General features: G+C 62.2%; 55 protein-coding genes (1 of these 55 only partly in view). 24 read left to right on the top strand and 31 right to left on the bottom strand.

The genetic code is table 11. The features are described 5' to 3' along the window. The 3 genes from ACR1XV_RS19295 to parC form a co-directional block, all read right to left on the bottom strand. Positions 1–91, bottom strand: a 91-nt coding sequence (locus ACR1XV_RS19295; protein ID WP_215675807.1) for a GTP-binding protein, incomplete at its 3' end; no start/stop codon positions are given. Positions 92–205: 114 nt separating this feature from the next. After that, positions 206–799, bottom strand: a complete 594-nt coding sequence (locus ACR1XV_RS19290; protein ID WP_480534335.1) for a hypothetical protein — start codon at positions 797–799, stop codon at positions 206–208. 98 nt (positions 800–897) lie between these two features. Next, positions 898–3,246 (bottom strand): DNA topoisomerase IV subunit A, encoded by a 2,349-nt coding sequence (parC, locus tag ACR1XV_RS19285; RefSeq protein WP_480534333.1) that lies wholly within the window; start codon positions 3,244–3,246, stop codon positions 898–900. Between the two features lie 201 nt (positions 3,247–3,447). On the opposite strand from parC, the gene ACR1XV_RS19280 reads away from it, so the two are divergent. The 6 genes from ACR1XV_RS19280 (at position 3,448) to ACR1XV_RS19255 (ending at position 7,778) form a co-directional block, all read left to right on the top strand. Further along, positions 3,448–4,077 (top strand): SH3 domain-containing protein, encoded by a 630-nt coding sequence (locus ACR1XV_RS19280; protein ID WP_480534331.1) that lies wholly within the window; start codon positions 3,448–3,450, stop codon positions 4,075–4,077. Between the two features lie 69 nt (positions 4,078–4,146). Then, a complete protein-coding gene (locus ACR1XV_RS19275) occupies positions 4,147–4,974 on the top strand; it encodes an SDR family NAD(P)-dependent oxidoreductase (protein ID WP_480534329.1) in 828 nt (275 codons plus the stop codon). A 77-nt stretch (positions 4,975–5,051) separates the two neighbouring features. After that, positions 5,052–5,255 (top strand): twin transmembrane helix small protein, encoded by a 204-nt coding sequence (locus ACR1XV_RS19270; protein ID WP_480518613.1) that lies wholly within the window; start codon positions 5,052–5,054, stop codon positions 5,253–5,255. After that, positions 5,256–5,828: a cob(I)yrinic acid a,c-diamide adenosyltransferase gene (locus ACR1XV_RS19265; RefSeq protein WP_480534327.1), complete on the top strand. Its 573-nt coding sequence runs from the start codon at positions 5,256–5,258 to the stop codon at positions 5,826–5,828. Between the two features lie 262 nt (positions 5,829–6,090). Then, positions 6,091–6,849 carry an electron transfer flavoprotein subunit beta/FixA family protein gene (locus ACR1XV_RS19260; RefSeq protein ID WP_480534325.1) on the top strand — a complete coding sequence of 253 codons (759 nt, stop codon included), beginning with the start codon at positions 6,091–6,093 and terminating at the stop codon, positions 6,847–6,849. Continuing rightward, positions 6,849–7,778 (top strand): electron transfer flavoprotein subunit alpha/FixB family protein, encoded by a 930-nt coding sequence (locus ACR1XV_RS19255; RefSeq protein ID WP_480534323.1) that lies wholly within the window; start codon positions 6,849–6,851, stop codon positions 7,776–7,778. Before ACR1XV_RS19260 ends, ACR1XV_RS19255 begins: the two co-directional genes overlap by 1 nt. 62 nt (positions 7,779–7,840) lie before the next feature. Here ACR1XV_RS19255 and ACR1XV_RS19250 read toward each other — a convergent pair whose 3' ends face one another. Continuing rightward, positions 7,841–8,659 carry a DUF6473 family protein gene (locus ACR1XV_RS19250; protein ID WP_480534321.1) on the bottom strand — a complete coding sequence of 273 codons (819 nt, stop codon included), beginning with the start codon at positions 8,657–8,659 and terminating at the stop codon, positions 7,841–7,843. 162 nt (positions 8,660–8,821) lie between these two features. On the opposite strand from ACR1XV_RS19250, the gene ACR1XV_RS19245 reads away from it, so the two are divergent. After that, positions 8,822–9,697 (top strand): 3-hydroxybutyryl-CoA dehydrogenase, encoded by an 876-nt coding sequence (locus ACR1XV_RS19245; protein WP_480534319.1) that lies wholly within the window; start codon positions 8,822–8,824, stop codon positions 9,695–9,697. Positions 9,698–9,776: 79 nt separating this feature from the next. On the opposite strand, the gene ACR1XV_RS19240 is transcribed toward ACR1XV_RS19245, so the two are convergent. Genes ACR1XV_RS19240 through ACR1XV_RS19210 form a run of 7 tightly spaced genes read right to left on the bottom strand, consistent with a single transcriptional unit; the run spans position 9,777 to position 15,183 of the window. Beyond that, positions 9,777–10,667, bottom strand: a complete 891-nt coding sequence (locus tag ACR1XV_RS19240) for a lysophospholipid acyltransferase family protein (RefSeq protein WP_480534317.1) — start codon at positions 10,665–10,667, stop codon at positions 9,777–9,779. 42 nt (positions 10,668–10,709) lie between these two features. Further along, positions 10,710–10,979 (bottom strand): HPr family phosphocarrier protein, encoded by a 270-nt coding sequence (locus ACR1XV_RS19235; protein ID WP_170392593.1) that lies wholly within the window; start codon positions 10,977–10,979, stop codon positions 10,710–10,712. A gap of 16 nt (positions 10,980–10,995) precedes the next feature. After that, the gene (locus ACR1XV_RS19230) at positions 10,996–11,388 is read right to left on the bottom strand and encodes a PTS sugar transporter subunit IIA (RefSeq protein ID WP_480534315.1); all 393 of its coding nucleotides are present in this window, start codon (positions 11,386–11,388) and stop codon (positions 10,996–10,998) included. After that, entirely contained in the window at positions 11,385–12,278 is an 894-nt protein-coding gene (rapZ, locus tag ACR1XV_RS19225; protein WP_480534313.1) for an RNase adapter RapZ, read from the bottom strand. The genes ACR1XV_RS19230 and rapZ overlap by 4 nt, the downstream gene beginning before the upstream one ends. Beyond that, positions 12,263–12,685 carry an HPr kinase/phosphorylase gene (locus ACR1XV_RS19220; RefSeq protein WP_480534311.1) on the bottom strand — a complete coding sequence of 141 codons (423 nt, stop codon included), beginning with the start codon at positions 12,683–12,685 and terminating at the stop codon, positions 12,263–12,265. The genes rapZ and ACR1XV_RS19220 overlap by 16 nt, the downstream gene beginning before the upstream one ends. Positions 12,686–12,736: 51 nt before the next feature. Then, positions 12,737–14,446, bottom strand: a complete 1,710-nt coding sequence (locus ACR1XV_RS19215; RefSeq protein WP_480534309.1) for an ATP-binding protein — start codon at positions 14,444–14,446, stop codon at positions 12,737–12,739. Between the two features lie 32 nt (positions 14,447–14,478). Next, positions 14,479–15,183, bottom strand: coding sequence for a response regulator transcription factor (locus tag ACR1XV_RS19210; protein ID WP_480534307.1), 705 nt, complete (start codon positions 15,181–15,183; stop codon positions 14,479–14,481). A gap of 345 nt (positions 15,184–15,528) precedes the next feature. Between ACR1XV_RS19210 and ACR1XV_RS19205 the strand changes: the two genes are divergently transcribed. From ACR1XV_RS19205 to ACR1XV_RS19195, 3 genes are all read left to right on the top strand, one after another. Continuing rightward, positions 15,529–17,127 (top strand): phosphoenolpyruvate carboxykinase, encoded by a 1,599-nt coding sequence (locus tag ACR1XV_RS19205; RefSeq protein ID WP_480534305.1) that lies wholly within the window; start codon positions 15,529–15,531, stop codon positions 17,125–17,127. A gap of 271 nt (positions 17,128–17,398) precedes the next feature. Beyond that, positions 17,399–17,689, top strand: coding sequence for a hypothetical protein (locus ACR1XV_RS19200; RefSeq protein WP_480534303.1), 291 nt, complete (start codon positions 17,399–17,401; stop codon positions 17,687–17,689). Between the two features lie 33 nt (positions 17,690–17,722). Continuing rightward, positions 17,723–18,265 (top strand): hypothetical protein, encoded by a 543-nt coding sequence (locus ACR1XV_RS19195; RefSeq protein WP_480534301.1) that lies wholly within the window; start codon positions 17,723–17,725, stop codon positions 18,263–18,265. On the opposite strand, the gene ACR1XV_RS19190 is transcribed toward ACR1XV_RS19195, so the two are convergent. Further along, positions 18,262–19,026 carry a sulfite exporter TauE/SafE family protein gene (locus tag ACR1XV_RS19190; protein ID WP_480534299.1) on the bottom strand — a complete coding sequence of 255 codons (765 nt, stop codon included), beginning with the start codon at positions 19,024–19,026 and terminating at the stop codon, positions 18,262–18,264. The genes ACR1XV_RS19195 and ACR1XV_RS19190 overlap by 4 nt on opposite strands. A 144-nt stretch (positions 19,027–19,170) precedes the next feature. Here ACR1XV_RS19190 and ACR1XV_RS19185 point away from each other — a divergent pair, with 144 nt between their 5' ends. From ACR1XV_RS19185 to ACR1XV_RS19175, 3 genes are all read left to right on the top strand, one after another. Continuing rightward, positions 19,171–20,862, top strand: coding sequence for an acyl-CoA dehydrogenase family protein (locus tag ACR1XV_RS19185; protein WP_480534297.1), 1,692 nt, complete (start codon positions 19,171–19,173; stop codon positions 20,860–20,862). 211 nt (positions 20,863–21,073) lie between these two features. Continuing rightward, entirely contained in the window at positions 21,074–21,616 is a 543-nt protein-coding gene (locus ACR1XV_RS19180) for a hypothetical protein (protein WP_480534295.1), read from the top strand. A 10-nt stretch (positions 21,617–21,626) separates the two neighbouring features. After that, positions 21,627–22,019: an META domain-containing protein gene (locus tag ACR1XV_RS19175; RefSeq protein ID WP_480534344.1), complete on the top strand. Its 393-nt coding sequence runs from the start codon at positions 21,627–21,629 to the stop codon at positions 22,017–22,019. Here ACR1XV_RS19175 and recO read toward each other — a convergent pair. Then, positions 22,003–22,728 (bottom strand): DNA repair protein RecO, encoded by a 726-nt coding sequence (gene recO / locus ACR1XV_RS19170; protein WP_480534293.1) that lies wholly within the window; start codon positions 22,726–22,728, stop codon positions 22,003–22,005. The genes ACR1XV_RS19175 and recO overlap by 17 nt on opposite strands. A 126-nt stretch (positions 22,729–22,854) precedes the next feature. On the opposite strand from recO, the gene ACR1XV_RS19165 reads away from it, so the two are divergent. Continuing rightward, complete coding sequence (locus ACR1XV_RS19165; protein ID WP_480534291.1) at positions 22,855–23,160, top strand: hypothetical protein; 306 nt, start codon at positions 22,855–22,857, stop codon at positions 23,158–23,160. Between the two features lie 16 nt (positions 23,161–23,176). Here the strand turns inward: ACR1XV_RS19165 and ACR1XV_RS19160 are convergent, their stop codons facing one another. The 12 genes from ACR1XV_RS19160 to folK form a co-directional block, all read right to left on the bottom strand. After that, a complete protein-coding gene (locus ACR1XV_RS19160) occupies positions 23,177–23,500 on the bottom strand; it encodes a SemiSWEET transporter (RefSeq protein ID WP_480534289.1) in 324 nt (107 codons plus the stop codon). Between the two features lie 89 nt (positions 23,501–23,589). After that, positions 23,590–23,919: a DUF1491 family protein gene (locus tag ACR1XV_RS19155; RefSeq protein WP_480534287.1), complete on the bottom strand. Its 330-nt coding sequence runs from the start codon at positions 23,917–23,919 to the stop codon at positions 23,590–23,592. Between the two features lie 55 nt (positions 23,920–23,974). Next, positions 23,975–24,883 (bottom strand): GTPase Era, encoded by a 909-nt coding sequence (gene era, locus ACR1XV_RS19150; RefSeq protein WP_480534285.1) that lies wholly within the window; start codon positions 24,881–24,883, stop codon positions 23,975–23,977. 222 nt (positions 24,884–25,105) lie between these two features. Then, positions 25,106–25,786 (bottom strand): ribonuclease III, encoded by a 681-nt coding sequence (rnc, locus tag ACR1XV_RS19145; protein WP_480534283.1) that lies wholly within the window; start codon positions 25,784–25,786, stop codon positions 25,106–25,108. Continuing rightward, positions 25,783–26,619 (bottom strand): signal peptidase I, encoded by an 837-nt coding sequence (lepB, locus tag ACR1XV_RS19140; RefSeq protein WP_480534282.1) that lies wholly within the window; start codon positions 26,617–26,619, stop codon positions 25,783–25,785. The genes rnc and lepB overlap by 4 nt, the downstream gene beginning before the upstream one ends. A 57-nt stretch (positions 26,620–26,676) precedes the next feature. Then, positions 26,677–27,096 carry a holo-ACP synthase gene (gene acpS, locus ACR1XV_RS19135; protein ID WP_480534280.1) on the bottom strand — a complete coding sequence of 140 codons (420 nt, stop codon included), beginning with the start codon at positions 27,094–27,096 and terminating at the stop codon, positions 26,677–26,679. Beyond that, positions 27,093–27,554: an ABZJ_00895 family protein gene (locus ACR1XV_RS19130; RefSeq protein WP_480534279.1), complete on the bottom strand. Its 462-nt coding sequence runs from the start codon at positions 27,552–27,554 to the stop codon at positions 27,093–27,095. Before ACR1XV_RS19130 ends, acpS begins: the two co-directional genes overlap by 4 nt. 17 nt (positions 27,555–27,571) lie before the next feature. Further along, a complete protein-coding gene (locus ACR1XV_RS19125; protein WP_480534277.1) occupies positions 27,572–28,327 on the bottom strand; it encodes a pyridoxine 5'-phosphate synthase in 756 nt (251 codons plus the stop codon). Next, a complete protein-coding gene (locus ACR1XV_RS19120) occupies positions 28,320–29,018 on the bottom strand; it encodes a DUF2062 domain-containing protein (RefSeq protein ID WP_480534275.1) in 699 nt (232 codons plus the stop codon). Before ACR1XV_RS19120 ends, ACR1XV_RS19125 begins: the two co-directional genes overlap by 8 nt. A 16-nt stretch (positions 29,019–29,034) precedes the next feature. Continuing rightward, positions 29,035–31,167, bottom strand: coding sequence for a RelA/SpoT family protein (locus ACR1XV_RS19115; protein ID WP_480534273.1), 2,133 nt, complete (start codon positions 31,165–31,167; stop codon positions 29,035–29,037). Positions 31,168–31,193: 26 nt separating this feature from the next. Then, complete coding sequence (gene rpoZ, locus ACR1XV_RS19110) at positions 31,194–31,547, bottom strand: DNA-directed RNA polymerase subunit omega (protein WP_010437681.1); 354 nt, start codon at positions 31,545–31,547, stop codon at positions 31,194–31,196. A gap of 94 nt (positions 31,548–31,641) precedes the next feature. Further along, entirely contained in the window at positions 31,642–32,199 is a 558-nt protein-coding gene (folK, locus tag ACR1XV_RS19105) for a 2-amino-4-hydroxy-6-hydroxymethyldihydropteridine diphosphokinase (protein WP_480534271.1), read from the bottom strand. A 148-nt stretch (positions 32,200–32,347) separates the two neighbouring features. Between folK and ACR1XV_RS19100 the strand changes: the two genes are divergently transcribed. From ACR1XV_RS19100 to ACR1XV_RS19070, 7 genes are all read left to right on the top strand, one after another. Beyond that, complete coding sequence (locus tag ACR1XV_RS19100; RefSeq protein ID WP_170686665.1) at positions 32,348–32,923, top strand: LabA-like NYN domain-containing protein; 576 nt, start codon at positions 32,348–32,350, stop codon at positions 32,921–32,923. Between the two features lie 207 nt (positions 32,924–33,130). After that, positions 33,131–34,081: a 4-hydroxy-3-methylbut-2-enyl diphosphate reductase gene (ispH, locus tag ACR1XV_RS19095; protein ID WP_480534269.1), complete on the top strand. Its 951-nt coding sequence runs from the start codon at positions 33,131–33,133 to the stop codon at positions 34,079–34,081. After that, positions 34,078–34,530 (top strand): DUF3429 domain-containing protein, encoded by a 453-nt coding sequence (locus ACR1XV_RS19090; protein ID WP_480534267.1) that lies wholly within the window; start codon positions 34,078–34,080, stop codon positions 34,528–34,530. Before ispH ends, ACR1XV_RS19090 begins: the two co-directional genes overlap by 4 nt. After that, the gene (locus ACR1XV_RS19085) at positions 34,527–35,114 is read left to right on the top strand and encodes a class I SAM-dependent methyltransferase (RefSeq protein WP_480534265.1); all 588 of its coding nucleotides are present in this window, start codon (positions 34,527–34,529) and stop codon (positions 35,112–35,114) included. Before ACR1XV_RS19090 ends, ACR1XV_RS19085 begins: the two co-directional genes overlap by 4 nt. Next, positions 35,107–35,574 carry a ribonuclease HI gene (gene rnhA, locus ACR1XV_RS19080; protein WP_480534263.1) on the top strand — a complete coding sequence of 156 codons (468 nt, stop codon included), beginning with the start codon at positions 35,107–35,109 and terminating at the stop codon, positions 35,572–35,574. Before ACR1XV_RS19085 ends, rnhA begins: the two co-directional genes overlap by 8 nt. Then, complete coding sequence (locus ACR1XV_RS19075) at positions 35,571–36,194, top strand: trimeric intracellular cation channel family protein (RefSeq protein ID WP_480534261.1); 624 nt, start codon at positions 35,571–35,573, stop codon at positions 36,192–36,194. Before rnhA ends, ACR1XV_RS19075 begins: the two co-directional genes overlap by 4 nt. A gap of 7 nt (positions 36,195–36,201) precedes the next feature. Next, positions 36,202–36,801, top strand: coding sequence for a COG3904 family protein (locus ACR1XV_RS19070; protein ID WP_480534259.1), 600 nt, complete (start codon positions 36,202–36,204; stop codon positions 36,799–36,801). Positions 36,802–36,804: 3 nt separating this feature from the next. On the opposite strand, the gene ACR1XV_RS19065 is transcribed toward ACR1XV_RS19070, so the two are convergent. From ACR1XV_RS19065 to def (ACR1XV_RS19045), 5 genes are read right to left on the bottom strand one after another with little or no spacing between them, the layout of a single operon-like run. Next, entirely contained in the window at positions 36,805–37,041 is a 237-nt protein-coding gene (locus ACR1XV_RS19065; protein ID WP_480534257.1) for a GlsB/YeaQ/YmgE family stress response membrane protein, read from the bottom strand. A gap of 1 nt (position 37,042) precedes the next feature. Further along, positions 37,043–37,279 carry a hypothetical protein gene (locus tag ACR1XV_RS19060; RefSeq protein ID WP_480534255.1) on the bottom strand — a complete coding sequence of 79 codons (237 nt, stop codon included), beginning with the start codon at positions 37,277–37,279 and terminating at the stop codon, positions 37,043–37,045. Positions 37,280–37,283: 4 nt separating this feature from the next. After that, positions 37,284–38,198, bottom strand: coding sequence for a methionyl-tRNA formyltransferase (fmt, locus tag ACR1XV_RS19055; protein ID WP_480534253.1), 915 nt, complete (start codon positions 38,196–38,198; stop codon positions 37,284–37,286). 23 nt (positions 38,199–38,221) lie between these two features. Beyond that, positions 38,222–38,716: a peptide deformylase gene (def, locus tag ACR1XV_RS19050; RefSeq protein ID WP_480534251.1), complete on the bottom strand. Its 495-nt coding sequence runs from the start codon at positions 38,714–38,716 to the stop codon at positions 38,222–38,224. Beyond that, positions 38,713–39,231 (bottom strand): peptide deformylase, encoded by a 519-nt coding sequence (def, locus tag ACR1XV_RS19045; RefSeq protein ID WP_480534249.1) that lies wholly within the window; start codon positions 39,229–39,231, stop codon positions 38,713–38,715. Before def (ACR1XV_RS19045) ends, def (ACR1XV_RS19050) begins: the two co-directional genes overlap by 4 nt. A 94-nt stretch (positions 39,232–39,325) precedes the next feature. On the opposite strand from def (ACR1XV_RS19045), the gene ACR1XV_RS19040 reads away from it, so the two are divergent. After that, the gene (locus ACR1XV_RS19040; RefSeq protein WP_480534247.1) at positions 39,326–40,498 is read left to right on the top strand and encodes a MalY/PatB family protein; all 1,173 of its coding nucleotides are present in this window, start codon (positions 39,326–39,328) and stop codon (positions 40,496–40,498) included. Between the two features lie 22 nt (positions 40,499–40,520). Continuing rightward, positions 40,521–41,219, top strand: a complete 699-nt coding sequence (locus ACR1XV_RS19035; protein ID WP_480534245.1) for a fumarylacetoacetate hydrolase family protein — start codon at positions 40,521–40,523, stop codon at positions 41,217–41,219. 77 nt (positions 41,220–41,296) lie between these two features. On the opposite strand, the gene ACR1XV_RS19030 is transcribed toward ACR1XV_RS19035, so the two are convergent. Continuing rightward, positions 41,297–41,650, bottom strand: coding sequence for a hypothetical protein (locus ACR1XV_RS19030; RefSeq protein WP_480534243.1), 354 nt, complete (start codon positions 41,648–41,650; stop codon positions 41,297–41,299). 207 nt (positions 41,651–41,857) lie between these two features. On the opposite strand from ACR1XV_RS19030, the gene ACR1XV_RS19025 reads away from it, so the two are divergent. Then, positions 41,858–42,509 carry the 5' portion of a glutathione S-transferase family protein gene (locus tag ACR1XV_RS19025; RefSeq protein ID WP_480534342.1) on the top strand. The gene runs 338 nt beyond the window's last position, so the window shows 652 of its 990 coding nt (coding positions 1–652); its start codon is at positions 41,858–41,860; the stop codon falls past the right edge of the window.

Raw genomic sequence — 42,509 nt, 5'->3', positions numbered from 1 at the left:
CTGCGGTCAGCGTGGTCTTGCCGTGGTCAACGTGGCCAATCGTACCGATGTTGACGTGCGGTTTTGTACGCTCAAACTTTTCCTTTGCCATTCCTCAGGCGCCCTTTTTGCAATTTGGGGGACCCTTGGTCCCGTGGTTACATCTGCGCGCGCGAGATATTTGGTTCAGGGGGGAAAATCAAGCACATCCTGAGGGAAAAGCGGATCAGGACGCCGGATTTTGCGTGACGGCCCCGGAATCGAGCGGCTGGATCAGGCTGGGACGCTTGTCGAACCATCCATTCTCAAGATGTTCCTCGGCCAGCCACTCTTCGACACGGTCGGCAACTTTGAGGGCAAGTCCGCTCATCTGCTCGTCTTTGGTGCGTTCGTGGCCCGAACCTTTGAGGGCACTTCCGCCGGTGGTGTCTTCCAGCACCTGGAATTTCTTGCCCTTGGCCAGAAACTCTTTCTTGTTCACGTCATAGACATTCACCAGCACGATCGCGGTGCTTTTGGGGTTATAGATCACCGGAATGCCCGGAGGGGCCAGCATATAGCCTTCGAGGCTGATGCCGATGTCATAATCCTGCGCGCCTTCATAGCGGCCCAGACGGATATCAACGGCGTTCTGAATCGCTGCCGTCCATTCGTCGGGCGTGGCATCGCGCGAGACCGGTCCCTGAATCGCCTTGTCGGCGAAGGCGTAGTTCACGCGCAGTTTGAATTCGCCCAAGCTTTCGGGTTCTTCATAAACCTGCGTCTGGGTGCAGGCGCCCATCAGGGCCAGCCCGGTGATCAGTGTCAGAATGCGCAGCATGTCTCTCGTCTCGATAGGCCTGTTTTCATCTGATCTAGCGCACCGATACGGGGTGTGCCAAGCGGTATCGGCAGATTTTCACCAAACAGGCCGCTTGATCACGAGAACTTATAGTCGCGCGGGAAGCCATAGGGGGCCTTTTTGCCAACGCCTGCGCGCTTGGCCAGCCATTGGGACATATCCGCCTCGTGCCGGGTTTTATCGCCACCCATGGACCATTTCAGACCCTCTTCCCAGTTGAAGGTGGTGATGTCAGACAGGCCACCGTCCAGCTCCAGCGTGCCCTGACGCCCGCGTGCCATATTGTATTTCTGCAGGCGAACGCCCTTGCCTCGGGTCATCTCGGGCAGCTCTTCCGTCGGGAAGACGAGGAACTTTCCGTTCTGCGAAACGACAGCCACGTGGTCACCCTCGACGGGTTTACAGATCATCGCCGTCTCGTCGCCCTTAACGTTCAGCACCTGCTTGCCGTTACGGGTCTGGGCCAGCACGTCATCCTCGGGCACCATGAAACCGTTGCCCGCGTCCGAGGCCACAAGCAGCTTGCGCCCCGGCTTGTGGATCAGGATGTCGATGATCTGCGCCTCGTTCGGCAGGTCGACCATCAGGCGCAGCGGTTCGCCCATCCCACGCCCGCCGGGTAGATTGGCGGCGCTTACCGTGTAGAATCGCCCGTTCGAGGCAAAGACCAGCAACCGATCTGTGGTTTCCGCGTGGAAAATGAACCGTGGCCCGTCGCCGTCCTTGAACTTCAGCTCACGCTTGAGGTCGATATGACCGGTCATGGCGCGAATCCAGCCCATCTGAGAGCAGACGACCGTGATCGGTTCGCGGTCGATCATCGCCTCAAGCGGCACTTCCTCGACCTGCCCCGCCTCGGCAAACAGCGTCCTGCGCGCACCGCCTTCGTAGTCTTTGCCGAAAGTCTTCTTGGTCTCTTTGAGTTGTTCAGCGATTTTCGCCCACTGCAAGGCCGGATCGGCCAGCAGGTCTTCGAGATTGGCGCGCTCCAGCATCAACTCGTCACGTTCACGTACCAGTTCCATCTCTTCCAGACGGCGCAGGCTGCGCAGGCGCATGTTGAGGATGGCGTCGACCTGAACTTCGGACAGTTCGCCCTCGCCCGGTTTGGGCGAGACATAGTCGGATTCGTCTGTGGCGCGGACGTGATCGATGCCCCAATCCTCGCGCATCAGCGCGGCTTTGGGGTCGTCGTCATAGCGGATGATGTCGATCACACGGTCGAGGTTGAGGAAGGCGACAATAAATCCCTCCAACACCTCAAGCCGGTGGTCGATCTTGCCCAGACGGTGACGCGAGCGGCGGATCAGAACCTCTTGCCGGTGATCGAGGAAGGCGCGCAGCACTTCCTTCATCGAACAGACCTTGGGCGTCACACCGTCGATCAGAACGTTCATGTTCAGGCTGAACCGCACCTCAAGGTCCGAGTTACGATAGAGCATGCCCATCAGCACTTCGGGGTCGACGTTTTTGGAACGCGGCTCGAGGATTAGGCGGATGTCGTCTGCGGACTCATCTCGCACATCAGCGAGAATCGGGATTTTCTTGGTCTGGATCAGCTCGGCGATCTTCTCGATCAGCTTGGATTTCTGGACCTGATACGGGATCTCGGTGACGACGATCTGCCATTGGCCACGGCCCAGATCCTCAACCTCGAATTTGCAGCGCAGGCGGAAGGACCCCCGCCCAGTGCGATAGGCTTGCGCGATGTTCTCGGGCGGTTCAACGATCACGCCGCCGGTCGGGAAGTCCGGGCCGGGCACGTAGTTCAGCAGAGTGTCGTCGCGCGCGTCGGGCGTTTTGATCAGATGCAGACAGGCGTCGCAAAGCTCTGAGATATTATGCGGCGGAATGTTGGTCGCCATCCCCACAGCGATACCACTGGCCCCATTGGCCAACAGGTTCGGGAACTGCGCAGGCAGCACAACCGGCTCGGTCAGCGTGCCATCATAGTTGTCGCGAAAATCAACGGCGTCTTCGTTCAGACCTTCCAGCAGCGCCTCGGCCACGATAGTCATCCGCGCCTCGGTATAACGCGAGGCCGCCGGGTTATCGCCGTCGATATTGCCGAAATTCCCCTGCCCGTCGACCAGCGGGTAGCGCACGTTGAAATCCTGCGCCAGACGCGCCATCGCGTCGTAAATCGCGGCATCACCATGCGGGTGATAGTTACCCATCACGTCGCCCGAGATTTTCGCAGACTTACGGAACCCCCCCGTCGCGCTGAGTCGCAGCTCGCGCATTGCATAGAGGATTCGCCGGTGTACCGGCTTCAGCCCGTCGCGCGCATCCGGCAAAGCGCGGTGCATGATGGTGGACAGCGCATAGGTCAGATAGCGCTCGCCAATCGCGCGGCGCAGCGGTTCGGCTATCTCGCCCCCGCTCTCGGGGGCCTCCATGTTGGGGTCGTCGATCGTGTCGTTCATACATGATGTGATACGCCGCAAGCGCGCCGTGGTAAAGCAATCGCTGCACATTTTACCCCGTGCACATCAGGCTTTTTGCAACAGGGGGAGGCAAGTACCGGATTTCCCCCGCCTTTCGACTCAGAGCCTGATCTATGGTATCCTCTCAGTCATTCTTACTGCTGCCTTTTTATTGTTGTTACGATTGCCAGGGGGTGCGCCATGACGCGCGTTATTATCATCACTTTTGCCATGCTCGGCTGGAGCTTTTATGTCATGAGCGGAGGGCCGGATTTCGAACCGCGCGGTGTGCGCGCCGAACAGCCCCGCCAGATCGCCGCTCAGACGGATCACGATCCTGCACCCGCCGTTGAACAGCTGGTCACCCGCGCCACGCCGCAACCCGCGCTGCCCGCCATCCCGGTTGTCGAGATTGTGCCCGACGCCCCCCAGACAAGTGACGACGAGGAAACCCGCGCGCTGCTGGCGCAAATCGCCACGGGCCTCAATCTCGATTCGTCCTTCGTGACCGATCAGAACGCAACACTGGCGCTGGCCTCGCTGGAACAGGGGGTCAGCGCGCTGCAGCAGGTCACGCCCGAGGCGGTGACCGATGCCAGCGAAACACCCGTTCTGCCCGAGCCCGAGAAAGACATCCGCGAAATCGCCGGCACCCGTGTGAACATGCGCGACGGCCCCGGCACGATCTATCCGATCATCGGCAAGGGCACCATCGGTCAGCAGGTCGAGGTGTTTGCCGAATCCGGCACCGGCTGGCTGCGCCTGCGCGTGGTGGAAACGCAACAGGTCGGATGGATTTCGGCCTCGCTGATCCGCAAAACCAGAAACTGACGCAGTCGGGTCATTGTCCTGCCCGAAACCTCGCCATAGCTATGGGCGAGGCATACGGGCGGGGATAACATGCAGAAAACCATCCTGATCACGGGTTGTTCGTCTGGCATTGGCCTGGACGCGGCACATGGGATGCGCGCACGGGGCTGGCGGGTATTTGCCTCGTGCCGGCAGCAGCGCGATTGCGACCGGCTGCGGGCGCAGGGCTTTGACAGCCCCCTGATCGATTACACCGACGCGGCCAGTATCAAATCCGGCCTGCAACAGGTGCTTGAGGCCACGGGCGGCACGCTGGATGCGCTGTTCAACAACGGTGCGCATGGCCTGCCCGGCGCGGTCGAGGACGTGCCCACCGACGGCCTGCGTCATATCTTTGAAACCAATGTCTTTGGCTGGCACGAACTGACCCGGCAGGTGATTCCCGTCATGCGGGCGCAGGGCCATGGACGGATCGTTCAGAACTCGTCCGTTCTGGGACTGGTCGCCTATCCGTGGCGCGGCGCCTATGTGGCGACCAAATACGCCATCGAAGGCCTGTCGGACACGCTGCGGCTGGAGCTGCGGGACACCGGGATCAAGGTCATCCTGATCGAGCCCGGCCCCATCACTTCGCGGCTGAGGGAAAACGCCATCCCGGTCTTCGAACGGTTTGTCGACTGGGAAAACTCGGCCCTGCGCCAGCGCTACGAGGGGTCGCTGCTGAAACGGCTCTACGAATCCTCGGGGCCCGACAGGTTCGAACTGCCGGCCTCGGCCGTGACCGCCAAGCTGGCCCATGCGGTCGAAGCCGCCCGCCCCCGCAGCCGGTATTATGTCACCACGCCCACCTATATCGCCGCCTATCTGCGCCGCATCCTGCCGACCCGCATGATCGACCGCATCCTGTCGGACGTCTGAGGCGAAATTACCCGTTCGCTTTTGCCGCCATCGGGGCTAGATGAGGGGCAACGAGACAAAACACGGACGGTGATCGCATGGACCTGTTGATGGTCATATTGCTTCTGGCCATGGCGGCGGTGGTTGCTGTGCTGGTCATTGGCATCTCGAATTTCGGAAAACCCGGCAAGGACGCCGCGATGAAAAGCAACAAGATGATGCGGCTGCGCATCCTGTTTCAGTTCATAGCCGTGGTGCTGATCGTGCTCTACGTCTATCTGCGCGGACAAGGAGTTCAATAGATGGTCGTTCTCAACAAAATCTACACGCGCACCGGAGATGATGGCAAAACCGCGCTCGGCAATGGCGAACGGGTTGCCAAATACGCGGGTCGCGTCGCAGCCTATGGCACCGTGGACGAGCTGAACTCGTTCGTCGGCGTGGCCCGCACCGAGGCCGAAGGCGGGGTCGAGGCCGCCCTGTCCCGCATCCAGAACGACCTGTTCGATCTGGGCGCTGATTTCTGTCGCCCCGACATGGATAAGGATGCCGAGGCTGAATACACCCCGCTACGCATCGTCCCCGCCCAGATCGACCGGCTTGAGGCCGAGATCGATGCCATGAACGAAACGCTGGAACCGCTGCGCAGTTTCATCCTGCCTGGCGGCTCGCGTCTGGCAGCGCATCTGCATGTCTGCCGCACCGTCTCGCGCCGGGCCGAGCGTCTGGCGGTGGAACTGACCAACATGGAACCGGTGAACGAGGTGGCAGTCAAATACCTCAACCGTCTCAGCGACTGGTTTTTTGTCGCTGCGCGCTGCGCCAACGATAACGGGCGTGACGATGTTCTGTGGATTCCGGGTGCGAACCGCTGAAAGCGGCGCAACGTCCAGTGGACGTTGTGGCGACCGGAAGGGCGGAGCCCCGGACCAAAGGTCGGCGCGAACCGCTGATCTGCGCGCCCGGCGGAAATAAAATTTCGTTTCCTGTCGAAAAAATGACAAAACGCGACGTCCCGAAACCATGACGTGACGATTTTGCTCTGTTGCTGGGCATCACGACCCGCTATCTAAACCAGCGAGAGCATTGGTGGAGTCGCGGCGCGGCTTGCCGTTTTTGTAAGGAGCATACGCAAAAATGAAGGTACTTGTGCCTGTCAAGCGCGTGATCGACTACAACGTGAAGGTTCGCGTCAAAGCGGACGGCAGCGGTGTTGATCTCGCCAATGTCAAAATGTCGATGAACCCGTTCGACGAGATTGCCGTGGAAGAGGCGATCCGCCTGAAAGAAGCAGGCAAGGCTGACGAAGTCGTTGCCGTTTCGATCGGCGTGAAGCAGGCGCAGGAAACCCTGCGCACCGCCCTGGCCATGGGCGCCGACCGTGCCATTCTGGTTGTGGCCGCCGAAGACGTGCATCAGGACATCGAGCCGCTGGCCGTTGCCAAGATCCTGGCCAAGGTGGTCGAGGAAGAACAGCCCGGTCTGGTGCTGTGTGGCAAGCAGGCGATCGACAACGACATGAACGCAACCGGCCAGATGCTGTCGGCCCTGCTGGGCTGGTCGCAAGGCACCTTCGCGTCCGAACTGGACATCGACGGCGACAGCGCCAAGGTCACCCGCGAGGTGGATGGCGGCCTGCAAACCATCAGCGTCAAGATGCCGACCATCGTCACCGTCGACCTGCGCCTGAACGAGCCGCGCTATGCGTCGCTGCCCAACATCATGAAGGCGAAGAAAAAGCCGCTGGACGAGAAAACCACCGCCGATTACGGCGTCGACGTCACCCCGCGTCTGGAAATCGTCAAGACCGACGAGCCGCCCGCGCGCGCCGCAGGGATCATCGTAGGCTCGGTCGATGAGCTGGTTGAGAAACTCAAAGAAGCGGGGGCTGTGTGATGGCTGTTCTTCTTCTGGCCGAAGTCAACAATGGCGAACTGAGCGTTGACGCAACCGCCAAGACCGTTGCCGCAGCAAAATCGCTGGGCGACATCACGGTTCTGGCCGCAGGCGGCTCGGCCGCCGCTGCCGGTGAGGCCGCCGCCAAGATCGATGGCGTGTCCAAGGTTCTGGTCGCCGAGGATGCCTCGCTGGGTCATCGTCTGGCGGAATCGACGGCTGCGCTGATCGTGTCGCTGGCCGATGGGTACGAGCATATCGTGGCCCCTGCGACCACCGACGCCAAGAACGTGATGCCGCGTGTTGCTGCGCTGCTGGATGTCATGGTGATCTCGGATGCGTCCGGCGTTGTCGACGGTTCGACGTTTGAGCGTCCGATCTATGCCGGTAACGCGATCCAGACCGTGAAATCGAACGACGCCAAAAAAGTCGTCACCATCCGCACCGCCAGCTTTGACGCGGCGGGCGAAGGTGGTTCGGCCTCGGTCGAAACCGTTTCGGTGCCGGGATCCGAAGACCTGTCGTCGTGGGTCGAGGACAAGGTGGCCGAAAGCGACCGCCCTGAACTGACTTCGGCTGGCGTCGTTGTCTCGGGCGGCCGTGGCGTCGGTTCGGAAGAGGACTTCAAGCTGATCGAAACGCTGGCGGACAAGCTGGGTGCCGCTGTTGGCGCGTCGCGTGCTGCGGTCGACTCGGGCTATGCACCGAACGACTGGCAGGTGGGCCAGACCGGTAAGGTTGTTGCGCCGGACCTGTATGTCGCTGTCGGCATTTCGGGCGCGATCCAGCACCTGGCTGGCATGAAGGACTCGAAGGTCATCGTGGCGATCAACAAGGACGAAGAGGCGCCGATCTTCCAGGTTGCCGATTTCGGTCTGGTCGCCGACCTGTTCCAGGCCGTGCCGGAACTGACCGAGAAACTCGGCTGATCCGAGGCCGAGATTTTTCGTCGAAAAATCTTGCAAGGCCCGCCATTGGCGGGCCTTTTCTGTCATATCCCGATATCCTGAATGACAGGTGACAGCGCCTCGGCAATCCGGCGATGGGCGGCGGGGCCGATCATGTGCTCGGCCATGGGCTGCTGCAACGTGCCGAAAAGCACATCCTCCAGATCGTCGGACACGCTGGCCACCTGCGCGGGCAACTGAACGATCTGCGTGCAGAGCGGCCCGAGCGCCTCGAGCATGCCGGCTTGGGCCAGCAGTCGGCCCGGCCCGGTTTGGCCTGTTTCGCCCTCTTGCACTGCAAGGGCCAGAGCCACCACGGGGGGTATGATCCGGTTCAGGATATCCTGCAGATGATGCAGCCAGCTGCGTTGCAACTCCTGCAAAACCGCGTCGAACCGCGCGTCGTCGTGCGCCTGCAATCGCGTGAGCAGATGGCCTACGAAGTGGATATCGGTGAAATCTTCGTCGGGGTACAGCCTCAGCAGATCGCGCGTCGGGGCCACGAAACGGTCGTTGCGGCGGGGGTGCACACGGTAGAACCGGTTGGAATGACCGGCCAGATCGGGCAGTTGCAGCAGACACAGTTGGGCCCCGTTGGCCAGGTCCAGCAGGCCCTCGTCCTGCAGCAGCGCCTCGGCCCCGCAGAAGAGGCTGCCGAAATTGATGCAGCGCCGTCCGAGGTGCTGTTGCAGGACCGCCGGATAGGGGCGGTCGACGAAGCGCCCGAAGGTCTCCTGCCCGCCAAGGCAGGCTATATATGGCCGGTTTAGCGCCCGTTCAGGGCCCCGAAACCGCAGCTTCGAGGTACCATAACGGCACATAAATTCGGCGGGACCACCCCCGCCTGTCGGTTGATAGCTCATCTCACTCACCCAGTTTTTCACCCGCTGCCATCTTGCCGCCGCAGGTGTTGCGATTCTCCTAATGTGCGCATTTGAAGCGAATTTGACCGGTCAGCGCCCCTTGCCGCCCACCCGGAACTGCCGATAATGTCGCCTGTAACCTGCGAGCAAAGGCATCGGAACATGGATGTAAAATCAGTCGGAGTGATCGGCGCCGGTCAGATGGGCAACGGGATCGCCCATGTTATGGCGTTGGCGGAATATGATGTTTTGCTCAATGACATCAGTCAGGAGGCTCTGGATGCTGCGATGGGCACGATCGAGGCCAATCTAGCACGGCAGGCTTCGCGCGGGAAGATCTCGGACGAGGCGGTGCAGGCGGCTTTGGGGCGGATCACCACGACGCTGAACCTGCCGGATATCGGCCAGACCGATCTGGTGATCGAAGCGGCGACCGAGCGGGAAACCGTCAAACAGGCGATTTTCGAGGATCTGCTGCCGCATCTTCAGCCGCATACAATTCTGACCTCGAACACCTCGTCGATTTCGATCACCCGTCTGGCCAGCCGCACCGACCGGCCCGAGCGGTTCATGGGGTTCCATTTCATGAACCCCGTGCCGGTGATGCAACTGGTGGAACTGATCCGGGGCATTGCCACCGATGAGCCGACGTTCAGCGCCTGCAAGGCGGTTGTGGACCGGCTGGGCAAGACCTCGGCCAGTGCAGAGGATTTTCCGGCCTTTATCGTCAATCGCATCCTGATGCCGATGATCAACGAGGCGGTTTATACGCTTTATGAGGGCGTCGGGAATGTGCAGTCGATCGATCAGTCGATGAAGCTGGGGGCCAATCACCCGATGGGGCCGCTGGAGCTGGCGGATTTTATCGGGCTGGATACCTGTCTGGCGATCATGAACGTGCTGCATGATGGCTTGGCGGATACCAAGTACCGCCCCTGCCCGCTGTTGACGAAATATGTCGAGGCCGGGTGGCTGGGGCGTAAGACAGAGCGCGGATTTTATGATTATCGGGGCGAAGTTCCGGTGCCGACGCGGTAGGAAGTGAGAGGGCCAGCCCTCTCTTGAGCCTGCGGCTCAATTCACTCCCGGGATATTTATGGCCAGATGAAGGTTTGGATCAGGTTTTGCCCAAAGCCAGCGTGTGGTTGCGGAGCCAGGCCATGAAGCCGCGGGGGTCGCGTTCGAGCAGGGCCATGTCTTCGTCGGATACCGGGTCTCCGATCACCGGGGATTGCGGACGATTGCAGGAGCGGACGATTTCGTGCAGCAGCAGGCCCTGACGCAGGATCGGCGACAGCCGGTTGGCGATCTGGTACCAGCGCGAATTGCTGCCGGGGAAGAAGATTGGCACCACTTTGGCACCCGAGCGGCGAATCATCTTGGCGGTGAAGACGTTCCATTCCCGCTCAATCGCGGGGCCGAACCAGCTGTCCGAGGACATCACCACGCCTGACGGGAACAGCGCCACGACGCCGCCATCGGCAAGATGTTTCATTGTCTTGCCGCGCATCTCGAGCATCTTGGCCTGCGCTTCGGGGTCATGCGGGAAGGGCACGGGGATCATGAACGAGGTCGCCGCCTCGTCCAGACCGGTCAGGACCGAGCGGGTCAGGATGCGATAATCGCTGCGGACCCGGCCGATGAGCTCGGCGAAGATCATGCCATCGACCATGCCGTGCGGGTGGTTGGCAACGACAATGACGGGCCCTTCTTTCGGAATGCGCGCGATCTGTTCGGCCGGGGTGGTCAGGTCGATGCCCATAGTCTTGAGCGCGCCGCCCCAGAATTTCTGGCCGCGGTAATGTTCGTTCTGTTTCTCGAACTTGTTGACCATGCGCAGGATGGTCAGCTTGCCGGTCAGCCACTCGATGGCGCGGATGGCGGTGGCCGTCCAGGCGTCGTCAAACGAGTTGGCGTATGTCAGGGTTCTGCGGTCATAAATCTCACCCCGATCCGTGTTGTGATCCACTACGGAGCCTGATTTGGTATCGTGCGCGGTTTCCGCCAATTGCCTGGTCTTTCCGTCCTTGGTGTCGCGGCAGGTCGGGTGTCAGAACCCTTCGCCGAACTTATCATTCACCAGGGTTTCCAATGCTTCTGCCAACGCCTCAGCATCCGGGCCGGACGTCTCGACGTCAATAGTGCTTCCGCGCGACGCTGCCAACATCAAAAGGCCCATGATGCTGTCGCCTGAGGCAGAAAGTCCGTCACGCGACACTTCGGCGCGGGCGTCGAAGCCTTCGACCACCTCGACCAGCTTGGCCGAGGCGCGGGCGTGCAGGCCCTTTTCGTTGATAATTTTCAAACTTTTCGTAGTCATTCAAATCTATCCGGTCTCAATCCAGCGTCACATTTTGGGCGTTGATGTATTTGCGTCCGGCCTCGAGCGCCAGACGCACGGCCTCGGCCAGCGGCAGGTGGCGGCTTTTGGCCAGTTTGATCAGCATCGGCAGGTTTGCCCCGTAAAGGATTCGCCGGTCCTGCGGGGCGCAGGCGCGCAGGCTGAGATTCGACGGGCTGCCGCCGAACAGATCGGTCACCACCACGACACCGTCGCCCTGATCGACGGAATCGGCGGCGCGGCAGATATCGGCCTGTTTTTCCTCGCGATCGTGATCGGCCTCGATCGGGACGGCCACCAGCCCGGGCTGCTGGCCCACGACATGCTGCGTGGCGGCCAGGTATTCCTGTGCCAACCCGCCATGTGCAACGATTACGATCCCGATCAACCCGGCCTCACATTCAACGAACGACGCTCCATTTCGCGGTGCCTAATTGACACCTGCTGGCCCGCTTCTGCAAGGGCCTTTGCAACCGCTTCCGCCAACGCGACCGAGCGGTGCTGGCCCCCGGTGCAGCCGAAGGCCACCGACAGATGCGCCTTGCCCTCGGCTCGGAATGCCGGGAGCAGTTCGATCAGCAGGTCGACGACACGGTCAAAGAAGGCGTCGTAGTTCATATCTGCCTGAACATAGGCTGCCACATCAGCATTTCGACCATCGGCCTCGCGCAATTCGGGGCGCCAGTAGGGATTGGCCAGAAAGCGGCAGTCAAACACCATGTCCAGACCGCGCGGCAGGCCGCGTTTATAGGAAAAGGATTCGATCGACACCGCCAGATGCCGCCCTTCGCGGGGGGCGAACCAGCGCTCGACCTCTTCGCGCAGCTGGTGGACGTTCAGGGCGCTGGTGTCGATCAGGGTGTCTGCGATCTCGCGGATGGGGGCCAGCAGTTCCTTTTCCTGCACGATCCCCGTTTCCGGGCTGGCATCGGCGGCGACCGGGTGACGGCGGCGGGTTTCCGAGAAGCGGCGCAGCAGCACCTCGTCGCGGCAATCCAGATAGAGCGTGGTCAGATCGACCTGCTCCATCCGGCCCAGTTTCGACGCCAGTTCGATGAAGCCGATGGTGGAAAAATCGCGGTTGCGGGCGTCGATGCCCAGCGCCATCGGGCTGCCGGGCTCGGAGCTGTCCAGCAGGCGCGACAGCAGACCCATGGGCAGGTTGTCGATGGCCTCGAAGCCAAGGTCTTCGAGCACGTGGATCGCGGTTGACCGGCCCGCACCCGACGGGCCCGTTACCAGTACGATGCGGCGTTGCGCGGTCATGTATGCGGCCATTCCGGGCTCACGCGTCCCATTTTCAGAAGTTGCATCAAGGCTGCGGGTAAATTGGGCACAGCGGCGGCGCGAAGCAAGGGAACAGTTTGCCTCAGCAGCCGAATGTTCTGCGGCTCGGGCAGGCGGGCGGGTTCGCTTTGGTCCAGATCGACCACATAGGTCACCGGAACCGGCCCGGCCGCATCGGCACGCAACAGGCCGATGCCGCGCGCCTCGATCAACCCGCGCAAAGGCGACACCGCATCGGCCATGACCTGTGCGCCCTGCTCCGTCAGTTCAACCCGGTCATCCGCCACCAACTGCGCCCCCAGCGCCATCATCTGCAACGCAAGGGCCGATTTCCCGGCCCCGGATTTGCCCACGATCAACAGGCCCGCCCCCTGCACGGTCACGCAAGAGGCATGCACGCAAGCCCTGTCCTGATCAGCAATGTCCGAGAAAAGCCCCTCGCCCATAACCTAGACGGGCAGCCCGACCACAAACCGCGCACCCAGCGGGTCCGAGGTGATGTCGGCCTCGGTCGGGCGGATGTTTTCGGCCCAGATCACGCCGCCATGGGCCTCGACGATCTGTTTCGAGATCGCAAGCCCAAGGCCCGAGTTGTTGCCGAAATGCTCGTCGGGGCGTTGCGAATAGAAGCGCTTGAAAATCTTTGTCAGCGCCTGATCGGGGATGCCGGGGCCGGTATCCTCGACCACGACCAGTACGCGATTGTCGCGGCGGCGAACCCAGACGCGGATCGCATCCTTGTCTTCGCAAAAGGAGATCGCGTTGGTGATCAGGTTGACGAAAACCTGCGCCAGACGTGCCTCGAGCCCGTTGACCACGATCGGATCGGACGGCAGGTCGGTGATATAGTCGATACCTTTCGAGCGCGCATCTTCGCCCAGATACTGACCGATATTGTTCAGCAGGTTCAGCAGGTCGAAGGGCTGTTCCTCTTCCTTGACCAGCTCTGCGTCCAACCGCGAGGCGTTCGAGATGTCGCTGACCAGACGGTCCAGTCGCCGCACGTCATGTTCGATCACGCCCAGCAGCTTTTCGCGCTGATCCTCGCGCTTGACCATACGCATGGTGCCAACGGCGGATTGCAGGCTGGCCAGCGGGTTCTTGATCTCATGCGCCACATCTGCGGCGAACTGCTCATTTGCGTCGATGCGGTTGTAAAGCGCGGTGACCATGCCACGCAGCGCCTGGCTGAGGCGACCGATTTCGTCGGGGCGCGCGCTGAGGTCGGGAATACGGATGCGCCCCGGATTGACCCCAGCCCCGCGGTCCTTGCCCATCTCGGCCGCTGCCGCCAGATCGGCCAGCGGGTTGGCAATGGTCGACGCCAGCACAAGGCTGAGGCCAATCGAAACCAGCAGCGCCACCACGAACATCTGCAGGATGCGTTCCTGTTCCTTGCGGGCCAGCGCGTCGATCTCACCCGCCGGGCCCGCCATAGCGACCGCGCCCACTGGCGCATCGTCCAGCAAGATTGGTGCCACCGCGACGATCACAGTCTGGCCCATCTCGTCCTGAACGGTCTGCACCTGCATACCCCCGCCCAGCGCGCGCGGGATCAGTTCCTGCACCCGTTGCGCAAGGGTCGGTGCCTCACCTTCGGGGCCACCACTGAATACGGCAGAGATACCGTTCCAGACCGCGTTCAGCGCGTCGCTGATCACGGTGCTGCCGGTCGATGCATCCAGGTTTTGCCGCAACAGGCCGGGCAGGTCCGACGCCGCCGAGGCGCCGCGTGTCCACCCGATCAGGGTGCCGGTGCCGTCATAGACAAAGACTTCGCCACCTTCAGGCAGGCTGAGGCCCGACAGCGTGTCGCGCACGTCCAGAACCGCCGCGCCGCCGGGGGCGGGCTGGCGCAGCTGGGTTTCGAAGACATTGCTGACAAGCTGTGCATCGCCAACCAGATTGCGCGCAGTCTGCTGCACGCGTTCCTTGCGGCTGTCGTCCAGATACAATAGCCCGGCCACCAGGATAATCAGCGCAATCAGATTGAAAGTTATGATCCGCCGCGCCAGCGGAGAATGGCGCAGCGTGAACAGGTTGCGGCGCGAGCGTTTCTCGCGCAGCTCGGCGGACTCGGGGTCCTGGGGAATGACCCAGTCATCCCCAAGAACGACGTCCGCGTCGCGCCCTTGATTGGCGTGTTCAGTATCGCGCACGAGACCCCTTTGCCCCTTAAAAACGGCCGCGCCTATTCTTCGTTATACCGATATCCGATACCATAGAGCGTTTCGATGGCCGAGAATTCGGGATCAGCGGCCCGCATCTTCTTGCGCAAACGCTTGATATGGCTGTCGATGGTGCGGTCATCCACATAGACCTGATCGTCATAGGCCACATCCATCAACTGATCGCGGCTTTTGACGAAACCCGGACGCTGCGCCAGCGCCTGCAGTAGCAGAAATTCGGTCACGGTCAGCGAGACATCGTTGCCCTTCCAGCTGACCGCGTGGCGTAGCGGGTCCATCCGCAGGTCGCCACGCTCCATCACTTTGGTATCGCCGGTCGTGGCATTGGTGACATCACCGTCGACCGCTTCCTGACGGCGCAGCAGCGCGCGGATGCGTTCGACCAGCAGACGTTGCGAGAAGGGCTTCTTGACATAATCGTCCGCCCCCATGCGCAGGCCCAGAACCTCGTCGATCTCATCGTCTTTCGAGGTCAGGAAAATTACCGGCATCTGGGTTTTCTGCCGCAGACGCTGCAGCAGGTCCATGCCATCCATGCGCGGCATCTTGATGTCCAGAACGGCCATGTCCGGCAGTTTCTTGTTAAAGGCGTCCAGCGCCGCCTGACCATCATTATAGGTTTCGACCTCGAACCCTTCAGCTTCGAGCGTCATGGACACGGATGTCAGAATGTTTCTGTCATCGTCCACCAGTGCAATCTTTGACATCGGGTTGGCCCCTTGTTCCTGCTCACATACGCGGTATTCCGCTTATTAGTAGTGTATTTTTGGCTTTTTTAAGGCCGCGAATCAAACTGTATCTGAAATTCGTGAGATTGTTGCCACACAGTTGCGGCAAAAAAGCCCTATCGTTTCACCGAATACGGCCTGTCTTTTCAGCACTATCCTTTTGATTGCGCTAAACTTCGGTGTGGTTGCGCTAACTCGCCCCGACCCTGCTGTTCATGCCCCGAACGACCGTGGTAAGAGGCGCGCGACCGCCGGGCTGGTACCGGCACCGGCCCAAGGGCGCCCGGCATCCAAGCCACCGCGCCACCACAGGAGAAGACACATATGACATCTGGACGGGTTAACCCGCAATTCCGCCTCGAGGATCAGGGCATCGAGGGTCTGGGCCATGTCTATTACAACCTGATCGAGCCGGCACTGATCGAACAGGCGCTGAAGCGCAGCGAAGGCACCTTGGGCAATGGCGGCGCGCTGCTGGTGACCACAGGCAAGTTCACCGGCCGGTCGCCCAAGGACAAGCACGTCGTCAAGACCGACAGCGTCGCCGACAGCATCTGGTGGGAAAACAACGCCGCCATGAGCCCCGAAGGGTTCGACGCGTTGTACGACGACATGCTGGCCCATATGAAGGGCCGCGATTATTTCGTACAGGATCTGGTCGGCGGGGCCGATCCCAGCCATGCAATCAACGTGCGGCTGGTGACGGAACTGGCCTGGCACAGCCTGTTCATCCGCCACATGCTGCGCCGCCCCGAGCGCGAGGATCTGGATGATTTCATCGCCGATTTCACCGTCATCAACTGCCCCAGCTTTCAGGCCGACCCGGCCAAGCATGACTGCCGCAGCGGGACGGTGATCGCGCTGAACTTCGACCGCAAGCTGATCCTGATCGGCGGCACCGAATATGCCGGCGAGAACAAGAAATCCGTTTTCTCGCTGCTGAACTACATGCTGCCGGAAAAAGGCGTGATGCCGATGCATTGCTCGGCCAACCACGCGGTCGGCAACCCGGTGGACACGGCGGTGTTCTTCGGCCTCAGCGGCACCGGCAAGACCACGCTGTCGGCTGATCCGGCGCGCGTGCTGATCGGCGATGACGAACATGGATGGTCGGATCGCGGCACCTTCAACTTCGAGGGCGGCTGCTATGCCAAGACCATCAACCTGAGCGCCGATGCCGAGCCCGAGATTTATGCCACCACCTCGAAATTCGGCACGGTGATCGAGAATATGGTCTTCGATCCCGAGACGAAAGAGCTGGATTTCGACGATGACTCGCTGACCGCAAACATGCGGTGTGCCTATCCGCTGCACTATATCTCGAACACGTCGACATCGGCGATGGGCGGGCACCCCAAGAACATCATCATGCTGACCTGCGACGCCTTCAGCGTGCTGCCGCCCATTGCGCGACTGACACCGGCGCAGGCGATGTATCACTTCCTGTCCGGCTTCACCTCGAAAGTGGCCGGGACCGAGCGCGGCATTACCGAACCGCAGCCCACCTTCTCGACCTGTTTCGGCGCGCCGTTCATGCCGCGCCGCCCCGAGGTCTATGGCAATCTGCTGCGCGACAAGATCGCCCAGCATGGCGTGACCTGCTGGCTGGTCAATACCGGCTGGACCGGCGGCCCCTATGGCGTGGGCAGCCGGATGCCGATCAAGGCCACACGGGCGCTGCTGACCGCTGCCCTCGAAGGGTCGTTGGCCGATGCCGAATTCCGCAAGGACGCCAATTTCGGCTTCGAGGTCCCCGTTTCAGTACCCGGCGTGGCCGAGGTTCTGCTGGACCCGCGCCGCACCTGGGATGACGAGGCCGCCTTTGACAAGCAAGCCGACAAGCTGGTGCAGATGTTCGCGGAAAACTTCGAACAATACCTGCCCTTCATCGACGAGGACATCAAAGCCGTCGCCATCGGCTGACCACTTTCGGGGGCCAGTCCGGCCTTCGTCCCCCGGAAAGCTTACGTAGCGGAACCCTAAGGCGCCCGGACAAGTGCATTGCGAGAACGCTCAGTTTGAGCTATCCCATCCCACCAACGGAAAGCCCGGCGCCCCTACTCACATCTGCGCCTTGGGTGGCCCGTGCAAGTAACGATTGAATCCACATGGGGATGGGTGTCGGATTGATGTGCAGCAAGGGATTTGGCCCTTCGAGATACCTCGGCCCGGCACGGAGCAAAACAGGTAGATGATGACCGAGATTTCAAAACTCACCGAGTTGCGCAAGCTGATGCAGAGCATGGAACGCACCCTTGGGCTGGAGCAGCTGTCTCCGGTCGAGCGGGATATCTACTATGCCGCCGAAGAGCTGTCGAAAGCCGACAAAGAGGTGCGCACCTTCGGCCTGATCGAGCACACGCTGGTCCAGAGCGTTTCGCGCCCGACCTTTTTCCGCGCGCTGAAATCGCTGGTGCAAAAGGGCTATCTTTCGCAAAGCGGCAGCGCCAACCGGGGTCGCTATGTGGTTCATGCGCCCAGGTGATGTTCACCTTCTGACGGGAAACGGCTGACCCTCGTGCGCAGATGGGCCTTTGACACATTCTATGCCTCTTTGGCCTATGTCGCGGCGTCGCTTCTGACATTCGAAGTGCTGATGCCCCTGCAAAACGTGTTCTTTCCCGAATATCCCAGCCGGGCCAGCCTGCTGTTTCTGCCCCATGGGGTGCGCGTGCTGTCGGCTTGGCTGCTGGGATGGCGCGCGATCTTTGCCCTGCTTCCGGGTGTCTTCATCGTCTTCGCCATGATCGCGGGCTGGGATGTGTTCCTGCCCAGCCGGTTGCTGGCCATCACCATCGCCGTCACCACGGTTCCGGCGGTGTTCTACGCCTGCAAGGCACTGGGCTGGGACCTGTTCCCTCGCGCCGACCGCAGCCCCTGCTGGCTGTGCATCATGGGGGTCGGCATCGTCACGTCCTTCATGGTTTCGGGCCTGACCAACATGGTGTTCGGCAGCGCCACCGTGGAATATGTCGCCTATCTGATCGGAGATATCTCGGGACTGTTTTTCCTGATGCTGGGCCTGCATTTCGCCTTCCGCCTGGCCGAGCGGCGCGACTAACCCAGCAGCCCCCGCCGCAGCAGGTTCAACCCGGCCACCAGCAGCACCAGCAGCGTCAGCTTGCGGAACTGCGCCTGATCGATGCGGTCCTGCAGCAATTGCCCCACACGCATCCCCGCCAGCGCCGGAACAATCAGCAGCGCCGAAAACACCGCCGTCTCGGCCCGTAAAATGCCCGAGCCCAGATGGGCCACCGCCAGCGCCACAGCGCCCAGCCCGTAGATCACCCCCTGCACTCGCATCTGGTCCTTCTTGGGCGTGTTCAGCGCCGTCAGATAGGCGACGGTCGGCGGCCCCCACACGCCCGAGATACCGCCAATCGTTCCGGCCACGGCACCCACCGTGGCCTCAACCCGCACCGACGCTTCGCGCAGCGTCAGCTTGAACCCCAACAACTGCATCAGGGCAAAGGCCGAAATAGGCACGCCCAGAATCAACAGAAACGCTTTTGGTGACAACAGGTTGATCAACTGTGCGCTGGCCAACAGGCAGACCAGCCCCACGCCCAAGAACACCCGGAACTTGCGCACCGAGCTCATCGCGGCAGGCACCCCTTCGCGCAGGGCCTGCACCCCGTTGGTCACCAGCGTGGGCAGGATCAGACCAGCCAGCGCCAGTTCGGGCGGCAGCATCATGCTGAGGCCCGAGACCAGCACCATCGGCATGGCAAACCCCACCATCCCCTTGACCCAGCCCGCCACGAAGGCAACGGCCAGAGCCAGGTAGAATTCCTGTGGTGACATCAGCGAAAACAATCCCATCGGCCCTACATATCACCCCGGTATTTTTCTGCATCGCAAAAGTGTTTCCGTAATTTTTGAACTTTTCTGGGTCATTTTGTGTATTTTTGTTGCGCTGCACGTGCAGCATGATATCACCAGACAACCCAGCAGAGGACGTGATTCATGGCCCATGACGGACAGGATATGACGAACATGACGCAGTCAGCGGTTTTGCCCGACCTTCTGACACTCACCGCAGCGGCCCTGCCGGGGGTTGAGGCGGTTTTTGACAAGGCGCGCGAGTCAGTGCGTGCGATGGTGACAGATCAGGGGCGGATTTCGGGCGCGCTGATCGAGACGCATCAGACCGCAGCGCATGGTCTGGCCTGGCTGGCGACCTATCACCAGTCGCTGCAACAGATGCAACGCTGGGCTGAAGCGCTTGAGAAGGATGGAAAATTCGGCGAGATGGAGCAGTTGCTGCACCAGATCGCCTTTGGTGAATACCTGCACCAGATCGCTGGCGGCATCCCGATGAACCAAGGAGAAACCGTGCGTTTGCAGGACCTTGGCCTTGGCTGGGACGCCCTGTCGGGGTTCCAATGCAGCGAAGTGCAGACCCTGATGGCGCAGGCCAATTCGCAGGCCGCGCGCACCCGTCTGGTCGCGCTGATGCAGGACCAGTCCGGTGCCACCATGTTCGGCGCCTCGGGTCTGGACGAGGAGCTTGAGATGATCCGCGACCAGTTCCGCCGCTATGCGCAGGAGAAGGTCGAACCCCATGCCCATGACTGGCACCTCAAGGACGAGCTGATCCCGATTGAAGTCATTGACGAGCTTGCAGAAATGGGTGTCTTTGGCCTGACCATTCCCGAAGAGTTCGGCGGGTTTGGCCTGTCCAAAGCCTCGATGTGCGTGGTGTCCGAGGAACTGTCGCGCGGCTATATCGGCGTGGGCTCGCTGGGCACCCGGTCCGAGATCGCCGCCGAGCTGATCATCGCGGGCGGCACGGACGCGCAAAAAGCCAACTGGCTGCCGAAACTGGCCAGCGCGGAAATCCTGCCGACAGCGGTATTTACCGAGCCGAACACCGGGTCCGATCTGGGCAGTCTGCGCACGCGCGCCGTCAAGGATGAAGATGGTAACTATCAGATAACAGGCAATAAAACATGGATCACCCACGCCGCGCGCACCCATGTGATGACCCTGCTGGCGCGCACCGATCCCAACAGTACCGACCACCGCGGCTTGTCGATGTTTCTGGCCGAAAAGACACCCGGAACCGATGACGATCCCTTCCCCACTCCGGGCATGACCGGGGGTGAGATTGAGGTGCTTGGGTACCGCGGCATGAAGGAGTACGAGCTGGGTTTTGACGGGTTCGAAGTGAAGGGTGAAAACCTGCTGGGCGGCGAAGAAGGTAAAGGTTTCAAGCAGTTGATGGAAACCTTCGAGTCTGCCCGCATCCAGACCGCCGCCCGCGCCATCGGCGTGGCGCAGAGCGCGCTGGACATCGCCATGCAATATGCGCAGGACCGCAAACAGTTCGGCAAGTCTCTGATCAACTTCCCGCGTGTCTCGGGCAAGCTGGCGATGATGGCGGTCGAAATCATGATCGCGCGGCAGCTAACCTATTATTCTGCATGGGAAAAAGACCACGGCCAGCGCTGCGACCTTGAGGCCGGGATGGCCAAGCTGCTGGGCGCGCGGGTGGCGTGGGCCGCCGCCGATAACGGATTGCAAATCCATGGCGGCAACGGGTTCGCGCTGGAATACAAGATCAGCCGTGTGCTGTGTGACGCGCGGATTCTGAACATCTTTGAAGGTGCGGCTGAAATTCAGGCGCAAGTCATCGCGCGGCGGGTGCTGGGATAAATCCCGGCCCGTCGCGGTTTCCCCAACTGAACCCGGCCCAAGCGCCGGGTTTTCTTTTTTTGTCCGTTTTGTACATGCGCGGGGGCCCCGATCTTCCGTTTTGTACAATCCTGTTTTGCCGCAGCGCGGCGCCAAACTTCGCCCTCGGATCGGCGGCGGGAATCGGGTAAAGGGCAGCAACCCGACCGTGCGGACGCAAGGAGATCCAAGCGTGAAAATCATCCCCCTGATTCTGGCCTGCTGTCTGGCGCTGGCCGGATGTGCCATGGCCCCCGCAACAGGGCCGAGCGATGTCGAGGACCTGGCGCAGGCCATCCGCGACCTCAGCCCCGAGGTGGACCCGGCCGAGGCCCGGCGCGCGGCCGAGATTTCCTATGCCTATTCCAGCCAGCTCAAGACCGACTGGAACGTCACCGACCCGGCGATCATTCACAACGCCAAGATCATCAACGGCTTCCGCGAGAAGGGTCTGTGCAATGACTGGGCGCAGGCGATGACCGCGCGGCTGCGGCAAGAGGATTTCAAGACGCTGGATTTGCACTGGGCCACCTCGCCGCCGACCGCGTTCCGGATCATACACCATTCGGCGCTGATCAGCGCCAAGGGGGATTCGATGTATGACGGCATCATTCTGGACCCGTGGCGCAACAGCGGTGTGTTGTTCTGGGACGAGGTGCGCGAGGATACCCGCTATAACTGGCGGCCCCGCAGCGAGGTACGGGCCGAGCTGATCAGCGGTGTTAACCCTTATTGAGGCCTTTGCGATGATGCGTCTGATCCTGATGTTGCCGCTGGTGGCCCTGTTTCAGTGCCAAAAGGACGAAACCGTTGCCGCCTATGGCGCGGCGGATCAGACATGGGTGCTGCAGGAAATCGACGGCCAGCCCTTTGAGGCCAGCGCCCTGCTGCGGTTCCCCGAAGAGGGCCGGATCGAGGGCAATGCCCCCTGCAACAGCTATAACGGCACGCTCAACGCGCCCTACCCGTGGTTCGAGGTCACCGATCTGGCCGCCACCCGCGCCGCCTGTGCCGGGCTCGAAGCCGAGGGCTTCTATTTCGCGGCGCTGATGGCGATGACCCAGTCCGAGGTGTCGGGCGACGTGCTGATCCTGCGCAATGAGGACGGGCACGAGATGGTGTTCAAAGCCGCCGAGTGAACTGCGTGATGAACCGCGCGCGGGCCTCGGGCAGCGGGGTGTGGCCCAGCGCCGGGGCGACGTGGTTTTCCATGAAATAACCGGTGGTGCGCAGGGCCTCGGCGATGCCATCATCGGGCGCGTCCCCCTGCCCGCGCAGGCATGGCGGCAGCGGCAGCAGCTTGTCGGCCCACTCGCCCGCCCCCGCCGCACTGACCGCGCGACCCGTCTTGGGTGAGACATAGACCAACCCCTCGGTCGCACCGGTCACGGCACAGGCCGTGAGATCGAGGCCAAAGCCCAGTTCCTCGAGCAGCGCCAGTTCCCAGCGCAGATAGGCCAGCGGCCAGACCTCATCTTGCCCCAGCAGGTCCATCAGCTGTTCGGTCTGCTTGTAGATCGCCGGGTGGGGTTCGCGTTCGGGCAGGCAGAAGGACAAAAGCGCCACCACCGCGTTCAGCCCGGCCAGCGCCAGCCGCCCCGAAAACGCCGCCGCAGCGCGCGATCGCAGGGGTTCGACCTGAAAGGTGCCCAGATGTTCCTCGAGCCGCGCGCGCCAGAGCACGTCCAGCTGCGCGCCGGGTTGCAGGATGGGGGCGATCTTGCGGCTGGTGCCGCCGCGCACGACACCCGCATGGCGACCGTGGGCCTCGGTAAAGACCTCGATGATCGCTGCCGTTTCGCCGTGGCGGCGGGCGGTCAGAAGGATGCCGTGATCTCGCCAGTCCATGGGGCCTCGTGCGGGGTTACTGCGCTTAGCTTGACCCGGCTGTGGGGGTAACCGCAACCCGGGAAAGCTTGACGGACGGGGGTACGCGCTTTAATTAACACAAATGTTAAACAGGGAGCTGACATGATGCGCGGGATTACAATCACCTATCGCTATGACGGGGATGAGGCCGAGTGGCAGGCTGCGGTCGACGCATTCATCGCGGCCATCGACAGCGATCCCGAGGCGGCGGGGAAGTTTACCTATCAGGTCGCGGTGGCGGATGATGGCGTCACCCGGTTCCACTGGGGTCGCTGGGACAGCGCCGAAACGCTGGCGCATGTGCAGGCGCAGCCCTATTTTCAGGCCTTCGCGCCAAAAGTGAAAGCGTTTGGCGGGGATACGCTGAGCGCCACGGGGCATGACGTGACCACCAGAAGCAACGGCTGGTGAGGGCCTGTTCCCCGGCTCAGAACGTCAGGCCCGCGTGGATCAGGATGCCGGCTACCATCAGCAGGTTCAGCACCATCGAGATGCCGTTGCCCACATAGATCGGCAGCTTGCCGACCACCAGCCCATAGGCGAACCACAGAAACGACAGCGCCGCATAGAGCGACCACGACAACAGCGACTGGCCGGTGGCGTGTTGGGAATGGGTGAAATACAGCTTGATCAGTTGCGGCAGCGTGGCGAAGGGGCCGACGACGCCGATGAAGACCATGAAGCCCTCGAACCGCTGCATCCAGTGGCCGAGATTTGACTTTTCCAGTTTCTCAGCAAGCGTTTCAGCCACGCGAGCGCCCTCCTTGCCCTGTTCGATCGGCTGGCTGCCGGATCGGTGCCAAATTAGTCGGTTTGGCCCGCATGTCCAAGACCCAAGCGTCAGTCCAGACCGTCTTCGCCCAGCAGGTGGCGGCCCTGACGGTCTTCGACCTCGATCACCCAGAGGTCAGGATCAAAGCTGCGCTGGCGCTGGATTGCTTCGTCGACATCAGCCTCGGGTCCGGCAGACAGTTCCACCCATTTGCGGTCGCCGCTCATCAGGTCAAAGCTGCGCTGGAAGGCGGTGGCCTGCCCGTCCAGCGTGTTGAGCTTGACCAGCACCGCGCCGGCGGTGTCATCGCCATGGCTCACGACAAAACCCGGGATGTCCTGCAACCGCAGCCGCGCCAGATAGGCGTGAACCCAGAACTCTGCCGTCAGCCGGGTCATCGTACCGCCCGGCCCGCAGAGCCCGAGAATTTTCGTCGAAAATTCTTGGCCCGCATCAGGCGTTGCCGTCTTTGAAATCGAGGCCCATTTCCGAATAGCGCTCGGATTCCTCCAGCCAGTTGGGCCGGACTTTGACCTGCAGGAACAGGTGAATCTTGCGGTCGAGGAATTCTTCCAGTTCCGCCCGTGCGGCCTGGCTGACGGCCTTGATGGTCTCGCCCCGCTTGCCCAGCACGATACCCTTGTGGCCGTCGCGCATGACATAAATGACCTGATCGATCTTGGCCGAGCCGTCCTTGCGCTCTTCCCAGTTTTCGGTCTCGACGGTCAGTTGATAGGGCAGTTCCTGGTGCAGGCGCAGGGTCAGTTTCTCGCGCGTCATTTCGGCGGCGATCATGCGCATCGGCAGGTCGGCGATCTGGTCTTCGGGATAGAGCCACGGGCCTTCGGGCAGCTTTGACGCCAGCCATTTGCGCAGGTCGTCGACGCCATGGCCTTTTTCGGCCGAGATCATGAAGGTTTCGGCAAAAGGATAGCGCGCGTTCAGGTCGCTGGTCAGCGCCAGCAGTTTTTCCGAGGGCACCTTGTCGATCTTGTTGATTGCCAGCGCGATGGTGCGGCCCTGCCCGATTTCTTCCAGACCTTCAAGGATGCGTTCGACCCCTTCGGTGATGCCGCGATGGGCCTCGACCATCAGGACAACCACATCCGCATCCGCCGCGCCGCCCCATGCGGCGGCAACCATAGCGCGGTCCAGACGGCGGCGGGGTTTGAAAAGGCCGGGTGTATCCACAAAGACCAGTTGCGCGTCGCCCTCCATCGCCACGCCGCGGATGCGGGCGCGGGTGGTCTGGACCTTGTGCGTCACGATCGAGACCTTGGCCCCGACCATGCGGTTCAGAAGGGTGGATTTGCCTGCGTTGGGCTCTCCGATCAGGGCGATGAATCCGGCACGTGTGGTCATGGGTAATGCGTTCCTGGTTGCAGGTGCGCACCCCTATCGCAGAATGGGCGGGCGGGCCAGAGGATTTGTTGATCGGTTGGGCCAGCCTCCCAAACCGCTCGTTCTAATTGGGGGGCCAGCCCCCCAAACCGCTCGTCCTAATTGGGGGGCCGGCCCCCAAACCCCCCGGGATATTTATGGCCAGATGAAGCTGGGGATCGCCGCGGAGGGCGCAGGATGGGGTTATTTGGGGAGGGTGGAGAGCAGGGTTTTGGCGGCGGATTGTTCGGCCTGGCGTTTGGAGCCTGCAGTGGCCTGCGCCTCGGTGCCGTCCTGCAGGCGGGCGGCGATGGTGAAGATGGGGGCGTGGTCGGGGCCGGTGCGTTTGACCTCGATATATGAGGGCGGTTTCTGGCCGCGGGCCTGTGCCCATTCCTGCAGCGCGGTTTTGGCGTCGCGCGCGTCGGCCTCGACCGTGTGGATGCGGTCGCCCCAGAGGGCGAGGATGACGTCGCGGGCGGCCTCGAACCCGGCGTCGCGGTAGATGGCGGCGATGACGGCCTCCATCGCGTCGCCCAGCAGGGCCTGTTTGCGGCGGCCACCGGACAACATTTCGGAGCGCCCCAGTTTCAGCACCGCACCCAGGTCGATCTGGCGGGCGACATCGGCGCAGGCCTCCTTGCGGACCAGCGCGTTGAAGCGGGGGGCAAGCTGGCCTTCGGAGGCGGTCTTGTCGGCTTCGAGCAACGCCGTGGCCATGACAAGGCCCAGCACCCGGTCGCCCAGAAATTCCAGCCGCTGATTGTCTGGCCGCGTGGGCGAAGAGACAGAGCCGTGCGTCAGCGCGCGCAGCAGCAGTTCGGGGTTGGAGAATTCATACCCCAGCCGCTGCTGGAACGCCTTTATCTCGGCCGACAGCTTCAATTGACCGCCTTGAAGAAGCGATCGCCGCGCCAGGTCCAGAAGAACAGCATCGACCGGCCTGCGGACGAGAACATGATGCGGTCGGCGCGGCCGATCAGGTCTTCGTAGGGGACATAGCCCACACCGCCGGCGGATTGCGGCAGGCGGCTGTCGGCCGAGTTGTCGCGGTTATCACCCATAAAGAAGTAATGGCCCTCGGGCACCGTATAGACACCGGTATTGTCCGAGCCCTGAGGGCCGATGTTCAGCACGTCATAAGACACGCCGTTGGGTAGGGTTTCGATCAGGCGGGTCTTTTCGCATTCGCCGCCAAAGCCCACCGGGCCGTTGGAACAGCGCGGGCGCAGGCCTTGCGGGCCTTGTGGCTCGGCAAGTTCGGTGAAGACGCCATCGGGCTGCTGCGGCACCGGTGTGCCGTTCAGGATGATCTGGCCCTGCCGGATCTGGATGCTGTCGCCCGGCAGGCCGATCAGGCGTTTGATATAATCGCGACCCGTGACCGGGTGACGGAAGACGATGACATCGCCGCGCTCGGGTTCGCCGCCCAGAATGCGGGTGTTGTCGCCCTTGATCCAGCCGCAGAGATCCTGTGCATCGATGTTCAGGCCGACGCTGGGGATGATCAGGTTGGGGCACGAGGCGTAGGAATAGCCGTAGGTCATCTTGTTGACGAACAGGAAATCCCCGATCAGCAGCGTCTGCTTCATCGAGCCCGAGGGAATCCAGAACGGCTGAAAGAACAGGGTGCGGAAAACGCCCGCGATCAGAAGGGCGTAGACGATGGTTTTGATCGTCTCCCAGATGGCGTTTCCTGATTTGGCGTCCTCGGCCATACTGCTCTCCGGTCCTTGATTTGTTGGGGTGCTACATGCGGGGCGCGGCGGGGTTAGTCAAGGCCGGGCGGGCGGTTCGTGAAGGGGGCGCGCCTCGATCACCACAAAGGCCTGCGCCCAGGGGTGATCATCGGTCAGGGTGACGTGGATGATCGCCTCGTGGCCTTCCGGGGTCATTTCCTTCAGACGTTCCGCCGCCCAGCCCGAGACATGCATCACTGGCTGGCCTGTGCGCAGGTTGGTCACCGCCATATCCTTCCACGCGATGCCCATGCGCAGGCCGGTGCCCAGAGCTTTGGAACAGGCCTCTTTCGCGGCCCAGCGTTTGGCATAGGTGCCAGCGGTATCCGCGCGCCGTTCTGCCTTGCGCTGTTCGGTTTCGGTGAAGACACGGTTGCGGAACCGGTCGCCGAACCGGTCGAGCGTACCCTGAATGCGGTCGATGTTGGCGAGGTCTGTGCCGATGCCGAGGATCATAGCGCTTGTTCTTTGTACCGACGTCTGGTCATGGCCCTGAGCTCGACCTTTGCTGCGAGCCAGAACAGGAGGCTGTTTGCAACAAACGCAAAGACGGTCAGCGACAGCATCAGATTAGCCATATGGCCACCATAGTGCCACTCAATCAAATCAAGCATCTGGACCGGCCCGATGAGGCTTATCGCAAGAATGAAATATGCGGCGGCATTCACGATGAAGAAAATCAGGGTTGCCCCACAGGCAAATCCCAAGAGCGACCGCAAGTCCGGCATACGCTCCAGAACGCGCGCTGCGCGACAGCCCGCAATAGTGGCCGCAAGGATCGCCGAGATATAGGGTATTCCCACATTCACGAGATTTATTCCGGTCAACTCGAGCAAAATGACTATCGCAAGAGGCAACAGAAACCTGATTGCGACAAGCCAGACGCTATAGTGCCACAAACTATTCGTTTTCAAAGCTCTACCCTTATTAGTCAAGCCACAGCCGCCCGCGCCGCATCCATCAGGCGGCGCATTTCGTGAACGGCGGGGGTGAGGCCGCGGAAGATGGCCTCGCCGATCAGGAAGTGGCCGATGTTGAGCTCGCGCACTTCGGGGAAGGCGGCGATCGGCTGCACGGTGTCATAGGTCAGGCCGTGGCCTGCGTGGACTTCCAGACCCAGCGAATGGGCATAGGCGGACATCTCGCGCAGGGCGTCCAGTTCGCGGGCGGCCTCGTCCGGTTTGCCTTCGGCGTGGAAATCGCAATAGGCGCCGGTGTGCAATTCGATCACCTCGGCCCCGATGCGGTGGGCGGCGTCGATCTGCCGGCGATCGGCGGCGATGAAGATCGACACACGGCAACCGGCCTCGCGCAAAGGGGCAATGAAATGGGCCAGCTTGTTTTCCTCGCGCGCGACTTCGAGCCCGCCTTCGGTGGTGCGTTCCTCGCGCTTTTCGGGGACGATGCAGACGGCGTGCGGCTTGTGGCGCAGCGCGATCTGCTGCATTTCGGGCGTGGCGGCCATCTCGAAGTTGAGCGGCACCGTCAGCGCCTCCATCAGACCTTCGATATCGGCGTCCAGAATATGGCGGCGGTCTTCGCGCAGGTGGGCGGTGATGCCGTCGGCCCCGGCCTCTTCGGCCAGTTTGGCGGCGCGGATCGGGTCGGGGTAGGCCCCGCCGCGCGCGTTGCGGATGGTGGCCACGTGGTCGATATTCACGCCCAGACGCAGGTGGTTGTCAGACATCGTTCGAATCCTTCATTGTCCCTTGGGCCGAGCCTAGTGGTTTTGTCGCCGGAACGTCAGCCTCTGCCTGCGCAAGACGTTTGATTTGTTCAAACTTCGCCTTGATCTTGGCGCGGCGGCGCTGCTGATAGGTGCGGATCAGCGGCAGGCTGAGATAGCCGCAGATCGCCCCCGCAACGATGCCCGGGATGACCCCGCCGACCATGTAGGGAAAGAACACATCGTCATAGAACCGGCTGAGCCCGTGCCAGTCGGCCTCGCGCCCGGTGAAGATGGCGATGCAATTGTCTTTCAGATCCCCCATCGCGTCGGCGAACTTGCCCATCAACCCGTGGGTGTCATGCTTGCGAAAGCGGGTGCCCAGAATGAAATGCCCGGTCTGCAGGCTGACGACACCGATGGGGACGTAGGTCAGAGGGTTGCCGAAGAAGGTGCCGGATAGCGCGGCCAGTATGTTGCCGTTCAGCAACCGGGCCAGAACGGCGGCAACCAGAAAATGAAGGCCGTAAAACGGGGTAAACGAGGCAAACACACCCGCGCCAATGCCCCGCGCGATGCGTTCGGGACTGTCAGGCAGACGCCGGACGCGGTGTTTGACGTAGTGAAAGGCGCGGGTCCAGCCCCCGCGCGGATAGACGAACTCGGACGCGACTTGAACGGCTGAGCGGCGATCTCGGCGCTTGAAAACCACTCGTCCTCACCCTTTCTCAGCCGGCCGTGGCGGCGGTTTTCACGCTTTCGCGGTACCGTTCGACCGCGGCGACATCGCTTTCGGCCTCGAGCGTCAGCATCAGCGAATGCAGCTGTTCGAGGTCGCGCAGTTCGACATTGATCATCAGCCGGTAAAAATCCGGTTTGCGGTCGACAAATTGCAGGTTCGAGATATTGGCCTTTTTCTCGCCGATCAATGTGCAAATCCGCCCCAGCACCCCGGCGTCATTGCCGATGGTCAGGTCCAGCGAGGCCCCGTAGACCGCCGGGTGCGTGCCCGAATGCCAGTGCAGATCGACCCAGCGTTCGGGCTGATCCTCAAACTCCGACAGGCGGTCGCAGTCGATGGCGTGGACCACCACGCCCTGACCGCGATAGGTGATGCCGACGATGCGTTCCCCCGGCAGCGGCTGGCAGCAGGGGGCGCGGTCGAACTTCTGGCCCGGCTCAAGCCCGATCACCGCACGACGGGGCGAGATCGCGTCGCCTTCGTCGCGGGCCAGTTCGGGATAGACGGCCTCGACCACGTCATGGGCGGTCAGCTCGGCGCTGCCCAGACGGGCCAGCAATTCGTGGCGGTCCTTCAGACGCAGGTGTTTGGCGGCGGTGTCCAGCGCCTTGTCGGTGGCTTTACGACCCAGATTTTCGAACCCCGCGCGGGCCAGTTCCTTGCCCAGCTTGATGAACCGCTCGCGGTCGACCTCGCGCAGGGCGCGGCGGATGGCGGTGCGGGCCTTGCCGGTGACCGCAATCTCCAGCCACGAGACCTGCGGCATCTGGCCGTCGGCGGTGATGATCTCGACCGACTGGCCGTTTTTCAGCCGCGTCCACAGCGGCACCCGGATGGCGTCCACCTTGGCCCCGACACAGGCATGGCCGATCCGGGTGTGGATCGCATAGGCGAAATCCAGCGGCGTCGCGCCGCGCGGCAGTTTCACCACATCGCCGGTGGGCGTGAAGCAGAACACCTGGTCGGAATACATTTCCAGCTTGACCGCTTCGAGGAAATCTTCGTGATCCTCTTCGCTGTCGAACTGTTCGGTCAGATTGGATATCCACTTGGCGGGGTCCACCGCAAAGGGGTTTTCCGAGCGCACACCATCGCGATAGGACCAATGCGCCGCAACGCCGGTTTCGGCCACGTCATGCATCTGGCGGGTGCGGATCTGAACCTCGACCCGTTTGCCGTCGCGCCCCGAGACGGTGGTGTGGATCGAGCGATAGCCGTTGGATTTGGGTTGCGAGATATAGTCCTTGAACCGCCCCGGCACCGCGCGCCAGCGCTGGTGGATCGCACCCAGCGTCCGGTAGCAGTCTTCCTCGGTCTGCGTGATGATGCGGAAACCGTAGATGTCCGAGAGGCGTGAAAAACCCTGATCCTTGGCCTGCATCTTGCGCCAGATCGAATAGGGTTTCTTGGCGCGGCCAAAGACCTCGGCCTCGATCCCGACCTTGTCCAGTTCAAGGCGCATGTCGCCGGTGATGCGATGGATCACATCGCCGGTTTCGCGCTGCAGGGTGATGAAACGACGGATGATCGACTGGCGGCCTTCGGGGTTCAGCACGCGGAAGGCGAGGTCTTCCAGTTCCTCGCGCATCCATTGCATCCCCATGCGGCCCGCAAGCGGAGCGTAGATATCCATGGTCTCGCGCGCCTTCTGCACCTGCTTTTCGGGGCGCATCGCCTTGATGGTGCGCATGTTGTGCAGACGGTCGGCCAGTTTGACCAAGATAACCCGCAAGTCCTTGGACATGGCCATGAACAGCTTGCGAAAGTTTTCGGCCTGCTTGGTTTCGCGGCTGGACAGTTGCAGGTTGGTCAGCTTGGTGACGCCATCGACCAGCCGGGCGACCTCGTCCCCGAACAAGTCCGAGACCTTGCTGTAATTGGCCTTGGTATCCTCAATCGTGTCGTGCAGCAGGGCGGTGATGATGGTGGCATCATCCAGACGCTGTTCGGTCAGGATGGCGGCAACGGCAACGGGATGGGTAAAATAGGGCTCGCCGGAATGGCGGAACTGCCCCTTGTGCATCTTTTTCCCAAACTTGTAGGCCTGGGCGATGCGGTCGGCATTTGTCTTGGGATTGTAGTTGCGGACCAGCGCAATCAGGTCTTCTGCTGAAATCATCCGGTCCGCACCTTCGTGTCTGGGCTTTACCCCTGGCCCTGAGCCTCCATCAGAGCGCGCAGGAGCTTTTCTTCGGACATATCGTCATCGGCGGGCTTGTCGGATTCCGCGCCCATCAGCAGCGCCATCTGATCCTCTTCGGGCTCGTCCACCTCGATCTGGGTCTGGTTGGCCTCGATCAGACGCTCGCGCAGTTCATCCGCGCTCTGGGTCTCATCGGCGATTTCGCGCAGCGAGACGACCGGGTTCTTGTCGTTATCGCGGTCGACGGTGATCGGGCCACCGGCGGAAATCTCGCGCGCCCGGTGGGCGGCAAGCATCACCAGTTCGAACCGGTTCGGGACCTTGTCTACACAATCTTCGACCGTAACGCGGGCCATTGGGCGCTCTCCGTAAATGAATCCGTGGCAGGAAGGGGTTTATCTAAGCGCGAATCCCCGCCTTGACAAGCAGGAAATGCCGCAAATGCGAGGATCACAGAGGCGTGACCGCCGCCACATCTTCGGGCTGCAGCGCAGCCACCATCTGCGCCACGGTCTGCCCCAGCACCGGATGGGACCAGTCAGGCGCAACATCGGCCATTGGCACAAGCACGAAGGCACGGTCCTGCAGGCGGGGATGGGGCAGGATCAGCTGGTCGGGCGCGGATTTGATCTGATCTTCGGGCGGCAGGGTCAGCCAGCGCCGATATTCCGCCGGATCGGGCAGAACCCGGTCGCCCCAGCAGACCAGATCCAGATCCAGCGTGCGCATCCCCCAGCGCTGCGCCCGGGCGCGGCCAAAGTCATGTTCGATGCGGTGCAGCAGCTCAAGAACCTGCTGGGGGGTGCGGTCGGTCTCGATCAAAACCGCAGCATTGACATAGTCCGGCCCTGCCCCTGCCGGAAAGCACGGGGTCGCAAAAAACCGGCTTGCAGCGCGAATCACAAGGCCGGACTCGGCCATCGCGGCCAGCGCGCGTTGAAGTGTCACCTTGGGTCCGTTTCCTCTCAGACTGAGATTTGCACCCAGCGCGATGACCGCTTCTGACATGAATTTGTCCAATATTACCCCCATATGCAGGTCAGAGAATGCTTGCGATAAAGACCAAAAGACCTATTTTAAGCACACCATTGCACTGACCATATTATTCGCTCACGGAACTCACGGTGCGGTGGCGTATACCGGAAGGACCATTTTTATGTTTTACAAAGACGAACGGCTAGCGCTGTTCATCGACGGCTCGAATCTTTATGCAGCCGCCAAAGCACTGGGGTTTGACATCGACTACAAGTTGCTGCGCCAGGAATTCATGCGCAGAGGCAAACTGCTTAGAGCTTTCTACTATACAGCGCTACTGGAAAACGACGAGTATTCGCCGATCAGACCGCTGGTGGACTGGCTGCATTACAACGGCTTCACCATGGTCACCAAACCGGCCAAGGAATACACCGACAGCATGGGGCGTCGGAAAGTCAAAGGAAATATGGATATCGAACTGACCGTCGATGCCATGGAACTGGCACCGCGCGTTGATCATATCGTGCTGTTCTCGGGCGATGGGGATTTCCGCCCGCTGATTGCCAGCCTGCAACGGCAGGGCGTGCGGGTTTCGGTCGTTTCGACCATCCGCAGCCAGCCGCCGATGATCTCGGACGAGCTGCGCCGTCAGGCCGACAACTTCATCGAGCTTGAGGACCTGCGCGACGTGATCGGGCGCCCCCCGCGCGAAATGCCGGCCGAGCCGCGCAGCGTCGCGGCGGCGGGCGGACACTGATATCGCCTGACCCCGCCGTACATCAAACGGGGTCATCGTAAGGATATGCACGGCCAGGGCCCGAAAGCCCTGGCCGTGCTGCTTTGAAAAGGAATAGGTGCTGAAAACAGCCCTTGGCTAACAGTGATTCATGTCAGGGAAATGACGCCCTGCTGTCTGGACCATGGCGATGAAAAGACCTAGGTGTTCGGTCCAGGAGATCGCCGAATGACCAAGCCGCCGCTGACATTATATCTGGCCGCCCCGCGCGGATTCTGTGCCGGAGTGGACCGCGCCATCAAGATCGTGGAAATGGCGCTGCAGAAATGGGGCGCGCCGGTCTATGTGCGCCATGAAATCGTGCATAACAAATTCGTCGTCGACGGGCTGCGCGCCAAGGGCGCGGTGTTTGTCGAGGAACTGGATGAATGCCCCGACGACCGCCCGGTGATCTTTTCGGCGCATGGCGTGCCGAAATCGGTGCCCGCCACGGCGGCGCGGCGCGAGATGATCTATGTGGATGCGACCTGCCCTCTGGTCTCGAAGGTGCATGTCGAGGCGCAGCGCCATGCGGATGCGGGGCTGCAGATGATCATGATCGGTCATAAGGGCCACCCGGAAACCGTCGGCACCATGGGGCAACTGCCCGAGGGCGAGGTTCTGCTGGTCGAAACAGTCGAGGATGTGGCCGAGGTCGCGGTGCGGGACCCCGAAAAGCTGGCCTTTGTCACCCAGACCACCCTGTCGGTGGATGACACCAAGGACATTATTGCGGCGCTCGAGGCGCGGTTCCCTGCGATCGTCGGGCCGCACAAGGAAGACATCTGTTATGCCACCACCAACCGGCAAGAGGCGGTAAAGGCGGTTGCGCCGAAATCCGACGCGCTGCTGGTGGTGGGCGCGCCGAACTCGTCCAACTCGCGCCGTCTGGTCGAGGTAGCCGCGCGCGCGGGCTGCAATTACGCGCAACTGGTGCAGCGCGCGACCGAGATCGACTGGCGCGCGCTGGAGGGCATTTCCAGTGTTGCCATCACTGCCGGGGCCTCGGCCCCCGAGGTGCTGGTGAACGAGGTGATCGACGCCTTCCGCGACCATTACGATGTGACCGTCGAACTGGTCGAGACCGCCGTGGAAAACGTCGAATTCAAAGTGCCCCGCGTCCTGCGGCAACCGGCATGAGCGGCATCCCCCGCGCGCCGCTGTTTCTGGGGCTGGCCGGGCTGATCCCGTTTGTCTGGGGCGCGCTGACCTATCTGAGCGGTGATCTGAACGATTGGGGCCGGCAGGAACTGGGGTCGCGGTTCGTGGGGCCGTATATCCAGTTGTTCTATGGCTCGGTCATCCTGAGCTTTATGTCGGGCGTGTTGTGGGGTTTTGCCACCAAAACCTCGGGCAGCAAGGCGGCAACCTGTTACGCGCTGTCGGTGCTGCCCGCGCTGTGGGCGTTTTTCATGACCGGTGGCGGGCCAGTCGGTGCCGGGACGAATCTGATGTACGGGTTCGCCGGGTTACTCGTGCTGGATGCGCTGTTCTCGTACTGGCGGCTGACCCCGGTCTGGTGGATGCGCCTGCGCATCTTGCTGACCTGCGTGGTCTTGGCCTGTCTTGCGGTAGGAGTTTACCTGTGAGTGACGAACGAACGATCGACGCCTATACGGCGCGCGTGGCTGACTATCTGAAAATTCCCCTGCCCCCTGAACAGCTTGAGGCGCGGCAGGCTTTTGCCGACGCCGTTGGCGCGGGTGGGTATGTGCTGGATCTGGGCTCGGGGCCGGGATCGGACAGCGCGTTTCTGATGCGGCAGGGGTTGAAGGTGCGGGCGCTGGACGCCACACCTGCCTTTGTGGACCATGCGCGCGAGAACGGCGTGGATGCGCATCTGGGGACCTTCGATAATGTCACGGAAGTGGCTGAATATGACGGCATCTATGCCAGCTTTTCCCTGCTGCACGCCCCCCGCGCCGATTTTCCGCGCCATCTGGGCGCGATCCACGCGGCGCTGAAACCCGGTGGTCAACTGTTCCTTGGTATGAAGCTGGGCACGGGCGAGCACCGCGACGGCATCGATCGATCCTATACCTATTACTCGGAGGCCGAGATTGAGGCCGCGCTGGCAGAGGCCGGGTTCACCATCGACCGCAGCGTCAAAGGGGTGGGCAAAGGTCTGGCCGGGTCATATGACGGGTTCATTCTGGTGTTTGCCCATGCCTGATCTTTTTGCCTATACCGACGGAGCTTGTTCCGGCAATCCCGGCCCCGGCGGCTGGGGCGTGCTGTTGCGCGCGATGGATGGCGAGACTGTCCTGAAAGAGCGCGAGCTGAGCGGCGGCGAGGCGGAAACCACCAACAACCGGATGGAATTGCTGGCCGCGATCAGTGCGCTAGAGACACTGGAGCGGTCCTCGAAACTGACCATCGTGACCGACAGTGCCTATGTGAAGAACGGCGTGACGGGCTGGATTTTCGGCTGGAAGCGGAATGGCTGGAAGACCTCGAACAAGAAGCCCGTCAAGAATGTCGATCTGTGGCAGCGGCTGGACGAGGCAGCGCAGCGGCATGATGTGACCTGGGAATGGGTCAAGGGCCATGCAGGCCACCCCGAAAACGAACGCGCCGACGAACTGGCGCGCGCAGGCATGGCCCCGTTCAAGCCGGACAAGGCCGGATCATGAGCGGGCTGGCGATGCTGGACTATGCCTCGGTTTTTGTGTTTGCGCTGACCGGGGCGCTGGTGGCCAGCCGGGCGCAGCTGGACCTGATCGGCTTTGCCTTTATCGCCTGTCTGACGGCGGTGGGCGGCGGCACCGTGCGCGACCTGCTGCTGGACCGGCATCCGGTCTTCTGGGTTGGCCAGCCCGATTACATCCTGATCGCCTGCGGCGCGGCGATCCTGGTCTTTTTCACCGCCCATCTGGTCGAGAGCCGCTATAACCTGCTGATTTGGCTGGACAGTTTCGCCCTGTCAATCGCCGTGGCCGCGGGCACGGCGGCGGCGCTGTCGATGGGGCAGTCGGGGCTGATCGTCGTCCTGATGGGCATCAACACCGGCTGTCTGGGCGGGCTGATGCGCGACGTGGTCTGCAACGAGGTCCCCTTGGTACTGAAACAGGGCGAGCTTTACGTCTCATGCGCGCTGGCCGGGGCGCTGACGGCGGTGCTGTGCCTGCGTCTGGGGCTTGAAACCCTGCCGGCGCTGGCACTATGCGCCCTTGTCTGCTGGGCGCTGCGGGCCGGGTCGCTGCTGTTTGGCTGGCGCTTGCCGGTCTACAAGGCACGGCCGCCGCGCAGCTAGGATGAAGATGCTGACAAGATACCCCGCTCTGGCCGCTGCTTTGCTGCTGGCGGCCTGTTCTCAGCCCTACAGCCCGGTCAGCTTCACCGCCCGGGGCGATCAGATCGTTGCCAGCGGCACCATCGACCACACCACGCTGAGCGCGTTTGAAGAGGTGATCGCCGACAATCCCGGGGCGCGGACGCTGGTGCTGCAGAACATCGAAGGCTCGGTCGATGATGACGCCAATGTGGTCTTCAGCCGCGTGGTGCGCGCGGAAGGGTTCGATACGGTGGTGCCCTCGGGCGGGCTGGTCGCCTCGGGCGGGACCGACCTGTTTCTGGCGGGCAACCGGCGGGTACTGGAGCCCGGGGCCTGCGTCGGCGTCCACAGTTGGGGCGGCGGCGGGTATGTGGCCGCGGACCTGCCCAAGGGGCACCCGGAACATGACCGTTATCTGGAGTATTTCGGGGATATCGGCGTCGATCCGGCCTTTTATTGGTTCACGCTGGATGTCGCATCCGAGGATGAGATGCACTGGATGACCGCAGCCGAGGCGAACCGGTTCGACATGACCACGCGCGCGGCCCCTGCGTTGGGATCGGCGGCTGCGTGTGAGGCGCGATAGCGGTCAGCGCTGTCTGTAGGTCTGCCACAGCCAGATCACCAGCAGCGCCCCCAACACGGCGCCGACAAAACCCGACAGCCAGCCCATCATCGTGATCAGAGTGCGCAGGATCAGCCCGCCCACCAGCGCGCCGATGATACCGATCAGCATGGTGGTGGGAATGTCGGCCTCGATCCGCATCAGGCGGGTGGCGAGGAACCCGGCGGCGGCACCGATGATGATCAGGGCGACGATGGGCATGTCACTTCCTCCAATGGGTGGGCACGATGATCAAGGCACCGATCGAAGACAGCACCGCGTCCAGACCGGGCGGGCCAAAGCTGATGCCGAACATGATGCGGACAAAATAGAACAGGAAGGCCCCGCCGACGCAGATGATGATGGATGGCAGGTATCCGTTATGGGTAAAGCCGGTCTTCTCGGACAGGTAGCCGACGATGCCGGCAATCACGACGGTGCCCATCAGGATCATGAACATGGCGCTACTCCGGCAACAGGTGGGTGCCGGCCGGGATGGGCCAGCCCCGCAGAAACGTGTCCCTGTCCTGCGCGCCCTTGCCGGCCCGTTGCAGGCGCAGCAGCTCGACCGCGCCGGTGCCACAGGCCACGGTCAGCTGATCGTCCAGCACCTCGCCCGGAGTGCCCTGCCCTTGGGCCACACGCGAGGCCAGCAGCTTGATGCGGTCGCCCTGAACCTCTGTCCACGCGCCGGGGAACGGAGACAGACCTCGGATGTGCCGGTCGACCTCGGTCGCGGGGGCGGACCAGTCGATGCGCGCCTCGGATTTGTCGATCTTTTCGGCATAGGTCGCGCCCTCATCGGGCTGTGGATCGGGGGTGAGGTGCGGCAGATCGGACAGGGCCCTGACAATCAACGCCGCCCCGATGGCCGAAAGGCGGTCCTGCAGCCCGGCGGTGGTTTCCTCGGGCCCGATATCGGTGGCCTCGCGCAGCAGGACGGGGCCGGTGTCCAGTCCGGCCTCCATCTGCATGATGCAGATGCCCGTTTGCGCGTCGCCCGCCATGATCGCGCGGTGGATCGGCGCGGCCCCGCGCCAGCGCGGCAGCAAGCTGGCATGGATGTTCAGGCAGCCCTGGGCGGGCGCATCCAGGATCGGTTGCGGCAGCAGCAGCCCATAGGCCGCAACCACCGCCACATCGGCGTTCAGCGCGGCAAAGGCAGCCTGTTCCTCGGGCGATCTCAGCGAGCGGGGATGGCGCACCGTCAGGCCCAGCGCCTCGGCCCGCGCATGGACCGGCGTGGGGCGGTCTTTCTTGCCACGACCGGCAGGCCGGGGGGGCTGACAATAGACGGCGGCGATCTCGTGGCCTGCATCGACCAAGGCGTCCAGCACCGGGACCGAGAAATCGGGGGTTCCCATGAAGATTATACGCATCCGTCCCTCCGTAGGATGGGGTTTCACCCCGTCTTCTTTGCCTTGCGCAGCAGCATGTCGCGTTTGACCTTGCTGAGCCGGTCAAAATACATCCGCCCGTTCAGATGATCGATCTGGTGCTGCACGCTGGTCGCCTCGATGCCGACGAAATCGCGGCGGTCGATCTGGCCCTGTTCATTGAGGAATTTCACCGTCACCGCACGGGGGCGTTTCACCTTGGCTGAGACGCCGGGCAGGTTCGGGCTGGCCTCGTCATGCTCGCGCAGCTCGACCGAGCTGTGCAGGATCTCGGGATTGGCCAGACGCACCGCCCTGCCCCGCTGGGTCGAGCCATCCACCACGGCCAGCCGCAGCATCACCCCGATCTGCGGCGCGGCGAGGCCGACGCCGGGCATCGCCTCCATCGTGTCGATCATGTCATCCCAGATGGCGCGGATGTCGTCAGTGATCTCGGGCACGTCCTGGGCCTTGGTGCGCAGGCGCTTGTCGGGCCATGGCAGGCAGGTGCGCACAGTCATAGACGCGCCTTTTCGCGTTTCAGCTTTTGCATCTTACGCGTGATCATCTGGCGTTTGAGCGGCTTGAGATAGTCGATGAACAGCTTGCCGTTCAGATGGTCGATCTCATGCTGTACGCAGGTCGCCCAGAGGTTATCGAAGGTTTCCTGCTGCAGGTTGCCGTCACGGTCCAGCCATGTGACGTCCACCGTTTTGGGGCGGGTGACCTCGGCATATTGCTCGGGGATCGACAGGCAGCCTTCCTCGTAGACATTGGTCTCGTCCGACGACGCAATGACCTCGGGGTTGAACATCACCAGCGGTCGCGGGGCCTCGCCTTCTTCCTTGACGCAATCCACCACGATCAGCCGATCCAGTACGCCGATCTGTGGCGCGGCCAGACCGATGCCGGGCGCGTCATACATCGTCTCCAGCATGTCGTCGGCCAGTTTGCGCAGGTCGTCGGTGATGTCGGCCACCGGCGCGCAGACCTTTTTCAGGCGGGGATCGGGATGGATCAGGATATTGCGTTTCATGGGGCTGATTTAGGCCATCGCGCCCGCCACCGCAACGGCCCCCTTGCACATGGCGGAATTGAGGTTAGCTTTCGCCTCGACAGATGGAGATGACATGACTTTCAACGACCTGATCGACCGCCGGGGCACGCAGTCTTCGAAATGGGACAAGATGGAGCGTCTGTACGGCGTCTCGCCCGAGGATGGGCTGGCGATGTGGACCGCCGATTCCGACTATGCCACCGCACCTTGCGTGATCGAGGCGGTACGCAAGGCTGCCGATCATGGGGCGTTCGGCTATTCGTGGATGTATCCGGAGTATCTGAACGCGATCCAGTGGTGGATGAAGACCCGCCACAATTGGGAGATCGACACCGATTGGGTGCTGACCTCGCAAGGGTTGGGCAACGCGATAGCGCTATGTCTGGATGTCTGGAGCGAGCCGGGGGATGGGATCGTCATCTTCTCGCCCGTTTATCACGAGTTTGCGCATAAGGTGAACAAGGCGGGCCGTCGCGTGGTGGAATGCCCGCTGGTGCGGGACGGCGAGACCTATGCGCTGGATCTGGATGATGCGCAGTCGCGGTTGGACGGGTCCGAAAAGCTGCTGCTGTGGTGCTCGCCGCAGAACCCCTCGGGCCGGGTCTGGACGCCGGACGAGTTGCGCGCGGTGGCGGCATTTGCCGAACGCAACGGGTTGATCCTGGTCTCGGATGAGATTCACCATGATCTGGTCTATCCGGGCCATACCTTCGTGCCGATGGATGTGGCCGCGCCGGAGGCGCGGGCGTGGACCGTGACGCTGACGGCGGCATCGAAGACGTTCAACATCGCGGGCCAGCGCACCGGCAACATGATCATACCCGACGCCAAGCTGCGGGCCGAGATGAAGCACCGGTTGCAGACGCTGGATTATGACCCCAGCGCGCTGGGGGTGGCGATGATCACCGCCGCCTATTCGCCCGAAGGCGCGGCGTGGGTCGACGCGCAGGTCGCGCATCTGGCCGAGAACTGTCGGGTGTTCGACGCCGCCATCGCCGAGATTCCGGGCCTGTGGTCGATGCCGCTGCAGGCGACCTATCTGGCTTGGGTCGATTTCTCGGGCACCGGGATGGATCACGATGAATTCGTGAAGCGTCTGCGAGAGGATGCGCGGATCGCCACATCCTCGGGCCCCGGGTTCGGCACCGGCGGTGAAACCTTCGAGCGGTTCAATCTGGCCACGCAACGCGCACGGGTGGAAGAAGCCTGCACACGCCTGAAGGCAGCCTTCGGCGATCTGCAATAAGCCGAACAGACGGAGAAGCCCCATGCCCGAGACCCTTTTTGCGCTGCCGGACATCCCAAACATCCCGGTGCAGGGGGAACAGGCGACCTATCCGATCGGGCGGATTTTCTGCGTGGGTCGCAACTATGCCGCCCATGCAGCCGAGATGGGGCATGAGGTCGACCGCCAGACGCCGTTCTATTTCACCAAATCCGCGCCCAACGCGGTTTTGACGGGCGCATCTGTGCCGTATCCCGCGGGCACCGAGAACTATCATCACGAAATGGAACTGGCCGTTGCCATCGGCACACCGGTTTTTCAGGCTACTGCGGCGCAGGCCCATGCCGCAATCTTTGGCTATGGGTGCGCGCTGGACATGACGCGCCGCGACTTGCAGATCCGCGAACGCAACAAACAGCGCCCCTGGGATCTGGGCAAGGATGTGGAAAATGGCGCGGTCTTTGCGCCGCTGACCCGTGCGGATCATTGGAGCCCATCGGGTGACAAACGCATCCACCTGAGCGTCAATGGGAAGGTGACACAGGATGCCACATTGTCAGAGCTGGTCTGGAAGATCGACGAATTGATCTGCCATCTGTCGGGTTTCTATCACCTGCGCCCCGGCGATCTGATTTTGACCGGAACGCCCGCCGGTGTCGGACCCGTGGTCGCCGGAGACCGCATCGAAGGCGGCATTGATGGGCTGGCCCCCGTGCAACTGACCCTGACGGACCCCGACTAGTCCGCCCAGTACCCGAGAAACCTGAGGCCCAACAGCTGCCGCCGAGGCATCGGTTCGAAAGTCAAAAGCCGCGCGGCTCAGTCGCGGTTTTCAAGCAAGGCGATCGGCGCATCCGGCGCGCGGTAGAAGTCCAGCGGAGCCCGATCGGCCGCCACGGTGCTGCGCTTGAATTCATAGCGCATCTCACCCACCGCTTCCTCATCCGCGATGATCAGGCATTGATACAGGTGATTGGCCCCGTCATAGATATCGACCAGACCGCGCAGGCGCGGCGTGGTTTCGGCCTCGACGGTGAAACCATCCTTCCACAATGTCAGAATTTTATAGCTACTGTTGCCGGTTTCGACACGCAAACGGCTGGATTTCTTCAATGCCGCGATTCGGGCCGCATCCAATTCGGCGCGAATCTCCTTTGAAACATAGGTACTCATTACAAATTTCCCCCTTCAATACCCTCTATTGTGGAACAGCTTTTGTAAAAATCCAGTGAACTGCGCCCCTTGGCCCACAGGATTTGTGATCTGTTGCGCAACCGTCCCGGGCTGTGCGCAGGCGCAGGCCAGATGCGCGCGCGGTGAAATAGGAACCAGGGCCGCAGCGGCCTATCTTTGCTGAAATCGCAATGCGGAGGAATGATGATGGGCCTGCTTGTCGACGGCAAATGGCATGACACGTGGTATGATACCAAATCCAACGGCGGGGCGTTCAAACGCTCGGCCGCGCAGTTTCGCAACTGGATCACCGCCGATGGCGCGCCCGGCCCCTCGGGGCGCGGCGGGTTCGAGGCGGAAAGCGGGCGCTATCACCTGTATATCAGCCATGCCTGCCCCTGGGCCCATCGCACGCTGATCTTTCGCGCGCTCAAGGGGCTGGACGATCACATCGCCGTCTCGGTGGTGCATCCCGACATGCTGGACAAGGGCTGGACCTTCGCGACGGATACCGAGGGCGCGACGGGCGACCGGCTGTTCGGGCACGACTTTGCCCATCAGCTTTATACCCGCGCCGATCCCAACTATTCGGGCCGGGTCACGGTGCCGATCCTGTGGGATAAGGTGGAAAAGACCATCGTGTCGAACGAAAGCTCGGAAATCATCCGCATGTTCAATTCGGCCTTTGACGGAATCACCGGCAATACCGACGATTACTGGCCCGAGGCGATGCGCGACCAGATCGAAGAGGTCAACGCGCGCATCTATTCCGACGTCAATAACGGGGTCTACAAATCGGGCTTTGCCACCACGCAAGAGGCCTATGACGCCGCCGTCGGTCCGCTGTTCGACACGCTGG

The sequence above is a fragment of the Ruegeria sp. AD2(2025) genome, from assembly GCF_056542385.1.
Note: the sequence above shows the minus strand (reverse complement) of the source record. Positions and strands in the feature narration are given on the sequence as shown.

Excerpts from the sequence above, each read along its gene's own strand:
- ACR1XV_RS19290 (WP_480534335.1), bottom strand. The coding sequence starts at position 799 with ATGCTGCGCATTCTGACACTGATCACCGGGCTGGCCCTGATGGGCGCC.
- parC (WP_480534333.1), bottom strand. The coding sequence starts at position 3,246 with ATGAACGACACGATCGACGACCCCAACATGGAGGCCCCCGAGAGCGGG.
- ACR1XV_RS19280 (WP_480534331.1), top strand. The coding sequence starts at position 3,448 with ATGACGCGCGTTATTATCATCACTTTTGCCATGCTCGGCTGGAGCTTT.
- ACR1XV_RS19275 (WP_480534329.1), top strand. The coding sequence starts at position 4,147 with ATGCAGAAAACCATCCTGATCACGGGTTGTTCGTCTGGCATTGGCCTG.
- ACR1XV_RS19270 (WP_480518613.1), top strand. The coding sequence starts at position 5,052 with ATGGACCTGTTGATGGTCATATTGCTTCTGGCCATGGCGGCGGTGGTT.
- ACR1XV_RS19265 (WP_480534327.1), top strand. The coding sequence starts at position 5,256 with ATGGTCGTTCTCAACAAAATCTACACGCGCACCGGAGATGATGGCAAA.
- ACR1XV_RS19260 (WP_480534325.1), top strand. The coding sequence starts at position 6,091 with ATGAAGGTACTTGTGCCTGTCAAGCGCGTGATCGACTACAACGTGAAG.
- ACR1XV_RS19255 (WP_480534323.1), top strand. The coding sequence starts at position 6,849 with ATGGCTGTTCTTCTTCTGGCCGAAGTCAACAATGGCGAACTGAGCGTT.
- ACR1XV_RS19250 (WP_480534321.1), bottom strand. The coding sequence starts at position 8,659 with ATGAGCTATCAACCGACAGGCGGGGGTGGTCCCGCCGAATTTATGTGC.
- ACR1XV_RS19245 (WP_480534319.1), top strand. The coding sequence starts at position 8,822 with ATGGATGTAAAATCAGTCGGAGTGATCGGCGCCGGTCAGATGGGCAAC.
- ACR1XV_RS19235 (WP_170392593.1), bottom strand. The coding sequence starts at position 10,979 with ATGACTACGAAAAGTTTGAAAATTATCAACGAAAAGGGCCTGCACGCC.
- rapZ (WP_480534313.1), bottom strand. The coding sequence starts at position 12,278 with ATGGCCGCATACATGACCGCGCAACGCCGCATCGTACTGGTAACGGGC.
- ACR1XV_RS19210 (WP_480534307.1), bottom strand. The coding sequence starts at position 15,183 with ATGTCAAAGATTGCACTGGTGGACGATGACAGAAACATTCTGACATCC.
- ACR1XV_RS19205 (WP_480534305.1), top strand. The coding sequence starts at position 15,529 with ATGACATCTGGACGGGTTAACCCGCAATTCCGCCTCGAGGATCAGGGC.
- ACR1XV_RS19200 (WP_480534303.1), top strand. The coding sequence starts at position 17,399 with ATGACCGAGATTTCAAAACTCACCGAGTTGCGCAAGCTGATGCAGAGC.
- ACR1XV_RS19190 (WP_480534299.1), bottom strand. The coding sequence starts at position 19,026 with ATGGGATTGTTTTCGCTGATGTCACCACAGGAATTCTACCTGGCTCTG.
- ACR1XV_RS19185 (WP_480534297.1), top strand. The coding sequence starts at position 19,171 with ATGGCCCATGACGGACAGGATATGACGAACATGACGCAGTCAGCGGTT.
- ACR1XV_RS19175 (WP_480534344.1), top strand. The coding sequence starts at position 21,627 with ATGATGCGTCTGATCCTGATGTTGCCGCTGGTGGCCCTGTTTCAGTGC.
- recO (WP_480534293.1), bottom strand. The coding sequence starts at position 22,728 with ATGGACTGGCGAGATCACGGCATCCTTCTGACCGCCCGCCGCCACGGC.
- ACR1XV_RS19165 (WP_480534291.1), top strand. The coding sequence starts at position 22,855 with ATGCGCGGGATTACAATCACCTATCGCTATGACGGGGATGAGGCCGAG.
- ACR1XV_RS19155 (WP_480534287.1), bottom strand. The coding sequence starts at position 23,919 with ATGACCCGGCTGACGGCAGAGTTCTGGGTTCACGCCTATCTGGCGCGG.
- era (WP_480534285.1), bottom strand. The coding sequence starts at position 24,883 with ATGACCACACGTGCCGGATTCATCGCCCTGATCGGAGAGCCCAACGCA.
- lepB (WP_480534282.1), bottom strand. The coding sequence starts at position 26,619 with ATGGCCGAGGACGCCAAATCAGGAAACGCCATCTGGGAGACGATCAAA.
- acpS (WP_480534280.1), bottom strand. The coding sequence starts at position 27,096 with ATGATCCTCGGCATCGGCACAGACCTCGCCAACATCGACCGCATTCAG.
- ACR1XV_RS19125 (WP_480534277.1), bottom strand. The coding sequence starts at position 28,327 with ATGTCTGACAACCACCTGCGTCTGGGCGTGAATATCGACCACGTGGCC.
- ACR1XV_RS19115 (WP_480534273.1), bottom strand. The coding sequence starts at position 31,167 with ATGATTTCAGCAGAAGACCTGATTGCGCTGGTCCGCAACTACAATCCC.
- rpoZ (WP_010437681.1), bottom strand. The coding sequence starts at position 31,547 with ATGGCCCGCGTTACGGTCGAAGATTGTGTAGACAAGGTCCCGAACCGG.
- folK (WP_480534271.1), bottom strand. The coding sequence starts at position 32,199 with ATGTCAGAAGCGGTCATCGCGCTGGGTGCAAATCTCAGTCTGAGAGGA.
- ACR1XV_RS19100 (WP_170686665.1), top strand. The coding sequence starts at position 32,348 with ATGTTTTACAAAGACGAACGGCTAGCGCTGTTCATCGACGGCTCGAAT.
- ispH (WP_480534269.1), top strand. The coding sequence starts at position 33,131 with ATGACCAAGCCGCCGCTGACATTATATCTGGCCGCCCCGCGCGGATTC.
- ACR1XV_RS19090 (WP_480534267.1), top strand. The coding sequence starts at position 34,078 with ATGAGCGGCATCCCCCGCGCGCCGCTGTTTCTGGGGCTGGCCGGGCTG.
- rnhA (WP_480534263.1), top strand. The coding sequence starts at position 35,107 with ATGCCTGATCTTTTTGCCTATACCGACGGAGCTTGTTCCGGCAATCCC.
- ACR1XV_RS19075 (WP_480534261.1), top strand. The coding sequence starts at position 35,571 with ATGAGCGGGCTGGCGATGCTGGACTATGCCTCGGTTTTTGTGTTTGCG.
- ACR1XV_RS19070 (WP_480534259.1), top strand. The coding sequence starts at position 36,202 with ATGCTGACAAGATACCCCGCTCTGGCCGCTGCTTTGCTGCTGGCGGCC.
- ACR1XV_RS19065 (WP_480534257.1), bottom strand. The coding sequence starts at position 37,041 with ATGCCCATCGTCGCCCTGATCATCATCGGTGCCGCCGCCGGGTTCCTC.
- ACR1XV_RS19060 (WP_480534255.1), bottom strand. The coding sequence starts at position 37,279 with ATGTTCATGATCCTGATGGGCACCGTCGTGATTGCCGGCATCGTCGGC.
- fmt (WP_480534253.1), bottom strand. The coding sequence starts at position 38,198 with ATGCGTATAATCTTCATGGGAACCCCCGATTTCTCGGTCCCGGTGCTG.
- def (WP_480534251.1), bottom strand. The coding sequence starts at position 38,716 with ATGACTGTGCGCACCTGCCTGCCATGGCCCGACAAGCGCCTGCGCACC.
- def (WP_480534249.1), bottom strand. The coding sequence starts at position 39,231 with ATGAAACGCAATATCCTGATCCATCCCGATCCCCGCCTGAAAAAGGTC.
- ACR1XV_RS19040 (WP_480534247.1), top strand. The coding sequence starts at position 39,326 with ATGACTTTCAACGACCTGATCGACCGCCGGGGCACGCAGTCTTCGAAA.
- ACR1XV_RS19035 (WP_480534245.1), top strand. The coding sequence starts at position 40,521 with ATGCCCGAGACCCTTTTTGCGCTGCCGGACATCCCAAACATCCCGGTG.
- ACR1XV_RS19030 (WP_480534243.1), bottom strand. The coding sequence starts at position 41,650 with ATGAGTACCTATGTTTCAAAGGAGATTCGCGCCGAATTGGATGCGGCC.